The following is a 57,671-nucleotide window of genomic DNA, read 5'->3' as shown; positions in this document are numbered from 1 at the left end:
ATTTAACTGATGGTGCTACCGTGTTCGCATCACTAACTGGCTGTAAAACAAAGGCTTCAGATGCTTGTACCGAGGCTGATAACAATGGCGCAGTCATTGCACTCATAATGATAGTTTTATTGCTCATAGGTTACTTTGATCCTCATTGACCCTATAAAATGATATTACATCACTGATATTTATAATAAATTCCCATATTTCATCATACATCAATAATTCATCAAACCCGAGTAATAACCGTTATCACCTCATGTATGATGTTAAACAATTTACCAACATTTCAATGCCCTACAAAAAAATCGAATATAAAACTGCAAAATTATTATGCCATTAGGGAATATATAAAAGTGATATTCCTCACAAAAACAGCTTAACTTTCCCCGTATAACTATCACATTATTCACCCGATATTATGAAGAACATGAAAAAAATCACCTTTTTAGCCTCTGCTATAACAGCGGCATTTACTGCAGTAGTGGCATTACCTGCTAGTGCTTGTACTACTATCTTAGTTGGTAATCAGGCAACAACAGATGGTTCTTACATTATTGCTCGTAATGAAGATTACCAAGCGACCAACGCTAAACATTTTGTGTTTCACCCCGCGGAAAAAATGCAAAAAAGTGATTTCCACGGTAATGCGAATAATTTTACCTACCCTGCTGCTAAAGATGCACTGCAATATACATCAATGTCAGACTTTGATACCCACAATAAGAGCATGGGCGAAGTCGGCTTTAACTCTGCTGGCGTAGGTATGTCAGCAACAGAAACTATCTATAATGGCGCCAAAGCACTTAAAGCCGATCCTTATGTCACCAAGACGGGCATTGGTGAAGATGCAATTGAAAACGTGATTTTACCGCGTATCCACTCTGCAAAAGAAGGCGTAGAGTTACTTGGTAAGATCATTGAAACTCAAGGTGCAGCAGAAGGGTTTGGGGTAGCATTTGTTGATAATACCGGTATTTGGTATTTAGAAAGTGGTAGCGGTCACCAATGGATGGCAGAGAAAATTCCTGCGAATAAATACTTCGTTTCAGCAAACCAAGGGCGTTTAAGCACTTACTTACCCAATAATCCTAATTACATGGCTTCACCAACATTAGTCAGTTTTGCTGAACAACATGGGTTATATAAAGCAGAAGCAGGCAAGTCATTTAACTTCCACGCCGCTTATTCACAAGATACACCTAACGATGTGACATATAACTATCCACGCGTGTGGACGTTACAGCATATGTATACCAAAGGCTTAACGACTAAGATCGACCAAGGCACAACGTTCCCTGTTTTTCTAAAACCAACCAGAAAATTGAGTGTTGCTGATGTTGAACAAGGTCTACGTAATCATTACCAAGGTACGTCACACGACCCTTATGCAACCCAAAACCCGAAAGAAACTTACCGCCCAATTTCGGTATTCCGCACTCAAGAATCACACGTATTGCAAGTCCGCCCTAATTTACCGACTGCCATTGGTGATGTAGCTTACATTTCATACGGTATGAGTGCGCTTGGTGTTTACATTCCTTATTACCAAGGTATGACTGAAGTACCACATGCATTAACTATTGGTACAGATAAAGCTGATAGTGCATCTGCTAATTGGGCATTCCGTAAGCTGCAAACCTTAGCAATGACCAACTGGAAGGTATTCTCTCCGATTGTTCAAACGGCTTATCATAAGTTTGAAGTACAAACGGCATCTAAACAACGTGAACTTGAAAAACATTACCTTAAAATTTACAAACGTCAGCCTAAAAAAGCACAAGCCTTGATCAATCAATTTGAGAAGACAACGGTTGCAGATGCATTGGCATTGACCGATCAATTAACCAATACTTTATTTACTAAAATGACATACACCACAGATATGACTTATCATTTTGAAGGTGCATAAGCTTTATTAGATTAAGCATATAAAAGTAGAACAAGAAGATCTGTTACGGTCTTCTTGTTTTATCAATACAACCATTTAGCGCAAAAAACCACACAATTAAAAATTCGTATTATTACAGAATAAATTAAGCTTTGGTGATCATCCGTAAAGTATGTTTTACCCAATAAAATGCTAACGCAGCAGGGGCCAATAAAATAATTATCGCAGCGACATAGCTAATAACTGTAGGTAAGCCTATCCCCCATGCGAATGCAAACGCAATTCCACTGATTGCGTCGGTTATCATTTTAAACAATGAATACTGACTTATAAGTAATGGTAACCACGGTAAAATTAATATCCCAACACTGACACTGACGATATTTATTTTAGTACTTTGCTTAAACATTTATAGAATTCCTCATCAATACATCATTATTGTTAGTGTGATAGGACTATTTAGCAAACAAAATTATAAACAGCATCTAAATACTGAAAAATTTGACGTAATTAACGATAGATTATTACCCGTAAGTAAAAGTAATTTAACGTTTACAGTCATTATCATTTACTTAAAATTAAATATAATAAGTCCACACAACATCAACTTCTTTGATGTTATTTAACTGTCTTTTGCTGTGTATTCCTGATTGCTGAAATAGCAACCTTTTCCTATTTGGAGGACACAATGAATCAACAACGCGCAGAAAACCTTTATTACTACCTTAGAGAACAAAACACGCCACAAAAAGAAATGAATGTGGTGATCAAACAACTTATTGATAATTACAATATTAATTTATATCCACTCGATCGTCGTTACCGTTCTCGTATTGGTTATTCCCCTAATCGCTACGATATTAACAGTTATGGTACTGCAGGTTCACGCACTATGAATCAAACTCGTGGTATGCAAAAAACGCATTAATAAAAAACCCCAATAATCATAAATCGACTATTGGGGTAAATATTTTGATACGTGTATTAACGTTACGACTTAATACCGATGTTTATCAAGTTAGCCTTTAAGACGATCAACGATTAATGGTACTAAAGAAGTATAAGCATACCATCCAGCCGTAACAATTATAATCGACCACACGATACGAGAGAACCATTGTGTCCGCTGCATATGACGTGAAGGATCTGGCTCACCACAATGAGGACAAAAATGGGCGCGGCGAGAAACACTACCATCACAAGCTGGACAATCAGTTAAACGCTTAGAGCGAGGCTTTGTCATAGTTTCAGTCACTATTTTATCATTAACGGCATCAGAATTTGATGCTGGCTGACTAAAATCAGGGGTATTCGCCGGTGGCGCTTTATGCCCTGAACGTTTTTCTGCGTGTAATGAAAACGATACTTCATGCTGAGCATTATCGTCATCAAGTGCAGAAAATTCAGTTGTTTTCACGGTAATTCACCCTTTGATTAATTTCTGTGCACAGAATACGCAATATAAAAATAATAGTCTCAATTAATCTTGTTACGAGCACAATATTAACACCAAGATTACTAAATCCATACCTCTAAAGTAGTTGCAACAACCTTGCCTGCCGTTCGTTATTACTGCCTATATAGCAATAAATATAACCAGTGCTTATTTCTAATGCTACACTCTTAATGCACACTCGATTTCATATGATTGGTAAAGGAGTGCCATTTGATGCTAAAAATACTTATAGCCCTATTCGCTAGTGCCATTATCACAATGCCTATCACCGTTACAGCTACGACAATCGAAATAGCGCATCCCTGGTCTAAAGCGGTTCCACCCACATCCAATGTCGCAGCAGCTTTTTTATCCATTATTAATCATAGTGATGTTGACGATACGCTTATTGGGGCAAGTTCACCTATTGCCGGAATAGTTGAGTTACATACACAAAATCATAACAACGGATTGATGCAAATGCGTCAAGTTGAAACAATTAATGTCGCAGCTGAACAGCAACAACAATTAGCCCCTGGCGGTTTGCATGTGATGTTATTTAATCTTACTGAAGTGCCAACGATTGATTCACACTTTCCATTAACACTGACCTTTAAGTATGCCGGCGAAATAACAGTCAATGTTGCCGTTAAAGCTGCAACATACAGCGGAAGTGATAATGGCACAACACATGATGTAAGCCATGGTATGCAACACCACCATTGATTATTCCAGCGTACATCGTTGTATGTACGCTGCAAAAGATGCCACATACTAGCTATCAATTAACGCCCATTAACGTTTTATATTTCATGATGGCTTGTTGGCAAAAATCACGCTCATCATCATCGTCAATATTATTGGTTAACTCAGCAAACGCCTCATAACCGACTTTACCGTTTTTCACTTTCCAAACAGTATAAGAAGCTTGCTTATCTAACTCGATACGCATTCTTTCACTATCTGATAATTGGGTTAAATTATACATCGTCTTCTCAGCCTTCTTTTTTATTAATTCTACCCAAGATCATGCTCAAGAAGAACCTCTTTCACACCATCAATGATGACACTCAATTAATCATGAAAAACCGATATAACGATCGCCAGCAATGTAATGGATTACATTTTTTGGTTGATCATTTTTTTATTAGCTATACAAAAACAGTGGTAAAAAACAAAAAAAATCAAAATATCAATATATTAAGCGTTAAAAAAATTACCAATGACTTAATTATGCATTTAATTAACCTTAAAAAAGAAAACGATACCTTTCACACTTTCAACAGATTTGGTAATCAATGCCATGCATTAACTAAAACAGCCCAATTTTTGTGATCCAGATCTCAAGAGTAGAATGTTTTATTCAATAAACTAGTTCCATAAATTGAAGCATAATTATTGCTTCTGAATAACTCATAACCTTAGGAGCACTTCATGGCTACTCCACATATCAATGCTGAAGTTGGCGATTTTGCAGAAACTATTTTAATGCCTGGTGACCCACTACGCGCACAGTTTATTGCAGAAACTTACCTAGAAAACGTAAAACGTGTTTGTGATGTTCGCAGCATGTACGGTTTCACTGGTACTTATAAAGGTAAGCCAGTATCAGTAATGGGTCATGGTATGGGTATTCCATCTTGCTCTATCTATGTCCATGAGCTAATTCGAGATTTTGGTGTTAAAAACATCATTCGTATTGGTAGCTGTGGCGCTGTTCATGATGACGTTAAATTAATGGACGTAATCATTGCAATGGGTGCTTCAACTGACTCAAAAGTTAACCGCATCCGTTTTGCTAACCACGATTTCGCAGCGATTGCTGACTACCACTTACTTGAAACAGCTGTAAACCAAGCACGCGCACAAAATGTTGCAGTTCGTGTTGGTAACGTATTCTCAGCAGATCTATTCTACAGCCCAGAAGTTGGCCTGTTTGATAAGATGGAAAAATTAGGCATTTTAGGTGTTGATATGGAAGCTGCTGGTATCTACGGCGTTGCTGCAGAACTTGGCGCTAAAGCACTAACAATCCTAACAGTATCTGACCATATTAAACGTGGCGAAAAGTTAAGTGCAGAAGCACGTCAGCATTCTTTCAATGAAATGATGAACGTAGCATTAGAAACTGCCATTAATTTATAATATCTTATTGTGATAATACTGGCTGTAACGATAAGTCTGTTATAAAGATTATTAGAGTGAAAAATATATCTGTAGTGATGTGTTTTTCACTTTTTTTATACCTATTAATAGCAATTTTATTCAAAAAAAAATAATTCTAATAATATTAAAGCAACATCATTACGCTTAAGTATAATCATGACCACCTCAACATAACTCGGTGACGATCGATGACTTTATCCTCTATGCAAACGACATTGGATCAACTACCGCCAGCTTGTGATGATATTCAATTCAATTACTGTAAAACCGTTGCCTGTGCCAACTTTAGTCGCACAGACCCACAGCTCTATGTATTACAAAAAAATAATTTACAGCGTCCAATACTGATTTGCCGAGAGTGTGGCGCATTTCCACCGGTACTTAGTAACCATGACGTTATTGCAGAAAAACAGCGCCTAGCACAGCAACAAAATAGTGGTTTAGCTGCATGTTCAAATTCTGATTGTCCACATAATGGCTTACCCGTTCTTACCTATCGCCAGCTTTATCATGCGTTTGGCTTTAGTGGTGAACGTCAACGTTATCGGTGTAAATCTTGCCATCATACCTTTGTCGATCCATGGTCTAACGGTAATAATAAGCATCAACTACAACAAAAATTATTAGCCTATTTATTTACCGGTTATACCGTACGAGAGATTTGTCGTCGGCTAGTGATTAATCCGAAAACCTTTTATGATCAACTTAATCATATCGCTGCTCGATGCCGCCACCAACTAACAATTTTTGATGCGCGGTTAGGCAAATACGCTCAAACACGTCACCTTGCAACAGATCTAACCCCATTGCAGCCTCACAGTGACAATGGCGTATTATGGATCGCTACCGCTGAAGCAGATTCTGGTTATGTGGTCAGTCAACATGTTAATTATCAAACGCAGCAACCAGTAACAACTTACGTTAACCAGCACGATGCATATCATATTGGTACCCGTTTTATCGCCCCGCATAGCTATTATCATTCGACTAATACCGTCGTGACTTCACAGGGACTACTCGCACATATTGATACAACTTATCGCCAAATCTTAGCCCGTAAAAATATGGAAAATCCATTGAGTGGTGAAGTCACTATTAACTACCCAACCAAAGGCTGCCTTATCCGTCCTCAATATACGGTCTACAGTCATTTTTTATATTTACGAGAGTTGCTCAATTCCAATATTCCTAGCCTCGCGGTATTTATGCCTCAAGAAACCTTATTACGTTCAGCCTGTTTGTCAGTGTTTATTGATCGGGTCAATAACCATACTCTCGATCCACTGTATGTTGTTGAAGACGCGCAATGGCAACACGGACAACACGCCGAAAAAATTGATATCGTATTAATGGGATGGTGGCGAGACCGCTGGGCATTCAGTCGTAATAAAGGCAGTAATAAAGGCATCTGTCATCTTGGTGGCAACAAAAAACAGCAACAACATTGGCTAACTGTTGCCACTCATCAAGCAGCGACGGTTTATCAACAACGTTTTTATGACCAATTTAGCCATATGGTCAATGAACCTCGACGAAAACTTCGCCCTGCCAGCTTGTTACCATTATTAGATATCTATCGTGCTTGGCATAACCTGTGCCATCAAAATAAAGCCGGCACAACCCCCGCACAAATATTAGGGTTAATGTCATCCCCCATGACCCTTGAACAATTATTGCAATAAGCAAGACTGTGTTATTTATAAGCACTCACTATAGATGCCATTAGATCACTATCTAATGGTTTTTTTGCACTTATTTTAGCGTCCAATATCATTTAAAAATGCTTCGCTTTAGCCCTTCCCTAGCTAAGCAAATGATCAATAGCCAGATCAAATGTTCACTCAATAATAAGTAAAAAAACACCTCACATTTACTCAACAAAGATAATTTAAATTTTATCTGGCTTTTATTGCGATCAAAACAGGATTTATTCCCATTTTGAATTGACAAAAAAGCCAAAAAAGTCAATTATCAATCTATCAAATGCTCTTACACATTCCATCCGCTCACGCGATGAGTTAATGGTTATAATCAATGTGGTTAAGAGTCAGTATGAATTCTTTTGAACATAGTGGCATTTCAAGCTATAACTGATGCCATCATGACATAAGCCATATACATAAGGTCGATAGATATGAGCACAAAACTAGAACAACTACGCGCACTAACTACTGTTGTTGCTGACACTGGTGACATCAAAGATATCAGCAAATACCAACCAGAAGATGCGACAACAAACCCATCATTGATCTTAAAAGCAGCACAAATTGCTGAGTACGCACCTCTAATTGACCAATCTATTGCTTACGCAAAAGCACAAAGCGATGATAAAGCACAACAAATCCAAGATACTTGCGACATGCTTGCAGTAAACATTGGTAAAGAAATCCTAAATGTTGTTCCTGGTCGTATCTCAACAGAAGTTGATGCTCGCCTTTCTTACGACACAGAAGCAAGTGTTATTAAAGCACGCCATCTAATCAAACTTTATAATGATGCGGGTATCACAAATGATCGCATCCTTATTAAGTTAGCATCTACTTGGGAAGGTATTCGTGCTGCTGAGATTCTTGAAAAAGAAGGCATCAACTGTAACCTAACACTACTATTCTCTTTTGCTCAAGCGCGTGCATGTGCTGAAGCTGGCGTATTCCTAATTTCACCATTCGTTGGTCGTATTATGGATTGGTACAAAGCAAAAGAAGGCCGTGATTTTGAAGCACAAGAAGATCCAGGCGTTATCTCTGTAACTAGCATCTACGACTACTACAAAGAACACGGCTATAATACTGTTGTTATGGGCGCAAGCTTCCGTAACATCGGTGAAATTCTTGAGCTAGCTGGTTGTGACCGTCTAACTATCAGCCCACAACTTCTTCAAGAGCTTGAAGATGCTACTGGCACTGTAGAGCCTAAGCTTGTTGCAGCGACAGAACTAAAAGATCGCCCAGCAGCAATGACTCACGCTGAATTCCTATGGGATCACAACCAAGAAGCAATGGCTGTTGAGAAACTAGCTGAAGGTATTCGTAACTTCGCAGTTGACCAAGGCAAATTAGAGACAATGATCGCAGATCGTCTTTAATTACTAAGCATTATTTCAGAAAGCGGCTCATCGAGCCGCTTTCTTAAGTTTACATTTACCTAAATATTTGGTGAAAATACTATGGAACGTAAAATGTTAGCTAACGCAATTCGTGCCCTAAGCATGGATGGCGTACAACAAGCAAATTCTGGTCACCCTGGCGCGCCTATGGGTATGGCTGATATCGCAGAAGTACTTTGGCGTGGTCACATGAACCACAACCCACAAGATCCTAAATGGGCTGATCGCGACCGTTTTGTATTATCAAACGGCCACGGCTCTATGCTTATTTACTCTCTACTTCACCTAACAGGTTACGACCTATCAATTGATGATCTTAAAAACTTCCGTCAATTACATTCAAAAACACCAGGTCACCCAGAATACGGTTACGCACCTGGCGTTGAAACAACAACAGGTCCTTTAGGCCAAGGTATTACTAACGCTGTTGGTATGGCGCTTGCTGAAAAAGCAATGGCTGCACAATTCAACCGTGAAGGTCATGATATCGTCGATCACCACACTTACGCTTTCATGGGCGACGGTTGTATGATGGAAGGTATCTCTCACGAAGCGTGTTCTCTAGCAGGTACTTTAGGTCTTGGTAAGCTAGTTGCTTTCTGGGATGACAACGGTATCTCTATCGATGGCGAAGTAGAAGGTTGGTTTGCTGACGATACTGCTAAGCGTTTTGAAGCATACGGCTGGCACGTGATCCGTAGCGTTGATGGCCACGATGCAGCAGCAATCAATGCTGCTATCGAAGCTGCAAAAGCTGAAACAACTAAGCCTACTTTGATCTGTTGTAAAACAATCATCGGTTTTGGTTCGCCAAACAAAGCTGGCTCTCACGACTGTCACGGTGCTCCACTAGGCGCTGACGAAATCAAAGCAGCACGTGAATTCCTAGGTTGGACATATGGTGCATTTGAAATCCCTGCTGAAATTTACGCAGAGTGGGATGCAAAAGAAGCTGGTAAAGCAAAACAAGCATCTTGGAATGAGAAGTTTGCAGCATACACAGCAGCATTCCCTGAGCTAGCGGCTGAGTTTACTCGTCGTATGACAGGTGGTCTACCTGCTAATTGGGAAGCAGAAACAAACAAAGTTATTGCTGATCTACAAGCAAACCCAGCTAACATTGCCTCACGTAAAGCCTCTCAAAACGCACTTGAAGCATTTGGTAAACTATTACCTGAATTCATGGGCGGTTCTGCTGACCTAGCACCATCAAACCTAACTATGTGGTCTGGTTCTAAGTCAATTACACCTGAAGATGCATCAGGCAACTACATTCACTACGGCGTACGTGAATTTGGTATGACTGCAATGATCAACGGTATGGCACTGCACGGTGGTTTTGTTCCTTACGGCGCAACATTCCTAATGTTTATGGAATACGCACGTAACGCACTACGCATGGCTGCTCTGATGAAAGTTCAGAACATTCAAGTGTACACTCACGATTCTATCGGTCTTGGCGAAGATGGTCCAACTCACCAACCTGTTGAGCAAGTATCATCACTACGCCTAACACCAAACATGAGCACATGGCGTCCATGTGACCAAGTTGAATCTGCAGTTTCTTGGAAATACGCGATCGAGCGTAAAGATGGTCCAACATCTTTAATCTTCTCTCGTCAAAACCTAACTCAACAAGATCGTACTGCTGAGCAAGTTGCTAACATCGTTAAGGGTGGTTACATCCTTAAAGATTGTGCTGGTAAGCCAGAGCTAATCTTAATCGCAACGGGTTCTGAAGTAGGTATCGCAGCAGAAGCATACGCAGAGCTAACAGCTGCTGGCCGTCAAGTACGTCTAGTGTCTATGCCTGCTACTGACCTGTTCGATAAGCAAGATGCAGCTTACCGTGAAAGCGTTCTTCCAGCAGATGTTACAGCACGTATCGCTATCGAAGCGGGTATTGCTGACTACTGGTACAAGTATGTAGGCCTTAACGGTCGCATCATCGGTATGACAACATTTGGCGAATCAGCTCCTGCTGAAGAGCTATTTAAAATGTTCGGCTTTACTGTTGAGAACATCGTAAACACTGCTAACGAGTTACTTGCTTAAGCATATATCGCTAAGTCGTAGTAGACGTTAAAAAATAAAGCCGAGTATTTATACTCGGCTTTTTATTTATCCTTATTTTATTATTATCCCAAATAAAGCACTCTCTATCCTATATATATCCACATATATGCGATATAACTTACTATATTTAATGTTCATTATTAAATCAAAAAATAAAATACGTCTTTATTTTAAAATTTAACAACTCTTTTATTGGTTGTTATTTGTGCATATTATTTATTAATATAAATACCCCTTTCCATTTATATTAATAAATAACTGAAGCTATTAATATAAACACTCATGTATGGGCTTTTTTTGTATGTAATAAACCTATTTTATATATTGGGCAATTAGCAAAAATAGAATATTTGATTATAAAAAAGTGTATTGTTCAAATTTAAAATAAGCGTAAATTAAATTCCATAGACAGACACAAACTTACTTATAACGCTGTTTATCAAAGGATTTAGATATGTCACATTTTAATAGCCAAGAACATCAAGGTTCACAAAAAGCACATCAACATACTGCTGAAGCTGAACATGAAAAAATGGAACGTCGTTACGGTGAAGAAGTAGAACATAAACATAACCATGACCATCATGAAGTTCGTGACCATGAAAAAAGCCATCCACATACACAACACGGTGGCGATCCAAAAGGCCATAAACATCCAGAACAAACTCATGGCGACCGTCATGAACATGACGAACATCGTCATCACAAAACTAAAGAGCATGATCATAAAGAATCATCTCGTAACCATCACAAAACTTCAACTAAGTAATTAGTTAATAAATTTTAGTGATCAGTTAAAAGCCAATTTAATAACGATAATATTTATCGATTTAAATTGGCTTTTGTTTATATAGAATTAAATTTAATTATTATTCGGTAATAAATAAGGTGAAATAAACGCAAAGACTTCTGCTTCACATAATCCCAATGTTACTGCTATTCCCGCTTGCTTTAATACATCAATACCCTTTCCGCTGTTACGTGGATCAGGATCTAGAGTTGCTACAACCACTCGCTTTATCCCCTTTTCAACTAAAGTATGTGCACAAGACGGTGTTCGCCCCACAAATGAACATGGCTCTAATGTTACATAAGCCGTTATATCATCCAGTGGTTGATCATAATTTGCTAATGCCATCGCTTCAGCATGATGACCCCCCGGTGCTTGCGTAAATCCCTCACTGACAATCAAGCCGTCTTTTACTAACACACATCCAACAGGCGGATTGGGACGACAAGCAGGCAAAGCTTGATGCGATAATGTTAATGCTCGCTGCATAAAGCTTATTTCTTGCGCTAAGTTTGTCATAACACCTTCACTTTAATAGTCTCTAATTCAATATTCTATAACGAAATCAAGCTTAACCGTTATGTTGATACCATGAATAATATATGAATTTACAACTCACCCTCAATTCATGTGCGATAGGTTTAAATACCCTTACTAAATAACATGAGGTTTTTCATGAAACGATTAATCATAACCTTAACATTATCGTTAGCACTGCATTCATTATCCGCATTCGCAACACCACCAAGTACTACAGCAACACCATTACAGACTCAAGATATGATTGAATATATTGACCATAGCCATCAATTAACAACAACAGAGAAAGTCCAAACGGATGTAATACACTCAATCAATACCAATAATTATCTACAAATAAATTCTCACAAAGACGCCCATTTAGAGCAACGAGAAATAGCGCGGCGTCCAAAGAAAAAAAACACCTGTGCTTTTTACACTAAAGCACATACTCAACCTCAGTAATCATTCAGGTAATCCTTGCTACACTGTTATCAGTGCTCATTAATACTCAACTCGTCCAGCGCACTTTTGATTTTCATTGCTGGACGAAACTATCATTTCAGCTCAATTGAAACATAAACTATCATATAGTTATCATTTATATACTTTTTGCGTCTAATCATCGAAAAATTAAGCAAAAATTCCCCTCAAAGATATAAATTCATTTAAGGTTCAGAAAAGTTATGCTTTTATACATACTTGCTAAAATAAGCCAAGTGCTGACACTCGCACTCATTAAAAATAAAAGAACTGACGAGCATTATGTCTACGTTTAAAACGACAGTATTAACCAATGTTGTAAATTACCGCTTTATTAGCCTAATTGGGCTATCTATTATTACTGCTGCTGCCGTATTCTCAATTAATACCACACCTTCAACTCACTATAAAGAGACCCAACTACCTTTAGTAACAAGTCCCCAAGTAGTATTAAAAACCCTGACCCCAGCGGCGGTCACTAAATATATTGTGTTACCGCCAACCTATGAATATAAAGTCAAAAATGGTGACACACTCAGTGAGATATTTGCACAATTAAATTTACCGCAAGCCGATGTTAAAGACATCATGGCTGCCGATTTAAATAGCTTACAAATTGATAACTTACGTCCAAATGATATCTTAAGATTTTGGGTGACAGACAGCAATCATCGTTTAAATAAAGTGCAGCTACAATTTAACGTTGCACATATGATTGACTACACTCGAGAAAAGAATAACGACTTTAGTGTTAAAGAAATTACCTTACCTGGCGTATGGCGTGAAAAAGTCATCAGTGGTGAAATTCATGGTAGTTTTAGTTCATCAGCAAAAAAAGCGGGCTTAAGTTACACAGATATTCATGAAATTATGGCTATCTTTAAAGACAAACTCAATTTCGATCGTGACCTAAAAACAGGTGACCGTTTTGAAGTTGTCAGCAAAGCAAAGTATGTTAATAATCAAGCCAGTGGTGATACTGAACTCCAAGCCGTTCGTTTGTACACCAATAAGCAGCAATTCTCTGCCTATTTAAACAGTGACGGTAATTTTTATGACCAAAATGGCGAAAGCTTACAACGGGCATTTTTACGTTATCCAACCGCAAAACGGTTCCGTGTTAGCTCACAGTTTAATCCTTATCGTCGTCATCCTGTAACAGGACGTATACAACCACATAACGGCGTTGATTTTGCTGCACCATCAGGAACCCCCGTACTCGCGACAGGTGATGGCGTTGTTACTCGCGTAACCAACCACCCTTATGCTGGTCGTTATGTGGTAATCAAGCATAGTGCCAATTACAGCACCCGCTATCTGCATAACAGCCGTATTCTAGTCAAGGTCGGACAACGAGTTAAACGTGGCCAAGAAATTGCGTTATCAGGTCGAACTGGTCGTGTGACTGGCCCGCATATTCATTATGAATTTTTAGTGCGAGGTAAACCTGTTAACCCATTAACAGCAAAAATTCCATTAGCAGCGTCAGTGTCACACCAACAGAAAAAAGAGTTTGAACTTGATGTAGCACAATATAATCGTCTAATGCGTCAGCCATTAACGCATAAAAACAGCGATATAGAAGTCGCTGCTAATGAACCTAAAAAAATATAATTATTACAATATAAGGCACTGTAGTACGACTACAGTGCCTTTTTATTATTTTTAGCAACCATAAACCCTCACAACCGATACAATTTGATACATTTCCGCTACTTTAAATCTAATTAAACGTGATATTGTTCCTGTTTTAAAATGGAATTTATGATTATTCTCAATATGTTATAACTCCATCACTTTCTATGCGTAAACATTAATCATATTCTAATTACCCATATACAGGATGTATCCATGGCCACAAAAAATACCCCGTTTGAATTTTCAGATTTAATGGTTGAACCGGGAAACCATATCAATTGCGAACTAGAAATTGCTCGTCTTTATACCCACTCTCCTTTATCGGTATCAGTTGATATTCTGCACGGAAAACATCCAGGCCCGGTATTATTAATTAATGCCGCAATACATGGCGATGAGCTCAATGGGATTGAAGTAGTTCGTCAAGTTATTGAAAAAATTGACTTATCAAAACTTCACGGCACTATTATTGCTGTACCTGTCGTTAACGTTTTTGGCTTTATTCATAAATCACGTTATTTGCCTGATCGTCGAGATCTTAACCGTTGTTTCCCAGGTGCTGAGCGAGGTTCAATCGCAGGACGAATGGCGTATCAATACTTTAATCAAGTCGTACGTCGTGCAACCCATGTCGTTGATTTACACACCGCAGCCATTTACCGCACTAACTTGCCACAGATCCGTGCTAACCTTGATAATCCACAAGCTAAAGCAATGGCTATGGCATTTGGCTCTCCTGTCGTTGTAGATGCAAGTTTACGTGAAGGTTCATTGCGTGCAGCTGCCGAGCAATTTGATATCCCTGTGATCACTTTTGAAGCTGGTGAAGCACTTCGCCTTGACGCCCATGCTGTCGGCTCTGGCGTACAAGGAGTATTAAAGGTTATGCGCCACTTAGATATGTTACGCACTAGCCGCAGTAAAAAAACCATTGAGCCAATGGTGCCAAAGGCGACACGTTGGGTACGCGCTGATTCTGATGGCTTGCTACGCTCACACGTTGCATTAGGTGAAAAGGTTAATAAAAACCAAGTTATTGCAACGATCAGCGATCCTGCTGGAAGCAATCAAGTGACCGTGATTGCCCCTCAAGGCGGTATTGTGATTGGCCAGCAAACATTACCACTGGTTAATGAAGGTGATGCTATCTTCCATATTGCTTTCTTTGAAGAGCCAGATGGTTTAGTCGAAGAACAAGTAGAGTCTTATCTATATGATGCAGTAGAAGAACTTGATGATGATCTTAAATGGGGCATGACTAGTTAAGTCAACTTTACTGTAAAATAACAGTATCAAGAAAAGAATAAATAAAAAGGATAGATCATTAAATCTATCCTTTAAAATTAACATTTGAGTAAATGTTATATCACTCAATGACGGTATGATTCATAAAGAAACCAGACTCGACGCTCGGTTTCATCAATCCAATTATCAATCATACTCACTGAAGAGAAATCATTACGTTCATCACATAAAATATGGGCAGCACGAAGTTCCGCAGCTAATTGTTTATTATCTTCACACAACTCAGCAAGCATATCTGCTGGTTCAACATACTCAGCATCATTATCTAAAATACGCTGCATTCGTGAAATTTCACCAATTGAGCGTATTGTACGACCACCAATCTTACGTGCTCGTTCAGCAATATCATCGGTCATTGCAAACAATTGCGCGCTTTGCTCATCTAACATTAAATGGTAATCACGGAAATGGGCACCACTCATATGCCAATGGAAATTCTTGGTCTTCATATAGATAGCAAATACATCCGCTAAGATTGCAGTTAACGCACCACTGATCTCTTTAGTCGCGTCTACACATAAATCTGTAGGTGTGGCTAGAGGACGAGTAAGGTGTTGTTTAGCATCTTCAATTTGAACGTCATTCAAGATAGTAGTACTCATCGTCTTTTCCTTTATAAAAACAATTTATTGGACGCAAGTAACTATAGGCCAATTTATTTGTATGACAATAGTATCTACTAGCAGATTAATGCAACCTAAATTTGCTTTCTTCTCGGTTAATAACGGCAACTTTATTTCAGTATACTTATTATTTTTGCTCTTTCTTTTACATCAATATTTGCTTAAATATTACAAGCTGTTTACCCTCTGAAAGTAAACGCATCAATAATAATGAATAGGTACTACAATGGATAATTCAGTGAGATACGCAATCGGTGCACCTGGAATAAAATGGAGTGCAACAGAAAAAGCTGAGTGGTTAGCACAAACCACGATTAAACGTAGTTATCTAGAGCAAGTTGTTTCTAAAATTCTCGTATTAAGTGAAAAGTTCGATGTTGAACAATACGGCGCATTATCTTACGCGCCAGAAAAATACCCCCTTTTCGCAATTAAAACTCATCATTGGGATAAAACCAAACCAACAGTACTTATTACTGGTGGTATTCATGGTTATGAAACCAGCGGTGTTCATGGTGCATTAGCTTTTTTAGCACTTAAAGCTGAACAATACAGTGCTGACTTTAATATTTTAGTGGTACCTTGTGTTAGTCCATGGGGATATGAAACGATTAATCGCTGGAACCCCAATACGGTTGATCCTAACCGTTCATTTTATGCTAATAGCCCAGCAGAAGAATCAGCAGCATTAATGCAACTCGTCCAATCACAACAAACGCATTTTCTAATGCACCTTGATTTACATGAAACAACAGACAGCGATGAAAGTGAGTTTAGGCCAGCACTAGCGGCACGCGATGCTAAAGAATATATTCCAGATATCGTACCTGACGGTTTTTATGGTGTTGGTGACAGTGAAAATCCTCAAGATACTTTCCAAAAAGCCATTATTGACTCAGTTCGTTATGTCACTCATATTGCACCAGCAGACAATGAAGGTAATATTATTGGTGAGCCGATCACTCAAGAAGGGGTGATTAATTATCCATTAAAAGCATTAGGCTTATGTGCTAGCGTAACCGATGCAGAATACACTTCAACAACAGAAGTCTACCCTGACAGCCCACGTGTTACTGATGATGAATGTAATATGGCGCAGGTTGCTGCAATCGTTGGCGCACTTGAGTATTTAAAACAACACCAATAAGCTATTTTTATCCATCATTAATCGCGCTATTGTTGATTATCAAGCTATAGCGCGAAGGTTTTTATCATGTCGATTTATTACCACACCATAGATACACCATTGGGCTGTTTAACGCTATACGCCACAGATAATGCCCTAACAGCTATTTTATATAAACACCAAACACCAGCAATTGAAACCGCAACTTACTCACCACAACACCCTCTTTTAGCTGAATGTGAGCAGCAATTACAACAATATTTTGCAGGTATACGCCAACAATTTGATTTACCTTTAGCACCGCAAGGTACCGATTTTCAACAACGGGTTTGGCAAGCATTGCTGACGATTCCGTATGGCAGCCATTGGAGTTATCAACAGCTCGCCGTCACTATTGATAATCCAAAAGCTTGCCAAGCCGTTGGTATGGCAAATAGTAAAAATCCACTATCTATCGTTATTCCATGCCATCGTGTGATCGGAAAAAATGGAAAATTAACTGGTTATGCTGGCGGGTTAGACAAAAAACAAACATTATTAGCACTTGAAGCTGCACATGTTTAATTCCAGCCTATAAGCCAAATCTGATCATTCTTTAAATCTTGCCACTCAATATCATAAAGTCGATTAGTCATTACTGCTTGAATTACACACTTTTCAACTTGCTGATTATCATTAAATAATACCGTAACAATCTCAAAATGCTTTTCTTTATTATCCACTACAACTTTGGTCCATTTACTGTGCAACAATGCTTTAGGGTTCACTGGATTAGCCATAATTAATTCCCTGACTGGATATTACACTCTACCCTATCACGCTCTTGCGGTAACATATATGCTTGTTGCCGTAAAACCTTTATCAAGCCACCTAAGCTTTGAATCACAATAGATGCTTGTTGAGTAAACGGTAAATTCTCACCATTAGTCACTAAACATGATGGCATGTTAGCACGGTAAGCAGCTTGTAGATCATAAACATAATCACCAACATAGAGTATGTTTTGAGGAGCTAATTGCCACTGCTCGGCAATATAAACTAAAGCATCAGGAGCCGGTTTAGGTGCAAAGTCTTCACGTGAAACAATATGTTTAAATTGCAGTTTATGGTGATTTATCTTCAATATTGCTGCTTGAGCGCAATTGCGTGTTACCACTGCTGTCGGAATGTTTTGTTGCTTGAGATAAGACAATAATTGTTGGCATTGAGGCATAACAGTCGATTGACGGGCATCTGCTAATTCATAATCAATCACTGTTTGTTGTAATTGTTTGCGTAATGAAATATTTGGTATCTCATCAATATATTGCAACAAATCAGTATCAGCCGAACAGCCTAATTGTTGGCGTAGCCAGTCAAAATCTAATGCTGAGCTTACAAGCGTATTATCTAAATCAAAAATAACACCGTTAATCATATTGCAAGGGATCGGCGTCTGCATACCATTCTCCGTTATCAGCAAACCACACTAACCAGTGTAAGAATATATGCATACAATTGCAATTGTCAGCAGTGAATTCAGCGAGAATGATCACGACCTGCTACTTAGTCAAGCTACTTAATAAACAGTAGCTTGACGTTTTAGTTGTATTAATCCATCACTATAAACAGTCTTTATGGATTTTAATCACTACTTTTTTAATCACCATAGGCGCTGTAATCACGCAACCGGGTTTATGTGGCTGCTGTGGAAAAATAGCTAAAAACATTCCCGGCTTTAATAATAAGGAGCTGGTATTAGGCATGGTTTCAACTAATGTAAAATCATTATCACTGTCATAATCTGTAGCAGGAATGCAATCCGCTAAATTAAGTGACACATCAATCCGCTCTTCGCCACTGATCAGATATTGAAAATCAATATATTGCTGATGCACTTCACCTTGTTTATTGGCGGCGTCTTGAGTTTCAAAACTCATCACATTAGCAAAAATACGATCACCATCTATCTCATGACGACCATTTTCCAATACTGCCATATCATTACTATTAATAAAATGTATCGCTTGCTGAAAAGCCATTGGTAATGTGTGTAGCGGTTGTTTGATTTCACCAAAAATCATTGTCTTATCCTTTAAAAATAAAAAGCGGACAAGCACCTATCTTCTCCGCTTTGTTTTAAGTTTTTTTAACCAGTCGAGTATTATTCAGTAACTAAATCAAGTTCTTGAGTCGATTTACTTTTAAAGAATGGTGCCGTTATAAAGCCCACTATCACCACCATTAAAGTACCAATCACACCATAGAAGAAAAAGTTCAAGTCAGTAAAGCCGCGTATAAATAGAATTGAGGCAACCGCTGTAATCACACCACATAACGCACTGCCTGCATTTGCACGGCGGACAAAGATACCCAGCATAAATAGACCAGTCATCGGTCCACCCATTAAACCAATTAAGCTGTTAAACGCATCCCATAATTGGCTTTCATTACTTTTTATTAAGTACACCGAGGCAGCAACACCTAATACGCCAGCAATAACCGTTACAATACGTGCGGTATTAAAGCTTTGCTGGATATTTTTTTCTTCGCCAAAGCGGTTATAAATATCCATGGTGTAACATGCAGAAATACTATTTAAACTACTTGAAATACTTGATTGTGATGCAGCAAAAATGGCGGCAATGATAAATCCTGCAATACCTGCTGGCATTTGCGAAATGACATAGAAAGGCAGAATACCGCCAGTGTTAAAATTCTCAGGCATTAACTGTGGGTTTTGGCTATAGAAAGCATATAAAGCTGAACCAATAGCAAAGAAGAATAACGGGACACAAGCAACAAGTTTCGCGTTAATGAGTAGCGTTTTCTTCGTTTCTTCAATTGAATCAGTCACAATATAGCGCTGCACCACATCTTGACTTGCCGTAAATTGCTGTAAGTTAGCAAACAAGAAACCAATCATTAATACAGGTAAGGTACTGTTAGTCCAACTCCATTCAAAACTTGAACTAGGGAAGTATTTATCTTGCTCAGCACTTAGACGGAACACTTCAGACACGCCACCATCAACATGGAAACAGATAGTGACAAATATTAATACTGCAGCAACTGATAACATAATCCCTTGAATAACATCGGTCCAAATAACCCCTTCAATACCACCTAAGAAGGTATATACAATGCATAACACACCAATAAAAAATACGATGGTTAATGGATCAATCTTTACAAAAGGCATTAATGCTAGTGCGGTTAAGTACGTAATAATCGCAATACGACCAATATGAAATAACATAAATGACATACTGGCAAATAAACGCATTTTAATATCAAAACGACGCTCTAAATATTCATAAACAGAGGTAAGATTGAGTTTTCTAAAAAACGGAATATAAAAATAAAATACGATTGGAAGAATAAGAATCGCTAAATACTGCCCAACAAGAAATGTCCAATCTGATGTGTAAGCTTTAGCAGGAATAGACATAAATGTAATCGAACTTAATGTGGTCGCAAACACACTAACACCTGCAGCCCAGCCAGGTATTCGACCACCCGCTTTAAAATAATCATCTGCAGTTTTTTGACGTCGGGCAAAATAAACACCCACCAACATTACACCAATTAAATATGCGACCAGCACGATATAATTTAGCGTACCAAATGCTTGAATTTCCATATAAGCCTCACCATGTAGGGGTTGAGATAAAATATTTAAATTATTATTAATGACTTTGTTGTTGTGCAAACCAACTTGCAGCACCTAATAAACCTGCGTCTGCTCCTGATTGAGCTAAAATAATATAAGGTCGATAAAGTGCTGGTTTTTGATTTAGATATTGTTGAATGTAATGACAATAATTTGGAGCAAGACCAACACTCCCCCCGATAACAACACTATCGAGATCTAATGTAATGGTCAGATTAGCAATTAATTCAGCAACAGCTGCAGCTGAAGAGTGAATAATATTTAACGCGTCATTATTACCTTCAAGTGCCAGTTGATAGACCTCTTGTCCACTGTATAAGCAATCAAATAATAACGACCCAATTTCGCCAATTGCCGTACCTGAAGCTACTTTTTCAATGCATCCTTGACGGCCACAACCACACATAGGCCCATTTGCATTTACTACCGTATGTCCAATATGACCACTAATCCCACGTGCACCAGTTTGTAGTTGTTGATTCAATACTAAACCGCCGCCAATACCAGTCGAAACGGTAATAAACAGCATATTATTAATATTATTATTAGGTGTAAGCGAAATATATTCATACCACGCAGCCGCTTGAGCATCATTCATTGCATAAGTTGGTAATTGTGTGATGCACTGAATTTCATCGACTAATTCAAACTTATTTAAACCACCTAAATTATCAGGGTTTAAAGCGGTTAAAATACCGTTATCAATAATGCCTGTTGACGCGATTGCGACAAAATTTGCTTGGTTGATAAATGGTCTTAATAATGACGCTAATGCAGCAGACAAAATAGCCGGCTGTTGCGATTGTGGTGTCGCTATTTGGCATCGTTCAATAATATGATTAGTTTCACAATCGACTAATGCCGCTGCTATTTTCGTACCGCCAATATCAACCGCTAAACAAACGCTCATGCGATATCCTTAGCTGGTAATTCTGTTACAGTTGCTGCCGTATTTACCGCGTCTTTAAACCATTGACAAATATGTTCAATGCGAGTGATTGCTGAACTAACAGTAACGCAATTGGCCCCTGCTGTTATTGCTTGCGCTGCTAATAGTGGCGAGTTATAGCGCCCTTCTGCCATGACAAAATAGCCTCGTTGATGAAAAGCCATGACAAGTGCTAAATCAGGTTCAGTGGGAACGTCACCACCGGTATAACCCGATAGTGTTGAGCCAATAATGTCAGCTCCTAGTTGGTGGCAGATATCACCATCAGCCAAAGTCGCTCAATCAGCCATAGCCAAACAACCATGTTGGTGAATAGCATTAATCAGATTTTCAACCGTTTCTGGGCGTTGACGTTGAGTTCCATCAATCGCAATAATGTCAGCACCAGCGGCAGCAAGATCAGCTACATCCTGCACGAAAGGCGTTATTCTTACCGCTGAGTCATTCAAATCTCGTTTAACAATACCAATAATAGGTACATCAACATGTGGTCGTGTTGCTTGTAAATTCGCAATACCTTCAATACGTAACCCCGCAGCACCACCTAAAATCGATGATTGCGCCATAGCCGATACACTTGAATTAACCCGCCATGCTGATCAGTTAGACATTTATGCAACCTCAGCTATCGGTCCTTGTTTCTTTAAACCTAATAATGTCACTGATCTGGTGAATTACTGTAAAGCAGTTGCTGACGCAGCACCATCAAAAGGTTTTTACTACTACCATTCAGAAATGAGCGGCGTAACGGTTGATATGGAACAATTCTTAATTGCCGCTGACAAAGTGATTCCAAATTTATATGGCGTGAAATTTAATAGTACTAACTTATATGAATACCAACGTTGTTTACGCGTTTGTGATAGTAAATATGATGTGCCATGGGGTGTTGATGAGCATTTTCCTGGCGCATTGGCTGTTGGTGCAATCAGCGCTGTCGGCAGTACTTACAATTATGCAGCGCCACTTTATCACGACATGATTGATGCTTTTGCGAAAGGCGATCACCAAGCAGTGTTAAGTAAAATGGATAATGTTATTGCGCTTATTCGTGTATTAGTTGAATACGGTGGTGTTGCGGCAGGTAAAACAGCCATGATGTTGCATGATATTAATGCAGGAGATCCACGTTTACCATTACGCACATTAACAATAGAACAAAAACAAGATGTTATGTGTAAAATGCGTGATGCGATAGGAGCATAAATATCAAATATAAATAAAAAGGCCAGCATATAGATGCTGGCCTTTTTATTATTTACACTGTGAATTGACAGTATTTATTACAATTCAGTGTCAATAGGTGTTGAACGCTGTGTATGTTCGATATATAGCAATGTGATAGCGATTGAGACCGTTAATGCTAATGGCGGTAATAATGAATATTGAGGGATTGTTTGCATAATTGTCCCGCCTATCACTGCACCGCTAATCAATGACCCCCATAAACCGAGGTATTGTAGCAACCGTTTTTTCTCGCCTTTACCAACGATCGCCAATGCCAGTAATCGGCCAATATTGACTAAATAACCGGTGGCATAAGTCAATGGTATTGCTTTTTCAATCGTTAACCGCAAGGCAATATTTTGCATCCCCATTGCATAACAAATGATAAAGTTCACTGCTAAAAAAGGCACATAATACTGCATGATGGTTGCAAATAGCAGCACAATAGATACCGATGTCATCACGACACCACGATAGAATCGACGGCTAGATAGAGCAATTAATTCACCAGACATTGCCCCTATAATGAAAATACCCAAGATTGCAATATAAATAGAAGCTTGAGGAATATCATGATAACTGAGCATCATCCCTAAGTGCGTCGAGTTGCCACTCATAAAAGAGGCAAACACCCCATCTTTAAGATGTAAAAAACCAACTGAATCTACTACCCCAGCCACTAGCAGTAACAAATAGGGCATTAATGATAAAAAGAACCGCCTTTCATTTAACATTACTATTTATATCCGACTATATTTCCATATTATTACTATCAGTAAACTCTTGCACTCAATCAATTGAAAGAGGCTATTTACTCTTATTGCGCGTTATTGTAACTAAATATTTCAGCATGGCTAGTAACTTCAAATTATTAACAAAAATCACGCTCAACCTCATCTTTCACGATAAGTAATAATTAGCCGTCATCTTTTAGAATAGTCAAATATAAACATGTTCAAACGGTGTTTTTAGGTCGCGATTTTTCACTTACTAATAAGAGAATAATTGATGAAGTTAACAACAGCTCACGGTAGAAAAGACAATAAAAGGTGCAATAACAATAATCCATAGCTATCACACCTTTACTGGTTCACTAATTATGCATTTAACATATCAAGCGCAATCGCTTCGGCAACTTTAATACCGTCAATACCTGCTGATAAAATACCACCCGCATAACCGGCACCTTCACCACCAGGGTATAAACCTTTAGTGTTAATACTTTGGAAATCTTTACCACGCTTAATTTGTACAGGAGAAGAGGTTCGTGTTTCAACACCTGTTAGCATGCTATCAGCATTAGAGAAGCCTTTGATCTTTTTATTAAACGCAGGCAATGCTTCACGAATCGCTTCGATAGCATAATCAGGTAAACTGCTGCTTAGATCAGTAAACTTAACATTTGGCTTGTAAGACGGCTCAACATCACCCATTTGGCTGACGGTTTTACCCGCTAAGAAATCCCCAACACATTGCGCAGGTGCGTCATAAGTGCTGCCACCAAGAACATAAGCATTACGCTCTAACTTACGTTGCAGTGCAATACCTTGCATTGGATCGTTAGCAAAATCTTGTGGTGAAATACCCACTACAATCGCACTGTTAGCATTACGCTCACTACGTGAATATTGGCTCATGCCGTTAGTTACTACTGACTCAAGCTCTGATGTTGCAGCAACAACGACACCGCCAGGACACATACAAAAGCTATAAACAGAACGACCATTCTTACAGTGGTGAACCAGTTTATAGTCAGCAGCACCTAATAATGGATGGCCTGCATTTTTACCAAAGCGCGCAGTATCGATAGTTTCTTGTTTATGTTCAATACGGAAACCAACCGAGAATGATTGCGCTTCAAGGTGGACACCTTTGTCATGCAACATCTTAAAGGTATCACGTGCGCTATGGCCAATCGCTAATGCAACATGCTTTGATGGGATCACTTCGCCTGTCGATAACGTAACACCAGAGACTTGGTTATCTTCAATATTGATTTCTTCAACGCGAGTTTCAAAACGAATCTCACCGCCAAGTTCAATAATTTTACGGCGCATCTTCTCAACCATCGTTACCAATTTGTAGGTACCAATGTGAGGTTTACTAACATAAATAATTTCAGCTGGTGCGCCTGCTGCAACAAACTCTTGTTTTACTTTAAGACCAAGGAAACGAGGATCTTTTACTTGGCTATATAGTTTACCGTCAGAAAATGTACCTGCGCCACCTTCACCAAATTGCACATTGGATTCGGTGTTTAGCTCACGTGTACGCCAAAAACGGAAGGTATCTTTGGCACGTTCATGCACTGATTTTCCGCGCTCTAGAATAAGCGGTTTAAATCCCATCTGTGCCAAAATAAGGCCAGTGAACAAACCACATGGGCCCATACCAATAACGATTGGTCGCTCAGTGATATTTTCAGGCGCTTGAGCTACATACTTATAGCTCGTATCTGGTGATGCTTTCACATGATGATCGTTAGCAAACGTCGTTAGTAATTGCTCTTCATCAACGTCTTTTAAAGTGACATCTAAAGTATAAATCAGATAGATATCATTCTTTTTACGGGCATCATAACCACGTTTAAAGATATGAATATCAACTAGTTGATCTTTATTTATCGATAACTTGTTGATGACAAAATCATGTAAAGCTACTTCACTATGATCTAACGGTAATTTAACTTCATTAATACGTATCATTAAGTCCACTAACTCGATTGGAAATGCAATAAAATATCTCGGAGAGAATAAACCTAGCCGCAGATGGTGGTAGATTTATACCTTAGCCAAGTATTATCTCACAGACTTTAGTGTTTATCCCAATATTTGCATTATATTCCTATCTAAAACAAAAAAGGCTTATGCCATATGATATAAATATCGGCATAAACCTTATTTTTTAATAACCTATAATAAATTAATAGTTATTATTTGACTAACTGACACTGGCCAAATGTTTGTGGATTATGAAAGTTTGGTTGAGGTGTTTTAGGATCTATCCATGTCATCCACCCCATATCCAACTTGCCATCAGCTTGTTGAGTGAACTCTGCCCGCATTAAAGCACACAATAATTGCGTTTGTTGTTTATTCTGCCATAGCGATAAATCAGTCAATGTCTGCAGTGGTAATTTGCCTTCAACAACATAGCCGCTATCAGTTAAGCTTGCTTTGATTTCTAAGCCTTTCCATGTCCAATTACTGTCTAATGACGCGCGTTTTTGATTAATCATGTCATAGCTCGCTTCTGCACTAAACACACGTGCTTTAGGATCAATTTCCATGGTGTAATAACGCGATAATTGCACATCTTTAGCAAGGAAAATTTCCACTCGATCGGAATCTAAAATAGCACGTTCTGGATCAGTACCAATCGCAACATTCGCATCCGTTACTGTGTATTGAAAATAGAGAGAATCAGCATGCCACACAGCTTTAAATTCTGTTGCAGGTGCGGGCGTATCACGCCAAGGAAAAGTAAAATCGGTTAATGCTTGAGCTGATTTCCATTCATTATCCTGGGCGATACCATCAATAACAGGAGCAATCTTGGCATGATTAATATTATATACCGTGGCTATGGAGGCAGTTGTTTCAGCAACCACATGATAACTGACCATACTCATCGTCACTGCGGCAGCTATAATGACTGACTTATTCATTAAATATCCTTATTTATCGTTTTTCAGCTATAAAAAAGCCGATCTAACATGTAAATCGGCTTGAACTAACCTAGCTTTCAACTTATTGCGTTGACGTTATTGTTATTTATTCAACCAGCTCAGCAACTGCTGTTGCTGCCAATAAAAATGCGCCAGCTCCGTAATCAATATTATGTTCAAAGGCAACATCACGCGGATTAAATGCAGGTAACTGTACCCAGCCGATCATGCCATTATCATGAATACAGCTTTGCAGAGCCGTCCATGAAGTTTTAACCACAGGCAGATATGTTTCAGCATCAAGATGACCGTGCTTAATTCCCCACGCTAAACCGTAACAGAACAACGCGGTAGCGCTGCTTTCTGGTGCAGGGAAATTTTCAGGGTCGAGCAAACTTGTACGCCAAAAACCATCAGCTTGCTGATACTTAATCACTTCTGCTGCAAGCGAGCTAAACAACGCTAAATATTTTTCACGCTGTGGATAATCTTTCGGCATACGCGCAAGTAAACGTGGCACAGCGGCTAATACCCAGCCAATACCGCGGCTCCAGAAGACTTTATTGCCGTTAGCTTCACGTAATTCACCACCATTACCGTCAGGAATATAACGGTAATCACGGTAGAATAAACCCGTTTCAGGATCGAGTAGGTGCTCTACCGAATCCCAAAATGCAGTGTTCATGTAATCAAGGTACTTAGGATCACCTGTACGTTGGGTTAATGCTGCAAATGCGGGCGGTGCCATAAATAATGAATCACACCACCACCAATCTTTACGACCAGGCTGTGGATTATCAACCATAAGATCTAACGCTTTAATCGTTGGCTCTAACGCTTCCACTTGATCAATTAATGGATAAACATCAAGGTAGGCTTGACAGCAAATATGATCATCAGCAAAACGATCATTAGGCCCGGTTCTAAAACCAGTATGAAGGGTATAATTCATCACCCCATCAAGGTATTCATTATCATCTGTTGCTAGCCATGCTGCAGAGACACATGACCAAAATACGCCACGCTCCCAGTCAGTATCTTTAATAAAACGAGTTTTACCGCTGCGACGAACCACACTGCGAGTTTGGTTTTGTGCTTGGTAACGATAAACACGCTTCATTGCCGTTAAAATCGTTTCTTTTGAACCTAATGCTGCCATGATTTGCTCTCCTTAGCGCGCTAACCAACCACCATCTACCGCGATGGTGTAACCATTAATGTAATCACTCGCACTTGACGCTAAAAAGACTGCTGGGCCTTCTAAATCAGATGGTAACCCCCAACGATTAGCTGGAATACGCTCTAAAATTGCTGCGTTACGATCAGCATCGGCACGGAGGGCTTCAGTGTTATCTGTTGCCATATAACCTGGAGCAATCGCATTGACATTAATATTATATTCAGCAAGTTCAGTCGCTAATGCGCGGGTTAGACCCATAACAGCTGATTTACTCGCGGTGTATGACGGTACGCGAATACCACCTTGGAAAGATAACATTGAAGCGATATTAATGATTTTGCCGCCATTACCTTGCTCAACAAAACGTTTAGCAACGGCTTGTGATAAGAAAAACAAGGTTTTTTGGTTAATGTTAATCACATCATCCCAATCACTTTCAGAGAACTTAAGTAAGTCTTCACGACGAATAATGCCAGCATTGTTAATTAAAATATCAACATGCCCCATCACTTCTACCGCTTCTGCAACAATGTTTTCAAGCTTATCTTGCTGCATTAAATTAGCGGTAATGTAATGAAATTTACGTCCTAACGCTTCAATTTGCGCTTGCGTTTCAGGTGCTGCCTGATGACCGATACCCACAATATTAGCCCCTGCTTTTGCAAGTCCTAATGCCATACCTTGACCAAGACCTGTATTACAACCTGTCACAATCGCAACTTTACCGCTTAAATCAAACATATTCATCGAGTTCTATCCTTGTATAGTAACGCTAACAATAGTCGCCAGCGCTACTCACTAAATTCATTAATAATTAACCACAACGGCTTATTTAAGATCGCTCATCGCAACATGATCCATATCGTGGAAAGTTTGGTTTTCACCTACCATTCCCCAAATAAAGGTATAAGCTGCAGTACCAACACCAGAGTGAATTGACCAACTAGGGCTGATCACAGCCTGCTCATTACGCACTACAATATGACGTGTTTCTTGAGGCTCACCCATGTAATGGAACACGATGTTATCTTGGCTCATATCAAAATATAGGTACACTTCCATGCGACGCTCATGAGTATGACACGGCATAGTGTTCCACAAACTACCCGGTGCTAATTCAGTCATGCCCATTAATAACTGACAGGTTGGTAATACTGATGGATGTAAGTACTTATAAATAGTACGAACGTTACAGTTTTCTTGACAACCAATTTGCTCTGGCGAGGCTTCTTCACGGGTAATTTTACGGGTTGGGTAACCATGATGAGCAGGAGCGCAGTTTAAATAAAAACGAGCAGGCTTATCGGCAATTACACTTTCAAAACGAATATTCTTAGCACCCATACCAACATAAATAGCTTCACGAGAACCAATCTCAAACGTCTCACCATCAACAATCACTACCCCTGGTGCACCGATATTGATCACACCTAATTCGCGACGTTGTAAAAAGTAATCAACGCCAATTTCTTTACCACCTTCAAACTCGATAGCTGTTGTAGTCGGCACTGCTGCCCCCACAATAATACGATCGATATGGCTGTAAGTAAGGTTGATTTGACCTTCTTGAAACATATTTTCAATTAAGAACTGCTCACGAATACCTGCAGTATCTAATTGCTTGGCATGCTGGCTATGAATTGGTTGACGAATTTCCATGAAAAACCTCTTAAATCATTACATGACTCACAGCAGTTAAATAAGCTGTGAATGATTACGAATTATTGTTGAGCCGATGCTGGGTAATACCACTCACCGTCGATTAACGTTGCTTGAATTTCAAATTGACTATTAAGCACAGCAAAACTGGCGTTATATTCAGGGGCAATAGCACCTAATTGATCGTCAATACCCAAATATTTTGCAGGTACTGCGGTTGCCATCTGAATAGCTTCCCATTCAGGTACATTGGCTAATAAGATCATATTGCGAATAGCTTGATCTAAACTGCAAGTACTACCAGCCAAAGAGCCATCATCAGTACGTGCTTCACCATTGGTTACGTTAACCATCTGCGCACCTAGTTGATACTTACCATCTTCAAGACCACCAGCACGCATGCAATCAGTAATTAACGCCATACCTTGATAGCCTTTGATACGATAAGCCAATTGCATCATTACAGGATGAACATGAATACCATCAGCAATCAGTTCAACTAACATATCGTGATAAAGTACTGCCCCTGCACAACCTGGCTCACGGTGATGTAAGCCACTCATACCGTTAAATAAATGCACACCACAATCGGCACCATGGTGATGGGCTTGGGTCACTTGTTCAAAATTGGCATTGGTATGTGCAATCGAGGTTTTAATACCGTTATCGGTTAACCACTGAATAGCTTCACTAGCACCATCATATTCAGGTGCAAGGGCGACGCGTAATAATGAATCTGCAGCAACTTCTTTTAATTCTGCTAACGCCGCAATGGTTGGTGCGGTTAAATATTGAGTTGGGTGTGAACCTCGATGTGTTGCTGTAAAGTAAGGCCCTTCAAGAAAGCTGCCTAATAACCTTGCCCCTGATGGCTGTGGTTGCTCACAGAAATGGCGCACTTGTTGTAAAGCAGACACTATATCTAACCAAGGTGCGGTTACTGTGGTTCCAACCCATGCCACAACGCCTGTTGCAGGTAATGCTTGAGCTATGGTTTGTAATGCTGCTGGCGTTGCGTCCATGACATCTGCGCCTGCACGGCCATGGATATGAATATCAATAAAACCAGGAACTAATGTTTGACCTTCTAATTCAATCACTTCGCAATCAAAAGGTCGGCTATCAGTAACGCTTTCAACCTTACCGTTATTCACTACTACATAGTGGTTATAGCGGATCCCTGTGGGGGTGAATATGCGTTGTGGATGAAGTGCAAAGCGCATAATTACAGTCCGTCTTCACATTCAAGTTCAGCTGATTGCGTCATCATGCTGTTAAGTTCACGACGCATGTCTTTCATGCATGACATACCAATATCAAGCAAGGTATCAACAAGATCAGTTAAGTCAGCATCATCACGCTCAAAGGCAGCATTGGCAATCATCGGTAAATTAGCGCCGCCAATAAGTTCTACATTAGGGGTATCCATTACTATTGCTAAGGCGCGATTAGCCGGAGATCCACCAGGAATATCAGTTAAAAATAATACTCCATCACCACTATCCACATCAGCTGCGGCTTGACGTAAAGCCTGTTCTAGCTCATCGGTAGACATGGTTTCAACAAAATCCACATACGTCATTTGTTCTTGCTCACCAGCAATGGCGCGAACCGCTGATTCCATACCTGATGCAAAATTAATATGACCTGAAACAACGATACCAATCATGATTCTTTCCTTGAAAATAAGGGGGAGCATCGTCCCCCTTGATATTATTGATGATGACTCTCATCACGACTAAACGAGGGTGGTATTACAAAATACCTAACATGTGACCGACAACGCCGGCTGCTAATGTGCTGAAAATCAATACAGGTGGCTTAGCCCAGAACCCTGTACCTTTCACCATTTTGAGCATAAAGAACACCAGCATCAGAGGCAGAATATTTGGCATCACCTTGTCAAATAATGCGGTCTGCAAGTCCACCACTTTCCCCCCCAGTTCAAGACTGAGGGTGGTCTGCACTTTAATAAAGGTCGCGGAGAGCGCACCAATAACAAAAATACCCATAATATTGGCGGCTTTTGCCAGTTTCTCAGTTGAATCGCTCATGTTAACCATCGCGGCAGTACCCGCTTTGTAACCCATGAACATCAAACCAAAGTAAACTGCAAAGTGAACAATTTGGTACAAGAAGAAGAACACAAATGGACCTGCAATCGAGCCTTCCATTGCAATTGATGCACCTAACGCTAGGGTTAATGGCATCAATGTCATGTGGTCGATAGCATCACCGATACCACCAGTAGGTCCCATACCAGCAACTTTCATTACGTTGACCGTTGATGGTTTTTCTTTGTTTTCTTCCATCGCAATCGCTGTACCTAATAAGAAGGTAAACAGCTTAGGTGAAGCATTGAAAAACTGAAGGTGGTTCTTTAATGCTTTGGCTAAATCGGCTTTATTATCACCGTGAATTTTTTTCAGTGCTGGAATAATTGAGTAAGCAAAACCACCTGCTTGCATACGTTCAAAGTTAAAGTTACCTTCCATGAATAAACCGCGGATAGAACACATCCAAAGGTCTTTCTTAGTGATCACTTTACGTGGTGTGGTATCTTCGTATGCATCGATATCATCAACCAAACTTACATGTTGTTCCGTGTTTTTATCGCGAAGTGTTCCCGCTGTGATATCAGATGCCATCTTCAAATTCTCCAGGTTGGTTGTTGTTAGAGCCGCCGTTGTTTGAACCGCTAAAGAAGTAGTACAGTGCTGCAATTGAGGCGCCGATAATTGCGACAGCCATAATTGGTAGTTTTAAGTAAGTTGTCATGACAAAGCCAATGAAGAACACACCTGCCACTTCTTTTGACCACATGATTTTCAACAACATCGCGAAACCAATCGCAGGAACCATCTTGGCACCAATACCTAAGCCTGTTAGCAGTGCTTTTGGTGCATTTTCATCAATCCAAGTTGCCGCATGCTCGCCAAAGTAAACTGTTACAAAGGCAACCATCGCGTAGAGCAAGGCACGTAATGAAATGGTTGTAATAAGTAATTTATCGATACCAGCAGAATCACCACGCTCAGCATAACGATCCGCTTTACCCATAGTGAATGATGTCATTGCAAAGAAGCCGATAACCAACATCTGCATCAATACCGCAATCGGCATACCAACACCCATTGCCACTTCTGCTGACTGACCTGTCATCACAGCAAAAGCAACCGCAGCAATCGTACCTAATGTTACATCTGGTGGCTGAGCACCAGCGTTAGGTACTAAACCTAACCAAGCAAGTTCTAATGTCGCACCTGCAATCAAACCAATTTGCATGTCACCCATGATCAAGCCCACAACTGGACCTGTAATAAGCGGACGGTGAATATTCAATGCAACATCGTATTTATCGATACCACAAAAGAAAGCCCACACCGCTACTAACGCAGCTTCAAAAAACATGATTTATTCCTTTTACACGTTTGGCGTTTGACTATCGCGATTTAAGCGGCGCTGGTAGCCAGTTCAAGTACATTAATTGGTTTTTGATCAGGAGTATTTTGAATAGTACAAGTTACCCCTTTCGCGACCATGCGTTCAAAAGCATTGATATCTTTATCATCAACAGAAACTGTCTTATTAATCTGACGTTTACCTTCGTGATAATGCATATTGCCGACATTACAATGAGTAATAGGCACTCCACCTTCGACTAAACGCGCCACATCGGTTGGGTTATTACACAAAATAAAAATCTTTTGTTGCGGAGAAGCTTTACTAATGACATCAATCGTTTTTTGGATTGAGAAGAAACGCACTGCGTACTCCCCCCCTGCTGATGCTTTCATACCTGCTTGCATAAAAGCCGCATTTGGACCTTCAGCTGCATCATCATTAGCAACCAAAATAAGGTTAGCGCCTGAATGTTTACCCCAAGTAATACGAATTTGACCATGTAACAAACGTTCATCAATTCGTGTCCATACAATATTTGGCGTTGTCATGATTGTTCTACCTTTCGTAATTATTTCAAATAATCATATAAATAATGGATAGTAACTCCTTGTACTACACGGTTAACTTCGCCAGTAGGACATGGGTTATCAGGTGTATTCCCTAGTGCAAGTGCGCGATGGAACGAGTACATTTGTGCATACAGCATATAAGGGAAAAGTAATTCAACATCGGTCGCGGTTTCCATACTAGGAACACGAATAACATCAGCACCCGCTTCAATCTCATCCGCTTGTGCTGTAATCGCTACCACTCGAGCAGCAATATTATCGCGACAAAGTTCAGCTAACAGATCCAAGTCATATTTACGGGTATATGGGTCGTTACTAATGAACACCACAATCATCGTATTTTGATTCACAATAGATTTTGGTCCGTGGCGAAACCCTAATGGAGAATCGTATGTTGCAACGACTTTACCTGAGGTTAGCTCAAGTAATTTCAATGCCGATTCTTGAGCTAAGCCTTGTAAACCACCACTGCCTAAATAAATAACCCGCTCTAGTTCTTGACTAGCAGTATCCTTTATTTTGGTATTTAAATCTTTGATCAACCCCACAGAACACTTACAAATGCTTTCGATATCTTTCGTGTAATCGTTGCCATACATTAAAACCGAAAAAGCTGCTAGCATCATTGATGAAAAACTTGATGTCATGGCAAAAGATTGATCATTGGTTTCAGCGGGCATAAGTAGTGCAAGTGATTGCTCATCATTTTTGCAACACTTATATAACTGTCCATCGACATTACAGGTCAACACTAAGTGGAAACACTCAGTTAATGTTTGATTGGCAAGCTCAACTGCGGCCACACTTTCGGGGCTATTACCAGAGCGAGCAAATGACACTAATAAGGTAGGAATATTTTCAGCAAAACACTGACTAGGATTTGACACAATATCAGTGGTTGAAATAGCCTCAACACGACGCTGTAAACGCTGAGATAAACCTAAAGCTAAAGAACGACCAGCAAACGCTGACGTACCCGCTCCAGTTAACACAATGCGTAAATTGGAGTAACCATAAACCTTATCCATAAAGCATTTAATTTGCGCTTCACACTCACGCGTAATTGCCGCTGTTTGCGCCCAACAATCAGGCTGCTGATTGATTTCTTTCGCGGTCCAATAACCCGAAAAACGTTGAAGTTCAGCTGCTGAATAACCTAAATATTGTTCCATGGATTTAAACCTCTGCGATTAATTTTTCAGTACATGCTTGAGAGTAAGCACGTAAAACTTGACGAATTGTGTCTAATACCAATACCTTAGGATCTGATGAAATTAAACCTTCACGCAGATGTTGGAATTGCTGTGGCATATATTGACTAAGAAGGGGTAACGGAATATCCACTTGAGATAAATTTCTAAATAAGGTTGTTTGGGCTTTATTGATAACACTATCAGGCCAGTAATAGCGCATACGATCGCTAAAGCTAAAACAGCGCGAGAAGCGTTGTTCTGATTCATTACCGTGATAATATTTTTGCCAATGCTGTGGTGCTTCACACATTTGTGCTTCAATACATTCACGTAAATTAGAACAATGTGCTTTAGGAATAATTTCTGCTTCAATTTCACATAAATTAAATAGCGCTTCACGCATAGCAAAGGTCAATGCTGGGCCCACTTTTAAAATAGCAAAGTGGTCTTGAACTAATTGACGATAAGCGGCATGGGTTTGATAGTCTGTCGAGTGCGCTTCAAATACCATGTGAGGAAAACTATCAACCACACCACTTAATTGATTCGCTTTCTCTGGGCAATAATCAATAACACCGGTGTGATCAAATTCAACCCCTGGTTGCACCACTAATCCAATCACACGTGTCCAACAATCAGCTATATTTGCAGCAGCAAACGCACGTTGATGAGTTTCGATTGTTTTCATTGCAGCTTGTGGTGACGTCACTTCCACCGTATTTAAGGTTTCTGCTGCACCACCAGGGACAGGCACTTCAGTACCAATGACATACACAAGATCGCTATAACCAAAAGTTGCTAATGCTGTTTTTTCGGCAATTGCACCTAAACGTGCAGCACGTTCCGCAACGGTATCATCAGAGAGAGGAATTGGATCATCAGCGCAAGACATGCTGCAATCTAAATGGATTTTCTTAAAACCAGCAGCAACATAAGCAGCAATTAAATCATCGGCATTCCTCATTGCTTCAGCAGCTGTTAGATGCTGCCAGCGATTAGGACCAAGATGATCACCACCTAAAATCAGTTTATCGGTAGGGAAATTGAATTGTTCAGCCATTGCTAATACAAAGTGACGAAAATCAATAGGTGTCATTCCAGTGTAACCACCAAATTGATCAACTTGATTTGACGTCGCTTCGATTAATAAAACTGAATTATCATCCAACGCTTGGGAAAATGCCGCTTCAATAACGAGCGGATGTGCAGAGCAAACAGCATAAATACCATTATTGCTACCTGCTTTATGACGTTGGACAAGCGTTTGTAGGGTGTTCATTTATTAACTCCACAATCATCATCTGTGATGTGATCATGGAGTTAAGTCAGTCAGTGCTCTTTTTCGACAATAATAACTTCTACTTTCATTTCACGAAGACCAGCTAAATAATCTTCAGGAATGCCTGCATCTGTTACTAAGATATCAATATTTCCAAATTCACGAATCATGTGACAGCTACGTTTACCAAATTTGGTTGAATCAGCTACCGCAATCACTTGTTCAGAAATCTCACACATTAAACGGTTGAGGCTTGCCTCTTGCTCGCTGTGTGTGGTGATACCTGCTCGCAAGTCAAAACCATCAACCCCCAGAAAAACTTTATCAAAACGAAAGTTTTTGAGGCCAGCTTCTGCTTGTGAGCCCGAAAAAGACAACGCTTCTTTACGAAGTACGCCACCTGACATTAATACTTCAACACCCGGTGCTGAAGCTAACTCCATTGCCACATCCAGACCATTGGTCATGACAACAACATTTTCCATACTTTTTAAGCTGGCTGCGATTTCGCGGGTTGTTGTCCCTGAATCTAAAATGACAGTGTCACCGTCATGAATAAGCTTGGCAGCGGCTTGACCAAGGAGCGATTTAACTCCTGCGTTATGCCGGCGCTTTTCATGAATGGTTAATTCAGCAATCACACCTGAGTTAGGAATCGCTGCGCCATGAGAACGCACTACATAACCATTCTTTTCTAAGAAACTCAGATCACTACGAATCGTGACACTTGATACATTAAATTTTTCAGCGAGATCCTCGACACGGGCTTTTCCTTCTTGGTTCACCACATTGACGATTTCCATTCGCCTTTCAATTGCACTTTTCACTTTTGTCTCCTTGTGAAACCAAACAAAATCTCTTTCATTTGATTTCGAAATAATCTTACACTTAAAAAACAAAGCCACAATGCGACAAGACAAAACTTTTGATCTCTTTCACATTCTTTCGATATCTTTCGGTGAAATCTTACGTAAGGTTACGTAAGTCCTTATATCATATAGAACGAAAGTCAATAAACCAACTATTCATAGCTTGAATTTATAAAATACCGCGTCATCTCTCTTATATTTATCGCAAATTAATCAGTAATTACATTATTTTACTTTCAATCTCTTTTATGTGACCGATTACACAGCCAAGATACTTTCATTGGCTTACGATCCGAAGCAACTCAAAAGCTTATACTCTAGTACTATATATTTTCAATTAATAAGGATTTGTTGATGTCTATATCACGTCGAGGATTACTAAAAGGTATGGCAGCTAGTGGTGCTGTTGCTGCAACCTTATCTGCGGGTTATACCCAAGCGGCAACGGCTTCAAAAGCAAGCTCACAAAAAACACTAAAAAAACCTAATTTAGTCATCATATTTCCTGATGAATTTCGTGCTCAAGCATTAGGTTTTATGCAGCAAGATCCATCAATGACACCCAATATTGATAAATTTGCACGTCAAAGTGCCGTTTTACGCCAAGCTGTTTCTAACTTTCCACTATGTACCCCATTTCGTGGCATGCTAATGACTGGGCAATATCCTTACCGTAATGGTATTCAAGGCAATAGCCACACTGGTGTTGAAGGTCAATTTGGCGGTAAAGATTTCGGTATTGAATTAAAGAAAAGTACATTGACGTGGTCTGATGTTCTTAAAAGACAAGGCTATAGCATGGGTTATATCGGCAAATGGCACCTAGATGCACCACAAGCCCCTTTTATCCCTAGCTACAATAACCCAGCTGAAGGGCGTTATTGGAATGATTGGACAGCACCAGATCGTCGTCATGGGTTTGACTTCTGGTATGCCTATGGTACCTATGACAAGCATATGACGCCAATGTACTGGACCAATAACACAACGCGCGATAAACCATTACGTATTAATCAGTGGAGCCCAGAACACGAAGCTGATATCGCAATTAAATACCTTCGCAATGAAAATGGTCAATACCGTAAACAAGATCAACCATTTACACTTGTAGTTTCCATGAATCCACCGCATTCGCCTTATGATCAAGTACCACAAAAGTATTTAGATCGTTTTAGTGGCAAAACATCACAGCAATTAAATACCCGTCCAAATGTGCAATGGGATAAAGCCTACCAAGAAGGCTATGGTCCACAATATTTTAAACAATATATGGCAATGGTTAATGGTGTTGATGAGCAATTCGGACGCATTGTTGATGAATTAGATCGCCTCAACCTTACTGAAGATACGTTAGTGGTGTTTTTCTCTGATCACGGCTGTTGCATGGGTTCAAACGGTAATCCAACCAAGAATGTTCACTATGACGAAGCCATGCGTATTCCAATGATCTTCCGCTGGCCAGGCAAACTTGCTCCACATCAAAATGATTTGTTATTTTCAGCACCCGATATTTACCCAACCATGCTGGGATTAATGGGCATGGAAAATCTCATCCCAGATACCGTTGAAGGCACTAACTTTGCCAATACCCTACGTGGTATTGACAGTGATATTAAACCAACATCGCAATTCTATACTTTTATACCTTATGGCGGTCAGTCATATGGACGTCGTGGCATTCGCTCTCAACGTTATACCTTAATGATTGATAGAAAAATTGGTAAACCGCTGACTTATGTGCTGCATGACAATCAAATAGACCCATATCAAATGGACAATATTGCTGCCGCTAATCCAATGCTTATCGACAAATTAATTACAGAAGAATTAATACCATGGCTTGAGCACACTGGCGATCCATGGCGACCAACAACCGTACCGGCACACAGTGCCAATGCTTATTTATAGCCGTCTTAAGAACAACCTATAAAACCACTTTTTATTATTAATTTAACGCTTTCTCTATTTAACAGAGAAAGCGCGACATAACTCATACTAAATTAAGGACAATCAATGAATACCATCACTAAAGTAATTGTTGCAACTACCCTTTTATCTGCGACAAGTTTTAGCTATGCCAACGATTACAAAACTACTATTGAATATCGGCATGAATATCGTGATGGTACTGACCGTCATGGCGATCGCGTAAAAGCATTTTTAGATACTGGTAAGAATATTGGTTTTGAATTAGACGCGCGTTATAACAATGATCAACTCAATACCATGTTTGATGGTATGACAATGAATGGCTCTGAGTTTTCAGCGTATTACTACAAAAAATTGACTGATAATATTATGGGTATCGGTGGTCTTTCACTCGATTTCACCTCACAAGGTTTAGTTTATGTACCTTACGCACGTTTAAACTATCGTTTTGATAATGGCATTCGTGTGCAAGGTCGTTATAAGTGGAAGTTCTGGGATTACAATCAACAAAACCTTAATCAACAAAATTATATTTCTAAAATTCAAGAAGTTGATTTCTGGTTAGGCTACAACACCAATAATTGGGACTTCCAATATGAGTTCCAAATCTGGAAAGAAATGGAAGGTAACGCACTACCACAATTCGATAATAAAGATACAAACTACCTACATAACTTCCGCTTAATGTACACCTACAAAACGGTTGAAGGCACAATGTGGCGTCCCTTCGTAGAGGTGGGTAATGTTAGCCAAAATCGTTATACTGACAATCGTCAAACACGTTACCGTATGGGTATTAAATACACGTGGTAATAACGTAAAATAGACCATAAAAAATGCCAGTGCTTGATATCACTGGCATTTTTGATTTTATATCTTGCTGATTTAGCACACTAACAATAATAAATTAATGTGCTGACTTACCACGAATTTTATTTATTAAGCTCACAACCACCAGCACTGCAATACCAGCAATAATACCCACGATACCATTCAGTAACGGCGGCACAATGGTATGAGCTCCTGAAAAAGTGATCTGCTGGGTTAATTGTTCAATCACACCATGTACGGGTGGAATACTGTGTACTACAATGCCCCCACCGACTAAAAACATTGCGATAGTACCGACTACGGCTAATGTCTTCATTAAATAAGGTGCAACATTAACCAATAATGTACCAAAACTGCGCTTAAATCCGGCTCGATTGCTGTGTTTTACAAGATACAAACCCGCATCATCAAGCTTTACAATCCCAGCAACTACACCGTAAACTCCTGCCGTCATTACTGCTGCAATAAGACTCACTACAATGGCTTGGGTTAAAAATGGGTGATCTTGTACTGTGCCTAATGCAATCACAATAATTTCAGCCGATAACACAAAATCGGTTCTTACCGCCCCTTTTATTTTCTCACGTTCATAAGCAATTAAATCAATCTCTTCAGTTAATAACTGCTCACTGTCTTGCTGCGTTTCAGTATCATGATGAAATAATTTTTCAGCAATCTTTTCAACGCCTTCAAAACATAAAAATAAACCGCCCAGTAATAACATCGGCATAATTAACCACGGCGCAACAGCACTGATTAATAATGCCGCGGGCACTAAAATTAATTTATTTTTAAATGAGCCTTTTGCTACGCCCCACACCACAGGCAACTCACGCTCAGCTCTCACACCAGTGACCTGTTGAGCATTTAATGCCAGATCATCACCTAAAACACCTACGGTTTTACGCGCAGCGACCTTGGTCATCAAGGCAACATCATCAAGCACCGTTGCGATATCATCAAGCAAAGTTAATAAACTTGCACCAGCCACTAAACACTCCTTTAATCACCCGTCTAAAGGGCAAATTAACAATCTCATATTTATAAACGTAATCGATGCACTTATACACTTTTACGTACTAACATTACATTTACTGACTATTAATTTCCCTAATATTAAATATAGGAAAACTCTTTTTTATATCAATCATTTTAATTGGTTATATATAGAGTGATATATATATTATTACTAATAAATACGCAGTTATTATGCTTACTCTATATATTTAATCTTCTTCTTTAATCGTAACAACTAAATTTAATCATAACGACAAATCTTTTTTGTTTGCGCTAAAAACAATTCAATTGTCTAATCGCAGCGCACCCAATTATTGGTTTGAGGTGTAGACTGAGATTGCATCGGGCATTCTTATTCCCTGTCATACTGTGCTTGTTGTAATAGCACGACCTTTAAGGGTAATGACAATGAAAACTCTCGCCACATTATACTCGAGGGCTTTTTTTAGCCTCAATAAAGTATGCGACAACGCAACAACCAAAGCCAAACCTCACCTATCAAGAAGAACAATACGTTTGTTCATGACTTGTAATGACGATTCCAGCTCAGATAGTCCCAGTAGCTTGTAATTGAAAATGCTATAGCGCCAATCTGCGTGATTAGATTTCAATAACAACGTACTTTTATTCTGACCGTTATCGCGTCAGTCATCACACTATTTCGATATTTACTGTAGCCAAGCAGGGATCTTATGCACCTGTATTTTATGGCTAACGTATTTTCGCTCAGGAAGAGATTAAACAATGAGTGATTGGACAATTAATAATGCCCGTGACGTTTATAATACACCTTATTGGGGCCAGGGTTATTTTGATATAGCGCAAGACGGCTCAGTTGTTGCCTGTCCAGATGTCAATAACCCAGCCAATGCTATCGGTTTATCACAACTTGCTGATGAATTAATCGCAGCAGGCGCATCGTTACCTGTTTTGGTGCGCTTTGCTGATATTCTTCACCATCGAGTGGATAGCTTATGCAGCGTTTTTAACCAAGCGATTGAAAATTACGGTTACCAAGGCGACTACCTTGCGGTATACCCAATTAAAGTTAACCAGCAACAAGAAGTAGTTAGTGAAATATTAGCCAGCCAATATGCTAAACAACAGCGTCAATTAGGCTTAGAAGCTGGCAGCAAGCCCGAACTTATGGCTGTGCTTGCTATGGCGCAAGAGGCTAGCTCTGTCATCGTCTGTAACGGCTACAAAGATCGTGAATATATTCGATTAGCGTTAATTGGCGAGAAACTCGGCCATGAAGTTTACATCGTCCTTGAGAAACTTTCTGAGCTAAAAATTATCTTACAAGAAGCGGCAGAGCTGGGCGTTACACCACGCTTAGGTCTACGTGCACGTTTAGCTTCTCAAGGTAAAGGTAAATGGCAAGCAAGTGGTGGCGAAAAGTCTAAATTTGGTTTATCTGCATCACAAGTATTAACCGTGGTTGAAGAATTACGCCAACGTGAAATGCTTGATTGCTTACAGCTATTACACTTTCATTTAGGCTCACAGATTGCCAATATTCGCGATGTGCGTAATGGCGTTGGTGAAGCCGGTCGTGTGTATGCTGAATTGAAGAAATTAGGTGCAGGAATCACCACTGTTGATGTTGGTGGTGGTTTAGCCGTTGATTACGAAGGGACGCGTAGCCAAAGCAGCTGTTCAATGAACTACAGCATCAATGAATACGCCAATAATGTGGTCTATGTTTTAGGTGATATTTGCCAACAATACGACATGCCAATGCCACGTATTATTTCAGAATCAGGTCGTAACTTAACCGCTCACCACGCGGTATTAATCACGGATGTGGTTGGCATTGAAAGCTATAAACCAGAATCTATTTCAGCGCCAGCTGCGGATGCACCCCATATTTTGCATAACATGTGGCGTTCTTGGAAAGAACTGACTGATAACGCTGATCACCGTTCATTGGTTGAGCTATACCATGATAACCAAAGTGATTTAGCTGAAGTTCATTCTTTATTTGCCGTTGGCATGATCAGCTTTATTGATAGAGCTTGGGCTGAACAAGTGAGTTTACGTTTATGTCACCAGCTTGAAAAAACATTATCAACTAAAAATCGTGCTCACCGTCCATTACTAGATGAGTTGCATGAACGTTTAGCGGATAAATTTTTTGTGAATTTTTCACTGTTTCAGTCATTGCCTGATGCATGGGGGATTGAACAAGTCTTTCCTATTTTGCCATTAAGCAACTTAGATAAAGTCCCTGAGCGTCGTGCGATTATTCTTGATATCACCTGCGACTCAGATGGTGCGATTGACCAATATGTTGAGAACCAAGGTATAGAGAGCACACTTCCGGTACCAACATGGAATGATGAACACCCCTACCGCATTGGTTTCTTTATGGTTGGTGCATACCAAGAAATTTTAGGTGATATGCATAATCTATTTGGCGATACCGATACTGCCGTCGTGCGCTGTACGACAGATGGTAGCTATCACATCGAAAAAATTGATCGTGGTGACAACGTCGGGGATGTACTGCGTTATGTACACTTAGATTCAAATGAATTCTTGCGCCAATATCAATTAATGGCACAGCAACACCTCGCTGAAGATGAGCGTGAGAGTATTCTCAAAGAACTGGCTGATGGACTTGAAGGATATACCTATCTAGAAGATGTTCGCGCAATTTAAGACTTAAAAATTAGTCATCCTATTTTGAACATTCTATTACTACAATGAAGCAGTGATAGGACTTTTAGTGGGCCTTTTGCCCTGTAATATTGTTGTTGGAGAAAACCATGGCAACACTAGCTAATTACCCAGATTATTCTTTATACGCCAACGCGTTTGGCTTTTTACGTCAACCGTTAAACTTCGCACCAATGGAGTCAGACGCTGATGTTATTATTACTGGAGTGCCATTTGATATGGCAACAACAGGCCGTTCTGGCAGTCGCATGGGGCCAGGAGCTATTCGTCAAATATCAACTAATCTTGCATGGGAAGGCAAACGCTGGCCATGGAATTTTAGCCTATTAAAATCAATTAAAATTGCCGATTGTGGTGATTTAGTATTTGATTGCGGCGATGCAGCTCAAATGTGCGAGCGCTTGGAAGCACATGCAACGGGCTTATTAGAGCAAGGGAAAACCCTGCTTACTTTTGGTGGTGATCACTTCGTCACGCTACCATTATTACGTGCTCATGCTAAACAATTTGGCAAAATGGCATTAATTCACTTTGATGCCCATACTGACACTTACGATCAAGGTAGTAAATTTGATCATGGCACCATGTTCTATCATGCGCCAAAGGAAGGTTTAATTGACCCTACTCACTCAGTACAAATTGGTATTCGTACTGAGCACAGCGACAAACTAGGGTTTAATGTTATCTCTGCCGATACTGCTAATGATTGGAGTGTGGCACAGATTGTTGAAAATATTAAAGCCATTGTTGGCGAGATGCCGGTTTACTTAACGTTTGATATTGATTGTTTAGATCCTGCCTATGCCCCAGGTACAGGTACGCCTGTTTGCGGTGGCATCACCTCAGATAAAGCACTGAAAATCATTCGTGGTTTGCAAGGAATTAATCTTATTGGAATGGATGTGGTTGAAGTTGCGCCAGCATACGATCACGCTGATATAACTGCGTTGGCGGCAGCGACCATTGCTACCGATTTATTACATCTTTGGGCAATTCAAAAACAATAACCAACTAATTTAAACCTATTTTGCGCTGTTTCTACGGCGCAAAATAATAATCGTTACTTATAATCACGTTACATCTACTATAAAAACCTGTCATCACTCCGTTATCCTACAACATTTTCATTAATCCTCTCACAAATAAACTACGAAGAATTAACAATGCAGTGGTAATATTTGATTATCTTATCGCTTTATTTTGTTATCAGTTTAGGCTCCAATTTCTTAAAATAATTATCTGAAATCAGAAAACCTACTGACCAACTCATTCTATTTTTACCTTGTTGTTGGACGTTAATATGAAAAAACGCCAGTATTACTACAAGTAACAACACTGGCGTTATTATTTTACATTTCAACTACAAAAATAAAATACTGCCCCAAGTGATAACAACCAAAGCCAACGCAACAAATACTGCTGCAGAACCAATATCTTTCGCTCGACCACTCAACTCATGATGTTCAGGTCCAATACGATCAACCACAGCTTCAATGGCTGAATTGATCAACTCGGCAATAACAACAATAAATAATGAGCTAATCATCATTAATCGTTCAACTTTTGTCACAGGCATAAAAAATGAAACGATCGTCATTATAACTAATAGAATACTTTCTTGACGAAAAGCAGCTTCATTTATCCACGCCGCTTTTAAGCCTTGTATAGAATATCCGGTTGCATTAATGATCCGTTTTAAGCCCGTTGCACCAGGTTTCATGGTTATCTCTCTGTTTTAGTATTAAAAATACTTAATGTGTTTGTGACTAATGATACATTTTGAACAATGAAATAAAAGTAAAAGAGGACAACAGCCCTCTTTTTAGTTTATTTCTCACTCAATATATTTATTGCTGACACTGGGAGAATATATCTAATTTAGGATCATAAACTTTGGTTTTAACATCCATCATACCTAATAACGTATGGAATAAATTATCTTGCGAATAGCCACCAGCAGCCGCTTCTCGTTGTAAACATTGACGGTTTATATGCTGGCTTTGTTGATAAGCCGGCGATAGCCATAATATTAGCGGCACTGTTGTTTGCTCTTTCGGCGCAATTGAATAAGGAAGCCCATGTAAATACACCCCATCTTCACCCAGTGATTCACCATGATCAGCCATGTAAATCATCGCTGTATTGGCGTTATGATCATCACTTTTCAACATATCAATCACACTACTTAAAATATGATCAGTATATAAAATAGTATTGTCATAAGTGTTAGTGACCTGCTCTCGGCTACACTCTTGTAAATTACTGGTATTACAGGTTGGTTTAAACACTTTAAATTTCGCTGGGTAACGATCGTTATATGTTGGGCCATGACTACCAATTATATGCAATACAATAAGCGTATCTTGTTTGGCATCATCAATTTGAGCTTGTAAGTTTTTAAGCAAAACTTCATCGTAACAGGTGCCATCGTGACAAAGCTTAGGATCACTATCAGCGTTAATCACTATATGCTTAACCCGATCACAAACCCCTTTACAACCGCTATCATTATCCTTCCAAGAAACATCAATACCTGCACGTTGTAAAATATCGACCGCAGTATCTTGGTGACGAGCATCTATCGCATTGTAATTTGTTTTAGTCATTACCGAGAACATACAAGGCAATGATACTGCCGTTGCGGTACCACATGATTTTACATTTAAAAAACTGATCACATTACGTTTTGCTAATTCCGGGTTGGTATCACGATCATAACCATTTAATGAATAGTTCATTGAACGTGATGCCTCACCTACAACCATTACCACAACATTATGCTTGCCTGACTGATGACTATCTTTGGCATCAACGCCTAACTGAGTAAATGGCATTTTCGCTTCAATTAATTGATACTTTGCATAGCGAAATGTTGCCGTAATATAATTAGTTGGGTTAATTAGTGCTTTAATTTCAGAGTGGTTGCGTACCAATGAGGCATAATCTTTATAATAACCCGCCGCAATCACCACAATCACTAAAACTGAAATTAAAATACTGATACAACGGGCAATGATCTCTTTTATTGCAGAGCGGTAAACAACCTTAATTCGCCATAATATCGCAATCGGAATAATTGCAATCGCCACAATCCACACCACACCGGCTATAGAGAAGTAACTTCCAGCTTCTGCTGGGTTAGTTTCAAACACATTCACAATCATCCCATAGTCAAAATAGACGCCGTAGCTATACATCGCATAGGTGACTAAACTTGAGATAAATATCAGAATCGCAACTAATGGCCGCTGTAGCCACGGCCATAGCAACAAATTAAAAATAATATTGAGTGCGGCGATAATAAATAAAGGGATAGTAGCAATAAAAACGCCGTTATTGGTGGCATTTTCAGCAAACAATTCACTTAGATGCTTCCACAAAGCGATGTTTTGAATTGCTGCAAAAAAAACAGCAACTAATAATATATAAGAAGTACTCGTTAAGCGGAATTTCATTACACCATATTCCTTCGCTAAAGATAAAGTAAACTTTAACCATCAATGACCTAGGGCTGATGATTATGCCTATGAACATATTCAATAGACATGGATCTAAATGAATTGCCCCATAAATAAAATGTAAACATAGATTGAAATAATGATAGCCACTTTTTTTATCTTTGCTGGAACTGTTACACTACAGGCAGTAAAGGAGATTACTGTGAATAAACATCAACCTATTGATAAACTTGCTTGGCTTCATATTGAACAACGAAAATTATTAGGCGCTCGCTCATATGGAAAAACCGCTTACTATATTCCAGGAGGAAAACGAGATACTGGTGAGACAGACACTCAGGCATTAGTACGTGAAATTAAAGAAGAGTTATCGGTAGTTCTTATTCCAACATCATTGTGCTATGCCGGTAGTTTTCAGGCGCAAGCTCACGGAAAAGAGACTGGCATAATGGTGAAAATGACCTGTTATTATGCTGAATATAAGGGTGATTTATTACCCGCATCTGAAATTGAAGAAATTCGATGGCTTACCAGTAACGATACCGACATTAGCTCAACCGTCACCTTAATGATTTTAGCCCAATTAAAAGCACAAGATTTAATAGACTAAAAAACGCCAATACAAATCTACACATTCAATAAGAACAAGTAGCTTTGCATTGGCGCAATGTTAAACGGATACAAGGGGAAAAGTATCCCTTAACAGCGTTATAAACTATAGACTCAATAATTTATTGCTTCAAAATTATTTTAGAAAGTCATTATAAAGCATGTATAAATGTGCTGAACTCCATGAGAAGTTATTCGCACCTTGTACGGCACCTGTTTCAGGGTTGTAATTCTCTTGAATTGGGCGATCAAGGGTTAAGCCTTCAGCATTTTTAAACAGCTTATTAACCATTTCGTTGGCTTGTTTAGTATAGCCATAATCAGCCATTCCTTTGACACCGAAGTAGAACTGATCAACCCATACACGACCACGCCAGTAAATATCTGCACCATAAGCTGGATTATCAGCTGCAGCCGTACCTAATGGTACTTTAGTATTAAATTTACTCGCGTCCATCATATTCTCAACCACAGCCGCTGCGGTAATACGATTAGCTGCACCATTAAACAGTGGCGACCACCCTTCAGCGCCCATACCACGTTCAACAATCGGATTACCAGCACAGCCATTATTTAATGAACGAGCTTGTTCTGCATCGATATTAATGTCGTAGTAGAAACCTGTTTCACGATCAAACATACACTGGTTGATATAATCTTTAGTGTCTGCTGCTTTAGCGGTAAACACAGCCGCTTCAGCATCATGACCTAATACCGTCGAAATTTGAGCTAAGTATTTATTATCGCTGTACCAGTATGACGCCTGATCAACCGACTCTTGCATCAGTGAGTAACCAATAACCTCGCCAGAAGCATCTTTGTTCTCACTAAATTTGACCTGCCAATCTTTTTTAGCTTTATTCAGTAAGTCATTATTAGCTGGGGTTTCATCGGTATATTTTACAACTGACTCGCCGTTACTGTTCTTGGTAATTGTTACTTCATTATCAAACTGATATTTTTCTTTAGCGTAGCGGCCAAGTTGATCAATTACTTTTGCTTGCTCGGTTGTAAGATCAGTTAAACCTTGTGCATCAGCAATGGTATCAATAAAGCCAAATACAGCCGCATCATCACGGCCAGATTCCCATGAAGCTGCAGTTTGTGCAGGACTACTGATATCAACATAATTACCAGATTCTAATAACGCATTGTATTTATCGATGCCATACTCAACACGCCAATCTTTGTCGTCTTCTAACTTATATTTGTAGATCAACTGACCATCTTTAGTATGTTCAGGATCAACAGCTGCGCCATACTCAGGAATACCATTTTGGTTAGTATCACGTGCTGTTAACCACCAATTATGATATTCCACCAGCAGAGGATACATTTCTTGTAACCAAGCTTGTGCTTCATCAGCGCGGTTATATTTATCTTTCAGTGTTGTGTAAACTTCCCATACCGCCCACGATGCCAATGATGGTTTAGTATTACGCTCATTCCATGTTTGAGCATCATTAAACTCTGTTAAAGCTAGTGCATCACCACGTTGCTTGGACATATTCATGCCAACCACATCAAGCAAATAGCCTTTATCATATGGACGTAACACATCATCAGCTTTAACTTGATGCTCAAACACAGTGCGAATGTTTGCCATTGCTAAATCAGGGTTAAAATGCGCCATCGCATACGCTTGTTTCCAGGTATCCCACGGCCATGTTAAGTTACCAGAGAACCAACGCGCAGTTACTGATGGTGTAACCGTATCATAACTCACCATACCAGCAGGACTACGCCAGTTACCCGTTAGTGTTTCCATCGCTTTAACGGCAACACGTTCTTGTTCTGGGGTTGCATTTTTATTAACAAGACCATTAGTTAGGTAATTTTCCCAACGAGTAGTACTTGCGTTGATGTAATGGATTGGGTTAGCCAAAATATCTTTAACAATCGACTGTTCTTTTTGCCATTCTGCTGCTGTTAGCGTATGACTAAATACGGTATAAATAGTTTTATTAGCAACAGCACCAATATTAGCAACTGACTGGTAGTCTAAACCATTAATATGGGTGTCTGTGGTGATACTACGCTGAATATTAAATGCCGAATCACCACGAGTACGTACCCACCATGAATCACGCTCTTTACCGAATTGAAGCTCAATATTACCGTTATTATCGGCCGTCATATCACGGGTTAAATTCGGCAGCTTTTCAGCAACGGTTTCAGGGGTTGCAACACCATCTTTCGCATAATAGCCGTCAACCAGTTTACCATTCCAAACTAGCTCTATATCAGCACCAGTATCATTGCTGATAGTGGTTTCAACGATCGAAGAGCGTGAAGAAACAAACTGTAACTTCATTTCAACTTTAATACCGTCAGCCGTCATGGTCTGAATAAGTGCACCAGGAATACTGTAAACCGTTGCTTTAAAGTTAACTGACAGGCCATCTTTTAAAATCGAAAGCTTATCAAAATACTCTGCAACCGAAGTGTTATATTCTTCAGCGATTGCCGTTACACCAAAGCCGCCCATATTTTCAGGGTGTTGCTGTAAATCAGGCAGCAAGTGACCATGCCATGCACCATCATCATGCAATGGTGTATAAGCCATATGGTTACCAGCACTGACTTCCGCTAAGTGCTTTGGGGTACCGGTGCGATCGAGAATATTTTGAAATTTCGCCGCAACTTGAGGCTTTTTCTTCTCTTCGGTTGTGGAGTTAGTGTTATCACTATTACAACCAGCGGTGAACATTAACGAGCCAATGGCTGCTGCTAATAAGGTTTTCTTTGCCAACGTCTGTTGCTTGATCATTATAAAATCCCCCGATATTTAATGATGTGCTGCATCTTATTATTTTTTGTACAGCTATTTTTAGTCAGAGTTCGAACTCGTACTCTAAGATTGCGGAGGATAATAATGGTAAAAAAGATAACTAAAATTGAAGTTAATCACGTTTGCTATTTTAGTAAAAATGCACTAAAAAAAAGCAGTTACATTTAGATACACTTTCAATGAAGAAATCCATCTTTATATGAAGGCATATCACACCACCAACACTAGCCCCTAAAGGTATATAACGATCGATTATTGATAATTTACTTAACTAAAATCGTCACAGCAGCTCAAGCTAAAAAAAAAGCTGTGATATTAATTCAAAAAAAAAGAGCATTCTGAAAAATAATGCGATCTTCTATCCAAAAAAGAGCGCTACTGGAAATAATCCCTATCTGTAACTTTTGTAACTCGCAAAAGAACAAAATGTAACACTTAATAGGCCTTACTTTTTCGCCAAAATGTGAACCTCATCACCGTCGTTTTTAAGCAGAAATTAAAAAAGCACCCTCAGGTGCTTTTTTGTAACGCTAATAAACAAATAGCAACTATTAATCCGCGTCTTTCACTAACGCAATAATCGTCCATCCAGCTTTAACGTCTATTTTTGATATCACAGTAAAGGGATGAATATTTTCTTTCAGATCAACTGTAAATAAAGGAATAACCAAGCCACTGTTATATTGTTGGTAATAATCATCAAGGGTAAAACTATCGCTAAGTTTGGTGTGCTTAATTTCTGCACCTTGATTCATCAAACTGGCTAATTTTTTATAGCTAATATCATCACCAAACAATACTGCGCTGCTATGGGCTTGAGTCGCTGAATGTTTTTCTAAACCGCTATTATGACGACGGCCATTTAAACGATAAATATTACGTTGTCCAAAATCGGTTTCATAATGACTTGCCGCAACCGCATTAAAATGTTTATCCGGCGTAAGTGCTAATAAATGACCTACCCCAATCAGATCTAAATATTCATCTGCGTGGCTAGAAACGGCATTACCATAATAAGTTTCTAACCCTGCCATGCGCGCCGCACGAATATAATCCCAGTTAGAATCACTCACGACGACGCGGCAATCGTATTTTTTTAGCGCTAAACCAATTTCTCGAGCAACATCATTGGCACCCACAACCAAGAATCCTTTCGGCGATGGTTCTGCAACACCAAGTAATCGCGCTATTGGGCGTGCAGTTAGACTTTGTAACACCACTGTACCGATAATCACCATAAATGTCAGCGGTACTAACAACTGAGCACCAGCGACACCGTCATCCATCAATTTTAAAGCAAATAATGCTGAAATAGCCGCAGCAACAATACCTCTCGGTGCTACCCATGCTAAAAACAATTTTTCTTTAAATGCCAATTGGCTAAACATGGTCGATATAAAAATAGATGCAGGTCTTGCCACTAACTGAATAACAACAAATAACGTAATTGCTCCCCAGCCTAATGCATGGAAATCAGCTAACTCAATACGGGAAGCTAAAATCAAAAATAATCCTGAAATTAACAAAATAGTCAGGTTTTCTTTAAAATGCAGAATATGGCGAATATCGACATCCTTAGCATTTGCAAGCCACATTCCCATTACCGTTACAGCGAGTAATCCGGCTTCTGATTCCAAGGCATTAGCGCCAGCAAATACACCAAGTACAACAGCGAGTACCGCAAAAGGTTGTAAATATTCAGGCAATAAATGGTTACGTAATACATATGCAATCAACCATCCAGCAATTGCACCAATCACTAAACCAACCAGCAGCATTAAGCCAAATACGGCCAAACTGTGCATTTTGCTGCTAGAAACAATAAATTCGTACACGATCACGACAAATATTGCCCCAATCGGATCAATTAATATTCCTTCCCAGCGTAAAATATTTGCCAATTTTGCTTGAGGTCTCACCGTGCGTAGCAATGGCACGATTACCGTAGGTCCGGTTACCACCGTCATCGAACCAAATAAGAATGCCAATGACCAACTAAAATCTAATAAATAGTGTGTCGCAACACTGGTGATGATCCATGTAATAATGGCACCTATGGTAACGATACTTTTAACGTTTTTGCGGACATTTTTTATTTCTGCAAAATTAAGCGTTAAGCTACCCTCAAATAAAATAACAGCTACTGCTAATGAAATCAGGGGAAATAGCAAATCACCAAAGAGGATATTAGGGTTAAATATGCCAGCAACAGGGCCAATAACTAGACCTGCGATAAGTAATAATAAAATTGCTGGTAATTTCATACGCCATGCAAGCCATTGACACCCAAGCCCCAAGACTCCGAGGCCTGCAATTGTCAATCCAATCATTTCTTGATGCATAAATGAATACTCTTTTTAAAATTCAATATAAATAGCAACATGGTCTAATAACCTTAAATCATTCGCTTAATATTGCTAATTTATATACTAAACAATCGTGTTTACCACTATATAATTACAATTAAACAACAATAACATCACACCACTATCTATTGGCTGATAGCCATATAAAAATGGATTAAATGCTGCACTATGTTTTAGGTTATAAAAAAGCCGATGGTCGCTCTATTGAACAAGCATACCATCGGCTTAATAAGCTTAGATTGAGGTGCTAAAAATCAATTAGCGCAGTTGGCGCGAACGGAAATTACGTCCTTTAATACGACCTTTTTCTAATTTTTGTAATGCTTCACGCGCCACTTCACGTTTAACCGCAACATAAGCACAATGATCAAACACATTAATTTTACCAACGTCAGCACCAGCAATACCTTTATCACCGGTTAAAGCACCTAAAATATCACCAGGGCGTACTTTTTGCTTTTTACCGCCATCGATCATCAGAGTGATCATTGCAGGGCGGAACGTTGGTTGATCTAATAAGTTGCCAGCAGGTAATGCTTCGCCGTTAATATCACGATCAAGGTAATCTTCAAGTAACTTAACTTTATAATGTTCTTTATCACTAAATAATGAACAAGCAATACCTTTACTACCCGCACGGCCTGTACGACCAATACGGTGAACGTGCACTTCAGTATCTCGTGCCAGATGATAGTTAATCACCATATCTAGGTTATCGATATCCAAACCACGCGCTGCAACATCTGTCGCGACTAAGATTGATTTACTCTTATTAGAGAACAATACCAAAGTACGATCACGCTCACGCTGCTCTAAATCGCCATGCAGCGCAATAGAACTAAAGCCAAAGTCTTCTAAATCATCAGACATTTCTTGTGCTTCACGCTTGGTATTACAGAAAATCACACAAGATTCTGGACGGTGTTGATTAAGTAACAAACGCACTGCATCTAAACGGTCTTCATTACCATTAACCTTGTAAAAGTGCTGTGAGATACTGCTATCATCATGGCTTGATTCTACTTTTACTTGGACTGGATTTTTCATGATCCGCTTGGCAATTGATGCAATTTGATCAGGATAAGTCGCACTAAATAGCAAGGTTTGACGATCGCTTGGTGCGACATCAATAATTGCATCTAATGAATCTTGAAAGCCCATCTCTAGCATGCGATCAGCTTCATCAAGTACTAATGTATTTAGCTCATCAAGACGTAAAAAGCCTTTGTGAATATGTTCTTCAATACGACCAGGAGTACCCACAATAATATGCGCACCGTGCTCTAATGAACCAATTTGAGGTCCAAATGGCATACCACCACATAACGTTAGTACTTTAATATTATGAATAGCACGTGCTAAGCGACGAATTTCTTTAGCTACTTGATCGGCTAATTCGCGCGTTGGGCACAATACTAATGTCTGCACACGAAAACGTTTAACATTAAGGTTATTAAGTAATCCTAAGCCAAACGCTGCGGTTTTACCTGATCCCGTTTTACCTTGAGCAATAACATCCTTGCCGTCAATAATAAGCGGAAGGCTTTGAGCTTGAATAGGTGTCATTGCTTCATAACCCAGTGAGTCTAGGTTACTCAATAGATCAGAGTGAAGATTTAGGGTAGAAAATGCCGTCTGACTCAAAATGATGTCCTGTAAACGTCAACATACCAGTTTTACCGTTAAATATAGGTATCGATATGTTGTTTAATATAAGGTTGCACGCGGTAACACATGCATAAGGGCTGCGACACTAACAGCTAATGACTACGCTGACAATGCAATAAATCAACTCACCTATTTTAGCAAATTAAATATATTTTTGAAAACCGTGTACGACCACACGATAATGACAAAATAGCACCCACTACTCGACCAATCTGGTCGAGTATTATTATTTCCATCATTTAGATTGCTTATTACCCTAATAAGTAACGGAAATATCGTCAAGCAGTATGTTACCTATATCCTGTATAAATTTGTGCGCCTTAAGTATTAACCGATTTAGTGCAAGTTAAGTTCGCTTTGGCGGCAATTGCACAACCTTGGCTGCTGTGCAATCATGGTATTACGATTTAAAAACCTGTTGCTCACTAGCAGTTATCATTAACGATATTATTGCGAAGCCAAACAACAATGATCCCTTTTATATCAGGAAGTAATATTAATGAGTCAACCAGATAACGACCTCATCAAAGCAAGTGAAAGTGACTCAAAAAATGAATTTAAAACACCACAATTTCAAATAACGCGAGTACTTAGTATTACATTCAATGTGATATTAATTTTAGCGCAAATAAAATTATTAAAAACTCACGATATAGATATAAAAACCTATGGTGTCTTCATTTTTTGTAATATCAGTATCTTAGTCAATCTTTTTGCACCAAAGCTAACTAAACTAACCGTGAAGCAAGTCTCGAAATATAGCACTATGACTATGCTTGTGAGTGTGTTTTTATTTATTAGCCAAATATTTGCATAATCGGCCTAAAAACCGCCTTAATCCTTTAAACATTAAGTGAGTAAGGCGGTTTTTGTATGTATTTTATTTCTTCGCTACCACTCACCAACAAGCAATCGACTTTTGACACCATTAACTTGTAATCCCATCGCTTCAAACACATCATCAAAATTATGGCATCCTAACGGTAAATGAGGCAGTGATAATACCGCTTCATCAAAAAAGCGTTTTTGCTCTTGTTCGGTTTGCCATGCCAGTTGCCACCAATTGACAATACGTACTCTCGAATCAATTAAGCGACGTCGAGTCGGTACTCGTGCACGTTTTTGGTTATTCTCGATTTTGCTAGCTGGTAACAAATTCCATTTATCATTATTCGGCCAATAGGCAAATGGTAGGCAATGATCCACTTGATAATCAACTTGTAAGCGTTTGCCACTCCACACACTTTCCAACTCAATACCGTCTTGCTGTAAAGCAGTAATTTTATGGCGAACACCACGGGTATCATGGCTTTCATCTATCCATTTTAAACAATCGTAATAGGTTTGTAGCGCAATGCCCCGCTGTTCATTTAACTTATAACGCCGCATTTCTGTTATCCATTGGTTAACCACTAATGGCTCTATCCAGCTGCTATATAAACGCAAACATTCCCATAAGCTTTCATCGAGCACAAAATGGCCAAATTCAGCTAACGATCCAAGTTCAAGCACAAAGGTATCTTTTGTTGGTACTCTTTCTCGTTCCATCTGAAATAGCGTATTCTTTTTAGTCCCTTGATAAATAAAAGTAACAGGACCATCTTGAATAGTTTTTAGAGTATCTCGAATTGCCGTTTGAAGTGCTTTGGCTTCATCACCAACAAACAATGCTCCTATTGATAAATCATCAGCACTAAGATGTGTAAGTTTGTTCCAGCCTTGTGGTTTCACAAAACCTAACCCTTTTTTACTGTCGCTAGTTTGTTGAATACCAACACCATCGATATCAATATCAATTAGACGTTTAAATTGCCGTATCCAATAGAGAGCGACTAATCCTAGTGGCAAGCGGACTTTATTATCTTCACGGCTACGAACTGCACCTGGGTGTGCATCTGCAATGTGCAAAAGAGTCCGTAATAGCGCCAATTTATAGGTGGCTGATTTAGCGTCATTAACAATAATTTGCCTAACTTTAATTAAATCGCCACTACCATCATCAGGAAGTTGCATCACAACGGTTTGCCATTGCACGCTGTTACGACCTAATTCATCGGTATCAAGTGCAGAAATTAAGTTAACTTGCAGGGCATGTTGCTGTGCTAACAGTTCAAGCTCTTCAATACTGACATCATAGGCTTTTCTAGCATCACTAAAATCACCATAACGCAGCGAGATCACGAGCTTTCCACTTGGTGAAAGTAGATTCGATAGTTTACGAAAAGCGCGTTTACGGACTGCTGGCGAAAGGTGCATCCAAACAGCAGATAACAAAATACAATCAAAGCGAATCCCAAGCTCAATAATGCTGTTTAGCTCTGGTAGTTGATCATCTAGCCAAGTGATCTTATCAACATACTGTTGAGTATATTTTTTACCTTGTTCACGCAGATCATCAGCAGGCTCAATCGCATAAACATCACAATGATGCTTTGCAAGCCACAGTGCATCACGGCCAGCCCCTGCGCCGATATCAAGTACTTTTAAGGCATGTTTCGATGAACTCGCAGGCCAATGTGCTTGCCAATTTTGATGCACTTGTTCAAAAGTAAGTGACAGATATTGCTCACTCAGGAACTGGGCATTTTGATGATAAAAATCAATGGTTTTTGACATGATGATCAATCGAGAAACAGAATAGATTGATATTACTGCAACTGATTGAAATACTCGATAGGAAATAAAGTAAGTAACTAAAAAATAGGAAGAGCAAACTCTTCCTAAGGATTAATAGGCTTTAATATCAAACTTTAACAACATACGAGGTAATACATCGTCTAAATTCTGAACATCATTATCATTAAGTTCAATTAGATTGAAGCCATATTTCGCATACAGATCTTGTTTGATTTTCTTACGGTTAGCATATTTAGGATCATCTTCTAATCCCCAAAATTCAATATATACTTTTCCCGTTGGCAGATAAAAATCACAATATAAATCTTCTTCAATGGGTAGTTTTCGCTCATAAGCATGAACAATCCCAGCCATGTAAAGCCAATTATCAATTAACATTTCGGCTTTAGAACGAACATAATGACCATCAGCTGAGCGATGCTTAGCCTCAAATTTTTGTCTAAAGTTTGATACTGAGTTATCGGTACTTTTAACTTCAGCATTAATGCCAGTAATTTCATTAACCGAATGTTTTAAACTACTGTTCGTTAGCACTGTTTCATCCCATACCACATAGGGAACACCAGTGCGTGAATCTTCTTTTTGAATACCACCTAATCGAGAACCTGATTGACTGACTTTCCAACCTTTCACTGCTTTGTTTATCCAGCCAAGTTCGTCCAGTATTTGGTTTATCTTTTGTGATGTTAAATTAAAATGCGCACTTATTTGAGTTGCTGATAGCTTTTTACCATCAAATGATGGTGCTGTGATAATTTCTAATTCTTTAGGCCATACAATATACTGTCCAAACTGAGAGGATTGTTTATACTCACCTTGCGCAGCTTTACCAATATCGGTTAACAGCCATTCTTTATTATCACGAGTTATATAACCTGCTTCAGC

52 protein-coding genes and 2 pseudogenes (1 of these 54 only partly in view) are annotated in these 57,671 nt (G+C 39.3%); 20 read left to right on the top strand and 34 right to left on the bottom strand.

Translation table 11 applies throughout. The features are described 5' to 3' along the window. Positions 1-127, bottom strand: partial view of an outer membrane protein gene (locus BTN98_RS12905; protein WP_060997225.1) — the start only. It extends 548 nt beyond the left edge of the window; 127 of the gene's 675 nt are visible here — the first part of the coding sequence; the start codon lies at positions 125-127; its stop codon lies beyond the left edge, outside the window. 294 nt (positions 128-421) lie between these two features. Here BTN98_RS12905 and BTN98_RS12900 point away from each other — a divergent pair, with 294 nt between their 5' ends. Further along, positions 422-1,903, top strand: a complete 1,482-nt coding sequence (locus BTN98_RS12900; protein ID WP_060997226.1) for a C69 family dipeptidase — start codon at positions 422-424, stop codon at positions 1,901-1,903. Positions 1,904-2,027: 124 nt separating this feature from the next. Here the strand turns inward: BTN98_RS12900 and BTN98_RS12895 are convergent, their stop codons facing one another. Beyond that, positions 2,028-2,291: a hypothetical protein gene (locus BTN98_RS12895; protein WP_060997227.1), complete on the bottom strand. Its 264-nt coding sequence runs from the start codon at positions 2,289-2,291 to the stop codon at positions 2,028-2,030. Positions 2,292-2,570: 279 nt separating this feature from the next. Here BTN98_RS12895 and BTN98_RS12890 point away from each other — a divergent pair, with 279 nt between their 5' ends. After that, positions 2,571-2,810, top strand: coding sequence for a hypothetical protein (locus BTN98_RS12890; protein WP_045042162.1), 240 nt, complete (start codon positions 2,571-2,573; stop codon positions 2,808-2,810). Between the two features lie 90 nt (positions 2,811-2,900). Here the strand turns inward: BTN98_RS12890 and BTN98_RS12885 are convergent, their stop codons facing one another. Further along, the gene (locus BTN98_RS12885; RefSeq protein ID WP_231730634.1) at positions 2,901-3,299 is read right to left on the bottom strand and encodes a zinc ribbon domain-containing protein; all 399 of its coding nucleotides are present in this window, start codon (positions 3,297-3,299) and stop codon (positions 2,901-2,903) included. Positions 3,300-3,551: 252 nt separating this feature from the next. Between BTN98_RS12885 and BTN98_RS12880 the strand changes: the two genes are divergently transcribed. Beyond that, the gene (locus tag BTN98_RS12880; protein WP_060997229.1) at positions 3,552-4,043 is read left to right on the top strand and encodes a copper chaperone PCu(A)C; all 492 of its coding nucleotides are present in this window, start codon (positions 3,552-3,554) and stop codon (positions 4,041-4,043) included. A 55-nt stretch (positions 4,044-4,098) separates the two neighbouring features. Here BTN98_RS12880 and BTN98_RS12875 read toward each other — a convergent pair whose 3' ends face one another. Further along, complete coding sequence (locus BTN98_RS12875; RefSeq protein ID WP_060997230.1) at positions 4,099-4,305, bottom strand: DUF3283 family protein; 207 nt, start codon at positions 4,303-4,305, stop codon at positions 4,099-4,101. Positions 4,306-4,751: 446 nt separating this feature from the next. Between BTN98_RS12875 and deoD the strand changes: the two genes are divergently transcribed. The 5 genes from deoD to BTN98_RS12845 all read left to right on the top strand — a co-directional run bounded on the left by deoD (position 4,752) and on the right by BTN98_RS12845 (position 11,434). After that, positions 4,752-5,462: a purine-nucleoside phosphorylase gene (deoD, locus tag BTN98_RS12865; RefSeq protein WP_045042164.1), complete on the top strand. Its 711-nt coding sequence runs from the start codon at positions 4,752-4,754 to the stop codon at positions 5,460-5,462. A gap of 209 nt (positions 5,463-5,671) precedes the next feature. Further along, entirely contained in the window at positions 5,672-7,165 is a 1,494-nt protein-coding gene (locus tag BTN98_RS12860) for a hypothetical protein (protein ID WP_060997232.1), read from the top strand. 452 nt (positions 7,166-7,617) lie between these two features. Continuing rightward, positions 7,618-8,568: a transaldolase gene (gene tal / locus BTN98_RS12855; protein ID WP_060997233.1), complete on the top strand. Its 951-nt coding sequence runs from the start codon at positions 7,618-7,620 to the stop codon at positions 8,566-8,568. Between the two features lie 81 nt (positions 8,569-8,649). Further along, on the top strand, positions 8,650-10,644 hold the full coding sequence (tkt, locus tag BTN98_RS12850) for a transketolase (protein WP_060997234.1): 1,995 nt from the start codon (positions 8,650-8,652) through the stop codon (positions 10,642-10,644). Between the two features lie 475 nt (positions 10,645-11,119). Then, positions 11,120-11,434: a hypothetical protein gene (locus tag BTN98_RS12845; RefSeq protein WP_060997235.1), complete on the top strand. Its 315-nt coding sequence runs from the start codon at positions 11,120-11,122 to the stop codon at positions 11,432-11,434. A 93-nt stretch (positions 11,435-11,527) separates the two neighbouring features. On the opposite strand, the gene BTN98_RS12840 is transcribed toward BTN98_RS12845, so the two are convergent. After that, positions 11,528-11,974, bottom strand: a complete 447-nt coding sequence (locus BTN98_RS12840) for a bifunctional diaminohydroxyphosphoribosylaminopyrimidine deaminase/5-amino-6-(5-phosphoribosylamino)uracil reductase RibD (RefSeq protein WP_060997236.1) — start codon at positions 11,972-11,974, stop codon at positions 11,528-11,530. Positions 11,975-12,130: 156 nt separating this feature from the next. Between BTN98_RS12840 and BTN98_RS12835 the strand changes: the two genes are divergently transcribed. From BTN98_RS12835 to BTN98_RS12825, 3 genes are all read left to right on the top strand, one after another. Then, positions 12,131-12,439: a hypothetical protein gene (locus BTN98_RS12835; RefSeq protein WP_060997237.1), complete on the top strand. Its 309-nt coding sequence runs from the start codon at positions 12,131-12,133 to the stop codon at positions 12,437-12,439. A gap of 300 nt (positions 12,440-12,739) precedes the next feature. After that, the gene (locus tag BTN98_RS12830; RefSeq protein ID WP_060997238.1) at positions 12,740-14,071 is read left to right on the top strand and encodes a peptidoglycan DD-metalloendopeptidase family protein; all 1,332 of its coding nucleotides are present in this window, start codon (positions 12,740-12,742) and stop codon (positions 14,069-14,071) included. Between the two features lie 237 nt (positions 14,072-14,308). Beyond that, complete coding sequence (locus BTN98_RS12825; protein WP_060997239.1) at positions 14,309-15,361, top strand: succinylglutamate desuccinylase/aspartoacylase family protein; 1,053 nt, start codon at positions 14,309-14,311, stop codon at positions 15,359-15,361. Positions 15,362-15,465: 104 nt separating this feature from the next. Here the strand turns inward: BTN98_RS12825 and BTN98_RS12820 are convergent, their stop codons facing one another. Further along, positions 15,466-16,002: a Dps family protein gene (locus BTN98_RS12820; protein WP_060997240.1), complete on the bottom strand. Its 537-nt coding sequence runs from the start codon at positions 16,000-16,002 to the stop codon at positions 15,466-15,468. Between the two features lie 247 nt (positions 16,003-16,249). Here BTN98_RS12820 and BTN98_RS12815 point away from each other — a divergent pair, with 247 nt between their 5' ends. Both BTN98_RS12815 and BTN98_RS12810 read left to right on the top strand, forming a co-directional pair. Then, positions 16,250-17,170 carry a M14 family metallopeptidase gene (locus BTN98_RS12815; RefSeq protein ID WP_060997241.1) on the top strand — a complete coding sequence of 307 codons (921 nt, stop codon included), beginning with the start codon at positions 16,250-16,252 and terminating at the stop codon, positions 17,168-17,170. Between the two features lie 66 nt (positions 17,171-17,236). Further along, the gene (locus BTN98_RS12810) at positions 17,237-17,713 is read left to right on the top strand and encodes a methylated-DNA--[protein]-cysteine S-methyltransferase (protein WP_060997242.1); all 477 of its coding nucleotides are present in this window, start codon (positions 17,237-17,239) and stop codon (positions 17,711-17,713) included. Here BTN98_RS12810 and BTN98_RS12805 read toward each other — a convergent pair. From BTN98_RS12805 to BTN98_RS20640, 6 genes and pseudogenes are all read right to left on the bottom strand, one after another. Continuing rightward, positions 17,710-17,928, bottom strand: coding sequence for a TIGR02450 family Trp-rich protein (locus BTN98_RS12805; protein WP_060997243.1), 219 nt, complete (start codon positions 17,926-17,928; stop codon positions 17,710-17,712). The genes BTN98_RS12810 and BTN98_RS12805 overlap by 4 nt on opposite strands. A gap of 2 nt (positions 17,929-17,930) precedes the next feature. Continuing rightward, on the bottom strand, positions 17,931-18,590 hold the full coding sequence (locus tag BTN98_RS12800; protein WP_060997244.1) for an HAD family hydrolase: 660 nt from the start codon (positions 18,588-18,590) through the stop codon (positions 17,931-17,933). A 160-nt stretch (positions 18,591-18,750) separates the two neighbouring features. Next, positions 18,751-19,212: an N-acetylneuraminate anomerase gene (nanQ, locus tag BTN98_RS12795; RefSeq protein WP_060997245.1), complete on the bottom strand. Its 462-nt coding sequence runs from the start codon at positions 19,210-19,212 to the stop codon at positions 18,751-18,753. 80 nt (positions 19,213-19,292) lie between these two features. Then, the gene (locus BTN98_RS12790) at positions 19,293-20,771 is read right to left on the bottom strand and encodes a sodium:solute symporter family protein (protein WP_060997246.1); all 1,479 of its coding nucleotides are present in this window, start codon (positions 20,769-20,771) and stop codon (positions 19,293-19,295) included. 46 nt (positions 20,772-20,817) lie between these two features. Next, positions 20,818-21,711 (bottom strand): N-acetylmannosamine kinase, encoded by an 894-nt coding sequence (locus tag BTN98_RS12785; RefSeq protein ID WP_060997247.1) that lies wholly within the window; start codon positions 21,709-21,711, stop codon positions 20,818-20,820. Next, positions 21,708-22,316, bottom strand: a pseudogene (locus BTN98_RS20640) (putative N-acetylmannosamine-6-phosphate 2-epimerase). The gene BTN98_RS12785 and the pseudogene BTN98_RS20640 overlap by 4 nt, the downstream one beginning before the upstream one ends. Here BTN98_RS20640 and BTN98_RS12775 point away from each other — a divergent pair. After that, a pseudogene (locus tag BTN98_RS12775) lies at positions 22,312-22,956 on the top strand (dihydrodipicolinate synthase family protein); the annotation flags it as partial. The pseudogenes BTN98_RS20640 and BTN98_RS12775 sit on opposite strands and share 5 nt — an antisense overlap. A gap of 77 nt (positions 22,957-23,033) precedes the next feature. Here the strand turns inward: BTN98_RS12775 and BTN98_RS12770 are convergent. From BTN98_RS12770 to agaR, 14 genes are all read right to left on the bottom strand, one after another. Beyond that, positions 23,034-23,711: a YoaK family protein gene (locus BTN98_RS12770; RefSeq protein ID WP_065190137.1), complete on the bottom strand. Its 678-nt coding sequence runs from the start codon at positions 23,709-23,711 to the stop codon at positions 23,034-23,036. 363 nt (positions 23,712-24,074) lie between these two features. Then, positions 24,075-25,682 carry an NAD(P)/FAD-dependent oxidoreductase gene (locus BTN98_RS12765; RefSeq protein WP_060997250.1) on the bottom strand — a complete coding sequence of 536 codons (1,608 nt, stop codon included), beginning with the start codon at positions 25,680-25,682 and terminating at the stop codon, positions 24,075-24,077. Between the two features lie 227 nt (positions 25,683-25,909). Further along, complete coding sequence (locus tag BTN98_RS12760) at positions 25,910-26,644, bottom strand: carbohydrate-binding family 9-like protein (protein ID WP_060997251.1); 735 nt, start codon at positions 26,642-26,644, stop codon at positions 25,910-25,912. A gap of 106 nt (positions 26,645-26,750) precedes the next feature. After that, on the bottom strand, positions 26,751-27,803 hold the full coding sequence (locus BTN98_RS12755) for a glycoside hydrolase family 88/105 protein (protein WP_060997252.1): 1,053 nt from the start codon (positions 27,801-27,803) through the stop codon (positions 26,751-26,753). 12 nt (positions 27,804-27,815) lie between these two features. Beyond that, positions 27,816-28,571, bottom strand: a complete 756-nt coding sequence (kduD, locus tag BTN98_RS12750) for a 2-dehydro-3-deoxy-D-gluconate 5-dehydrogenase KduD (protein WP_060997253.1) — start codon at positions 28,569-28,571, stop codon at positions 27,816-27,818. A gap of 81 nt (positions 28,572-28,652) precedes the next feature. Further along, the gene (gene kduI / locus BTN98_RS12745) at positions 28,653-29,483 is read right to left on the bottom strand and encodes a 5-dehydro-4-deoxy-D-glucuronate isomerase (RefSeq protein ID WP_060997254.1); all 831 of its coding nucleotides are present in this window, start codon (positions 29,481-29,483) and stop codon (positions 28,653-28,655) included. A 62-nt stretch (positions 29,484-29,545) separates the two neighbouring features. Then, positions 29,546-30,706 (bottom strand): N-acetylglucosamine-6-phosphate deacetylase, encoded by a 1,161-nt coding sequence (gene nagA / locus BTN98_RS12740; protein ID WP_060997255.1) that lies wholly within the window; start codon positions 30,704-30,706, stop codon positions 29,546-29,548. A gap of 2 nt (positions 30,707-30,708) precedes the next feature. Next, positions 30,709-31,152, bottom strand: coding sequence for a PTS galactosamine/N-acetylgalactosamine transporter subunit IIA (gene agaF / locus BTN98_RS12735; protein ID WP_060997256.1), 444 nt, complete (start codon positions 31,150-31,152; stop codon positions 30,709-30,711). An 85-nt stretch (positions 31,153-31,237) separates the two neighbouring features. Further along, a complete protein-coding gene (locus tag BTN98_RS12730) occupies positions 31,238-32,131 on the bottom strand; it encodes a PTS system mannose/fructose/sorbose family transporter subunit IID (protein ID WP_060997257.1) in 894 nt (297 codons plus the stop codon). Then, positions 32,121-32,894: a PTS N-acetylgalactosamine transporter subunit IIC gene (gene agaW / locus BTN98_RS12725; RefSeq protein WP_060997258.1), complete on the bottom strand. Its 774-nt coding sequence runs from the start codon at positions 32,892-32,894 to the stop codon at positions 32,121-32,123. The genes BTN98_RS12730 and agaW overlap by 11 nt, the downstream gene beginning before the upstream one ends. A gap of 41 nt (positions 32,895-32,935) precedes the next feature. Next, complete coding sequence (gene agaV, locus BTN98_RS12720; RefSeq protein WP_060997259.1) at positions 32,936-33,436, bottom strand: PTS N-acetylgalactosamine transporter subunit IIB; 501 nt, start codon at positions 33,434-33,436, stop codon at positions 32,936-32,938. A 20-nt stretch (positions 33,437-33,456) separates the two neighbouring features. Next, positions 33,457-34,629, bottom strand: coding sequence for an SIS domain-containing protein (locus tag BTN98_RS12715; protein ID WP_060997260.1), 1,173 nt, complete (start codon positions 34,627-34,629; stop codon positions 33,457-33,459). Between the two features lie 4 nt (positions 34,630-34,633). Further along, positions 34,634-35,929 (bottom strand): tagatose-bisphosphate aldolase subunit KbaZ, encoded by a 1,296-nt coding sequence (gene kbaZ, locus BTN98_RS12710; RefSeq protein ID WP_060997261.1) that lies wholly within the window; start codon positions 35,927-35,929, stop codon positions 34,634-34,636. A gap of 50 nt (positions 35,930-35,979) precedes the next feature. Continuing rightward, the gene (agaR, locus tag BTN98_RS12705; protein ID WP_060997262.1) at positions 35,980-36,756 is read right to left on the bottom strand and encodes a transcriptional repressor AgaR; all 777 of its coding nucleotides are present in this window, start codon (positions 36,754-36,756) and stop codon (positions 35,980-35,982) included. 396 nt (positions 36,757-37,152) lie between these two features. Between agaR and BTN98_RS12700 the strand changes: the two genes are divergently transcribed. Both BTN98_RS12700 and BTN98_RS12695 read left to right on the top strand, forming a co-directional pair. Continuing rightward, entirely contained in the window at positions 37,153-38,706 is a 1,554-nt protein-coding gene (locus tag BTN98_RS12700) for a sulfatase family protein (protein WP_060997263.1), read from the top strand. A gap of 105 nt (positions 38,707-38,811) precedes the next feature. Then, on the top strand, positions 38,812-39,540 hold the full coding sequence (locus BTN98_RS12695) for an oligogalacturonate-specific porin KdgM family protein (RefSeq protein ID WP_060997264.1): 729 nt from the start codon (positions 38,812-38,814) through the stop codon (positions 39,538-39,540). A 94-nt stretch (positions 39,541-39,634) separates the two neighbouring features. Here the strand turns inward: BTN98_RS12695 and BTN98_RS12690 are convergent, their stop codons facing one another. After that, complete coding sequence (locus BTN98_RS12690; RefSeq protein ID WP_060997265.1) at positions 39,635-40,549, bottom strand: DUF808 domain-containing protein; 915 nt, start codon at positions 40,547-40,549, stop codon at positions 39,635-39,637. Positions 40,550-41,319: 770 nt separating this feature from the next. Between BTN98_RS12690 and speA the strand changes: the two genes are divergently transcribed. Together speA and speB are read left to right on the top strand one after the other, a co-directional pair. Further along, a complete protein-coding gene (gene speA, locus BTN98_RS12685; protein ID WP_060997266.1) occupies positions 41,320-43,239 on the top strand; it encodes a biosynthetic arginine decarboxylase in 1,920 nt (639 codons plus the stop codon). A 107-nt stretch (positions 43,240-43,346) separates the two neighbouring features. Next, on the top strand, positions 43,347-44,264 hold the full coding sequence (gene speB / locus BTN98_RS12680) for an agmatinase (protein ID WP_060997267.1): 918 nt from the start codon (positions 43,347-43,349) through the stop codon (positions 44,262-44,264). Between the two features lie 353 nt (positions 44,265-44,617). Here speB and BTN98_RS12675 read toward each other — a convergent pair whose 3' ends face one another. After that, the gene (locus tag BTN98_RS12675; protein ID WP_060997268.1) at positions 44,618-44,977 is read right to left on the bottom strand and encodes a diacylglycerol kinase; all 360 of its coding nucleotides are present in this window, start codon (positions 44,975-44,977) and stop codon (positions 44,618-44,620) included. Positions 44,978-45,104: 127 nt separating this feature from the next. Next, a complete protein-coding gene (gene eptA / locus BTN98_RS12670) occupies positions 45,105-46,712 on the bottom strand; it encodes a phosphoethanolamine transferase EptA (RefSeq protein WP_060997269.1) in 1,608 nt (535 codons plus the stop codon). A 205-nt stretch (positions 46,713-46,917) separates the two neighbouring features. Between eptA and BTN98_RS12665 the strand changes: the two genes are divergently transcribed. Then, on the top strand, positions 46,918-47,325 hold the full coding sequence (locus tag BTN98_RS12665) for an NUDIX hydrolase (RefSeq protein ID WP_060997270.1): 408 nt from the start codon (positions 46,918-46,920) through the stop codon (positions 47,323-47,325). Positions 47,326-47,460: 135 nt separating this feature from the next. Here BTN98_RS12665 and ygjK read toward each other — a convergent pair whose 3' ends face one another. From ygjK to dbpA, 3 genes are all read right to left on the bottom strand, one after another. Beyond that, positions 47,461-50,094, bottom strand: coding sequence for an alpha-glucosidase (ygjK, locus tag BTN98_RS12660; RefSeq protein WP_060997271.1), 2,634 nt, complete (start codon positions 50,092-50,094; stop codon positions 47,461-47,463). A gap of 572 nt (positions 50,095-50,666) precedes the next feature. Beyond that, the gene (locus BTN98_RS12655; RefSeq protein ID WP_060997272.1) at positions 50,667-52,457 is read right to left on the bottom strand and encodes a cation:proton antiporter; all 1,791 of its coding nucleotides are present in this window, start codon (positions 52,455-52,457) and stop codon (positions 50,667-50,669) included. Positions 52,458-52,739: 282 nt separating this feature from the next. Next, positions 52,740-54,125 carry an ATP-dependent RNA helicase DbpA gene (gene dbpA / locus BTN98_RS12650; protein ID WP_060997273.1) on the bottom strand — a complete coding sequence of 462 codons (1,386 nt, stop codon included), beginning with the start codon at positions 54,123-54,125 and terminating at the stop codon, positions 52,740-52,742. Positions 54,126-54,648: 523 nt separating this feature from the next. Here dbpA and BTN98_RS12645 point away from each other — a divergent pair. Then, complete coding sequence (locus BTN98_RS12645) at positions 54,649-54,966, top strand: hypothetical protein (RefSeq protein ID WP_060997274.1); 318 nt, start codon at positions 54,649-54,651, stop codon at positions 54,964-54,966. A gap of 74 nt (positions 54,967-55,040) precedes the next feature. On the opposite strand, the gene BTN98_RS12640 is transcribed toward BTN98_RS12645, so the two are convergent. Together BTN98_RS12640 and BTN98_RS12635 are read right to left on the bottom strand one after the other, a co-directional pair. After that, a complete protein-coding gene (locus tag BTN98_RS12640; RefSeq protein WP_060997275.1) occupies positions 55,041-56,765 on the bottom strand; it encodes a class I SAM-dependent methyltransferase in 1,725 nt (574 codons plus the stop codon). A 111-nt stretch (positions 56,766-56,876) separates the two neighbouring features. Further along, the coding region (locus tag BTN98_RS12635; RefSeq protein WP_205853514.1) for a glycerol kinase at positions 56,877-57,671 on the bottom strand (795 nt) is incomplete at its 5' end.

This window comes from Photobacterium aquimaris (genome assembly GCF_002954455.1).
Lineage (GTDB): Bacteria > Pseudomonadota > Gammaproteobacteria > Enterobacterales > Vibrionaceae > Photobacterium > Photobacterium aquimaris.
Note: the sequence above shows the minus strand (reverse complement) of the source record. Positions and strands in the feature narration are given on the sequence as shown.

Coding starts and splice junctions, on each gene's coding strand:
- BTN98_RS12810 (WP_060997242.1), top strand. CDS start 17,237: ATGTCGATTTATTACCACACCATAGATACACCATTGGGCTGTTTAACG.
- BTN98_RS12825 (WP_060997239.1), top strand. CDS start 14,309: ATGGCCACAAAAAATACCCCGTTTGAATTTTCAGATTTAATGGTTGAA.
- BTN98_RS12805 (WP_060997243.1), bottom strand. CDS start 17,928: ATGGCTAATCCAGTGAACCCTAAAGCATTGTTGCACAGTAAATGGACC.
- speA (WP_060997266.1), top strand. CDS start 41,320: ATGAGTGATTGGACAATTAATAATGCCCGTGACGTTTATAATACACCT.
- BTN98_RS12880 (WP_060997229.1), top strand. CDS start 3,552: ATGCTAAAAATACTTATAGCCCTATTCGCTAGTGCCATTATCACAATG.
- BTN98_RS12845 (WP_060997235.1), top strand. CDS start 11,120: ATGTCACATTTTAATAGCCAAGAACATCAAGGTTCACAAAAAGCACAT.
- BTN98_RS12695 (WP_060997264.1), top strand. CDS start 38,812: ATGAATACCATCACTAAAGTAATTGTTGCAACTACCCTTTTATCTGCG.
- agaF (WP_060997256.1), bottom strand. CDS start 31,152: ATGATTGGTATCGTTGTTTCAGGTCATATTAATTTTGCATCAGGTATG.
- nagA (WP_060997255.1), bottom strand. CDS start 30,706: ATGCGCTTTGCACTTCATCCACAACGCATATTCACCCCCACAGGGATC.
- BTN98_RS12640 (WP_060997275.1), bottom strand. CDS start 56,765: ATGTCAAAAACCATTGATTTTTATCATCAAAATGCCCAGTTCCTGAGT.
- BTN98_RS12655 (WP_060997272.1), bottom strand. CDS start 52,457: ATGCATCAAGAAATGATTGGATTGACAATTGCAGGCCTCGGAGTCTTG.
- deoD (WP_045042164.1), top strand. CDS start 4,752: ATGGCTACTCCACATATCAATGCTGAAGTTGGCGATTTTGCAGAAACT.
- tkt (WP_060997234.1), top strand. CDS start 8,650: ATGGAACGTAAAATGTTAGCTAACGCAATTCGTGCCCTAAGCATGGAT.
- BTN98_RS12770 (WP_065190137.1), bottom strand. CDS start 23,711: ATGTTAAATGAAAGGCGGTTCTTTTTATCATTAATGCCCTATTTGTTA.
- BTN98_RS12765 (WP_060997250.1), bottom strand. CDS start 25,682: ATGATACGTATTAATGAAGTTAAATTACCGTTAGATCATAGTGAAGTA.
- BTN98_RS12835 (WP_060997237.1), top strand. CDS start 12,131: ATGAAACGATTAATCATAACCTTAACATTATCGTTAGCACTGCATTCA.
- eptA (WP_060997269.1), bottom strand. CDS start 46,712: ATGAAATTCCGCTTAACGAGTACTTCTTATATATTATTAGTTGCTGTT.
- BTN98_RS12800 (WP_060997244.1), bottom strand. CDS start 18,590: ATGCAGACGCCGATCCCTTGCAATATGATTAACGGTGTTATTTTTGAT.
- ygjK (WP_060997271.1), bottom strand. CDS start 50,094: ATGATCAAGCAACAGACGTTGGCAAAGAAAACCTTATTAGCAGCAGCC.
- BTN98_RS12815 (WP_060997241.1), top strand. CDS start 16,250: ATGGATAATTCAGTGAGATACGCAATCGGTGCACCTGGAATAAAATGG.
- BTN98_RS12900 (WP_060997226.1), top strand. CDS start 422: ATGAAAAAAATCACCTTTTTAGCCTCTGCTATAACAGCGGCATTTACT.
- BTN98_RS12790 (WP_060997246.1), bottom strand. CDS start 20,771: ATGGAAATTCAAGCATTTGGTACGCTAAATTATATCGTGCTGGTCGCA.
- nanQ (WP_060997245.1), bottom strand. CDS start 19,212: ATGATTTTTGGTGAAATCAAACAACCGCTACACACATTACCAATGGCT.
- BTN98_RS12645 (WP_060997274.1), top strand. CDS start 54,649: ATGAGTCAACCAGATAACGACCTCATCAAAGCAAGTGAAAGTGACTCA.
- kduD (WP_060997253.1), bottom strand. CDS start 28,571: ATGAATATGTTTGATTTAAGCGGTAAAGTTGCGATTGTGACAGGTTGT.
- tal (WP_060997233.1), top strand. CDS start 7,618: ATGAGCACAAAACTAGAACAACTACGCGCACTAACTACTGTTGTTGCT.
- BTN98_RS12840 (WP_060997236.1), bottom strand. CDS start 11,974: ATGACAAACTTAGCGCAAGAAATAAGCTTTATGCAGCGAGCATTAACA.
- BTN98_RS12675 (WP_060997268.1), bottom strand. CDS start 44,977: ATGAAACCTGGTGCAACGGGCTTAAAACGGATCATTAATGCAACCGGA.
- agaV (WP_060997259.1), bottom strand. CDS start 33,436: ATGACAACGCCAAATATTGTATGGACACGAATTGATGAACGTTTGTTA.
- BTN98_RS12785 (WP_060997247.1), bottom strand. CDS start 21,711: ATGAGCGTTTGTTTAGCGGTTGATATTGGCGGTACGAAAATAGCAGCG.
- kbaZ (WP_060997261.1), bottom strand. CDS start 35,929: ATGAACACCCTACAAACGCTTGTCCAACGTCATAAAGCAGGTAGCAAT.
- kduI (WP_060997254.1), bottom strand. CDS start 29,483: ATGGAAATTCGTCAACCAATTCATAGCCAGCATGCCAAGCAATTAGAT.
- BTN98_RS12760 (WP_060997251.1), bottom strand. CDS start 26,644: ATGAATAAGTCAGTCATTATAGCTGCCGCAGTGACGATGAGTATGGTC.
- BTN98_RS12860 (WP_060997232.1), top strand. CDS start 5,672: ATGACTTTATCCTCTATGCAAACGACATTGGATCAACTACCGCCAGCT.
- BTN98_RS12890 (WP_045042162.1), top strand. CDS start 2,571: ATGAATCAACAACGCGCAGAAAACCTTTATTACTACCTTAGAGAACAA.
- BTN98_RS12830 (WP_060997238.1), top strand. CDS start 12,740: ATGTCTACGTTTAAAACGACAGTATTAACCAATGTTGTAAATTACCGC.
- BTN98_RS12875 (WP_060997230.1), bottom strand. CDS start 4,305: ATGTATAATTTAACCCAATTATCAGATAGTGAAAGAATGCGTATCGAG.
- BTN98_RS12895 (WP_060997227.1), bottom strand. CDS start 2,291: ATGTTTAAGCAAAGTACTAAAATAAATATCGTCAGTGTCAGTGTTGGG.
- BTN98_RS12730 (WP_060997257.1), bottom strand. CDS start 32,131: ATGGCATCTGATATCACAGCGGGAACACTTCGCGATAAAAACACGGAA.
- BTN98_RS12715 (WP_060997260.1), bottom strand. CDS start 34,629: ATGGAACAATATTTAGGTTATTCAGCAGCTGAACTTCAACGTTTTTCG.
- BTN98_RS12700 (WP_060997263.1), top strand. CDS start 37,153: ATGTCTATATCACGTCGAGGATTACTAAAAGGTATGGCAGCTAGTGGT.
- BTN98_RS12820 (WP_060997240.1), bottom strand. CDS start 16,002: ATGAGTACTACTATCTTGAATGACGTTCAAATTGAAGATGCTAAACAA.
- speB (WP_060997267.1), top strand. CDS start 43,347: ATGGCAACACTAGCTAATTACCCAGATTATTCTTTATACGCCAACGCG.
- BTN98_RS12755 (WP_060997252.1), bottom strand. CDS start 27,803: ATGGCAGCATTAGGTTCAAAAGAAACGATTTTAACGGCAATGAAGCGT.
- agaW (WP_060997258.1), bottom strand. CDS start 32,894: ATGTTTTTTGAAGCTGCGTTAGTAGCGGTGTGGGCTTTCTTTTGTGGT.